Source organism: Pseudomonas sp. VE 267-6A (genome assembly GCF_024126555.1).
GTDB classification, from domain to species: domain Bacteria; phylum Pseudomonadota; class Gammaproteobacteria; order Pseudomonadales; family Pseudomonadaceae; genus Aquipseudomonas; species Aquipseudomonas palmensis.
The window spans coordinates 1-55,954 of the sequence record NZ_JAMYBY010000014.1 but is presented as its reverse complement, the minus strand read 5'-3'; the positions used below and the strand labels follow the sequence as shown (position 1 = coordinate 55,954).

The following is a 55,954-nucleotide window of genomic DNA, read 5'->3' as shown; positions in this document are numbered from 1 at the left end:
AAGCGTGTGGTAGCGGCCGCCATGGCCGGTACCGTCGCCGAATGGTATGAATTCTTTCTCTACGGTACGGCCTCGGCACTGGTGTTCGGCCAGTTGTTCTTTCGCCAGACCGACAGCCCCATCGACGGCATCATCGCCGCCTTCGCCCTCTACGCCGTAGGTTTTCTGGCCCGCCCGCTGGGCGGCCTGGTGTTCGGCCACTATGGCGACAAGTTCGGGCGCAAGCGCCTGCTGCAACTGAGCCTGGTGGTGGTCGGCATCACCACCTTTCTGATGGGCTGCCTGCCCGGTTTCGACAGCATCGGCTACGCCGCGCCCATCCTGCTGGTGCTGCTGCGCCTGATCCAGGGGTTCGCCTTTGGCGGCGAATGGGGCGGCGCGATCCTGCTGGTGTCCGAGCACTGCCCGGACAACCGTCGCGGCTTCTGGGCCAGCTGGCCGCAGGCCGGCGTACCGGCCGGCAACCTGCTGGCCACGGTGGCGCTGCTGGCGCTGTCGAGCACCCTGAGCGAGGAGCAGTTCCTGGCCTGGGGCTGGCGCGTGGCGTTCTGGCTGTCGGCACTGGTGGTGCTGATCGGCTACTGGATCCGCACCAGCGTGGATGATGCTCCGATCTTCAAGCAGGCCCAGGCCCGCCAGGCGCAGCACAAGGTGCAGCAGCTGGGTGTGGTGGAAGTGCTGCGCCACCACTGGCGTTCGGTGCTGGTGGGCATCGGTGCGCGGTTTGCCGAGAACATCCTGTACTACACCGTGGTGACCTTCTCGATCACCTACCTCAAGCTGGTGGTGCACAAGGACACCTCGCAGATTCTGCTGCTGATGTTCGGCGCGCACCTGCTGCACTTCTTCCTGATCCCGCTGATGGGCTACCTGTCCGACCTGGTGGGGCGCAAGCCGGTGTACCTGACCGGTGCGGTGCTGACCGCGTTCTGGGGCTTCGTCGGCTTCCCGATGATGGACACCGGCAACAACTGGCTGATCATGGCGGCGATCAGCCTGGGCCTGGCCATCGAGTCGATGACCTATGCGCCCTACTCGGCGCTGATGGCCGAGATGTTCCCCACCCATGTGCGCTACACCGCCTTGTCGCTGTGCTATCAGGTGGCGCCGATTTTCGCCGGCTCCCTGGCACCGCTGATCGCCATCACCCTGCTCAACAAGTACAACAGCTCGACGCCGATTGCCTGGTACCTGGTGGGCGCCGCGGCGATCTCCATCGTCGCCGTCGGCCTGACCCGTGAAACCCGTGGCAAGTCGCTGCACCTGGTCGACGCCGAGTCGGCCGAGCGGGTTGCCGCCAGCACCGACACCGCCAGCGCTCGCGGCAACTCGCTGGCCTGAGCCCAACCCTTTCAACAGGAGGTCTGCATGACCGAGATCATCGGCCACAACTACATCGGCGGTGCGCGCAGCGCCGCCGGCAGCATCACCCTGCACAGCCATGACGCCACCACCGGCGACGCCCTGCCGTACCGGTTCACCCAGGCCACCGCCGAGGAAGTGGACGCTGCCGCCCGCGCCGCAGCGGCGGCCTACCCGACGTTTCGCAACCTGCCGGCCGGGCGCCGGGCGGAGTTTCTGGAGGCCATAGCCGAGCAGCTGGACGCGCTGGACGATGACTTCGTCGCGCTGGTAACCCGCGAAACGGCCTTGCCCACGGCACGGATCAAGGGCGAGCGCGGCCGCACCAGCGGGCAGATGCGCCTGTTTGCCCAGGTGCTGCGCCGGGGCGACTTCTACGGTGCACGCATCGACCGCGCATTGCCCGAGCGCCAGCCGCTGCCACGGGTGGACCTGCGCCAGTACCGTATCGGCGTGGGGCCGGTGGCGGTGTTCGGCGCCAGCAACTTTCCGCTGGCGTTCTCCACCGCCGGGGGCGATACCGCAGCGGCGCTGGCGGCCGGCTGCCCGGTGGTGTTCAAGGCCCACAGCGGGCACATGGCCACGGCCGAGCACGTGGCCAACGCGATCATTCGCGCCGCCGAGCGCACCGGCATGCCCGAGGGCGTGTTCAACATGATCTATGGCGCCGGGGTGGGCGAGGCGCTGGTCAAGCACCCGGCGATCCAGGCCGTGGGCTTTACCGGCTCGCTCAAGGGCGGGCGCGCGCTGTGCGACATGGCGGCGGCGCGGGCGCAGCCGATCCCGGTGTTTGCCGAAATGAGCAGTATCAACCCGGTGCTGGTGCTGCCGCAGGCGCTGCAGGTGCGCAGCGAGAAAATCGCCACGGAGCTGGCGGCGTCGGTGGTGATGGGCTGCGGGCAGTTCTGTACCAACCCCGGGCTGGTGATCGGGCTGCGCTCGCCGCAGTTTTCGGCGTTTGTTGCGCACTTGGCGGCGACGCTAGGCGGGCAGCCGGCGCAGACCATGCTCAATGCCGGCACCCTGCGCAGTTATGCCAAGGGCGTACAGGCGTTGCAGGCGCACCCTGGGGTGAGCCACCTGGCGGGCCGTGAACAACAGGGCAACCAGGCGCAGCCGCAGCTGTTCAAGGCAGATGTGAGCTTGCTGCTCGACGGTGATGCGCTGTTGCAGGAGGAGGTGTTCGGGCCGACCACGGTGGTGGTCGAAGTGGCCGATGCGGATCAGTTGCACAGCGCGCTGGCGAGCCTGCATGGGCAGTTGACCGCCACCCTGATTGCAGAAGCCGACGACCTGGCGCAGTTTGCCCAGGTGCTGCCGCTGCTGGAGCAGAAGGTTGGGCGGGTGCTGTTCAACGGCTACCCGACCGGTGTTGAAGTGTGCGATGCGATGGTACATGGCGGGCCCTACCCGGCCACCTCGGATGCGCGGGGGACGTCGGTGGGGAGCCTGGCGATCGATCGGTTCCTGCGGCCGGTGTGTTACCAGAACTGCCCGGATGATCTGCTGCCGGCAGCGTTGCAGGATGGCAACCCGCTGGGGATTGTGCGGTTGGTGGAGGGTTGTAGTAGTCGCGAACCGCTCTGACTGATTTGGGGCTGCTTTGCAGCCCATCGCGGGTCAAGCCCGCTCCCACAGGTACACCACTGTGTTCATGGTCAGTGGAGACCCTGTGGGAGCGGGCTTGGCCCGCGATGGGGTTTCAGTTCAGCAATGCCTTGAGGTCGTTGTATAGCGCCTCGGGGATCTGTACGCCCTCCTCCAGGCTGCGCTTGCGCGCCTCGAAGCGGCGCTGTGACGGCAGCCGCGCACCCTGCCCCTCGATGCCCGCAAACACCGCCTCCGCCCGCGCCAGGTGCGCCTCGGCGCCCGCCCCCAGAAACCGCTGCGGGTCCAGCGCGAGGATCAGCTCGCCATGGTACGGCGAGGACTTGCTGCCCGCGTCATAGGCCAGCGACTCGGCACTGGTCAGGTCGCCGATCAACGGCCCGGCAATCAGCTCGACCATCGCCGCCAGCGCCGAACCCTTGTGCCCACCAAAGGTGAGCATCGCGCCACTGTCGAGCACCACGTTCGGGTCGGTGCTCGGCTGCCCCTGGGCATCCACGCCCCAGCCTTCGGGGATGGCCTTGCCGGCGCGCCGATGCAGCTCGATATCGCCGCGCGCAATCGCGCTGGTGGCAAAGTCGAACACGAACGGGTTGGCGCCCGCGCGCGGCCAGCCGAACGCGATGGGGTTGGTGCCGAACACCGGCTGGCTGCCCCCGGCCGGCGCCACCCAGGCATGGCTGGGGTTGCACGCCAGCGCCACCAGGCCGGCCTCGGTCAGTTGTTCGATCTCGACCCACAACGCCGAAAAGTGCACGCAGTGGTTGATGGCCAGGGCCGCGATACCGTTGCTGCGGGCCTTGGCCTGCAGCATCGGCATGCCGGCCTGGAACGCCAGCTGCGAGAAGCCGCCAGCAGCATCCACACGCACGATTGAGGGCGCCTGGTCGATCACCTGCGGCTCGGCCGCCGCCGACACCTTGCCGGCCTTGAGCGAGTTCACACAGCCGATTACCCGGTACAGCCCATGGGAGGCGCAGCCATCGCGCTCCCCGGCGACCACCGTGGCCGTCACCGCTGCGGCGTGCGCCGCGTTGAAACCGTTGTGCAGCAGGATCGACTCTGCCAGTTCATGGGCTTGGGTAAGGGTCAGTCGAATCATGGTCAGCTCCTTGGACAGACCGTCCATCGTGCCCCATCGACCGGGTCCGGGCTTGATCGATTCGGACCACGGGCATGACGAACTTGGCACAGTGGCCAACAGCCCCCCACGCACACCCAGGGAAGCTGTTCAGTTTGTAATCAAACTGACGCAGCCCTTGTGGTACGCAGCGTGTAGCGCTTTATCCACAGAGCTACCCACTTTTTTTGTGGATAGCTTCAGCGCAGTTCGAGCGGTTGCAGGTCGGCCCAGGATTCCACCGGGCCGGGGTTGCTCGGGTCGCTCGCGCCGCCCAGGCACACGGCAATCTTGTTCACCGCATTGAGTGCGCTGGTGACCGCGCCCTCGGCCCAGCCACCGGTCCAGGACACGTCGTCGCCGGCCAGCACGAAGCCGTAGGGCGTAGCGCTGCCCACCCCGGTCATGAACTGCGCGAAGAGCCTGCGCTGGTAGGCGTAATGCCCGGGCAGGTTCATCTTGAAGGCGCCCAGGTAGTGCGGCTGGTCCTCCCAGTTGAACTCGACGAAGGTGTTGCTGGCACTGTAGTGCGCGGCGAGGTCCACGTTGGGGTAGATGGCCTGCAGCAACGTGGTGCACAGCTGGGCATGCTGCGGCGCCGGCCTGGCGCGGTCGCCCAGGAACTTCAGCGCATCGTCGTTCCAGGTGTACGACAGGTAGATGCCGCTGCCGCGGTAGCCGCTTGGCGCCTGCGCGTAATCGACCAGGTAGGTGCCACGGGTGAGGCCATCGGACAGCATCACGCTCAGCGTGCGTTCCTGCATCGGCCCCGGCCGTTCGTGCCAGAAGGGCCGCCGGGTGGCCGCGAAGATCTTTGCCGACTGCATGTAGTGGGTGTATTTGACGGCCTCCCAGGTCGCGCTGGGCAGCAGCGCGTCCATGGCCTTCAGTTGCTGCACGGTGCCGCTGGCGCGCAGTTTGTCGAGCACCCGCAGGTGCGGGGTGTAGACCACGTGGCCGATGGTCAGCCAGGCGCTGGTATCGCGCTTGAGGTCGTGGACCAGTACCGAGAACTCACCGTTCGCCAGCGGGCTGATATGCCGGACTTCCTGGTTGAACGGCTCGGCGAATACCTGGCGGGTCATCGACTCGACGCTGCTGTCGCCCTGGCCGTTGGCGCAGGGGTCGCCCAACGCAGTGGGCGATTGCGTCCATAGCGCCCTGGGCAGTGCATCGGCGCCCTGGTACATGAGCCGGTGGCTGGCATCCAGCCCGGTGTACAGCACCCGCAGCACTTCGAGGATGCTGTTGGGGTAGTCGGTGTTCCAGCCACCGGTGCCGAAGCCGATCTGGCCGAACAGGTTGATCTGCTCGCGGCTCCACCCCGACTCCTGCAGCAGGGCCTGGTAGAAGCTGACGTCGTCCCAGCTGCGGCCGGCGCCGCAGTGGACGATGGCATTCCACAGGCGCTTGATGGCTTTCTGGTCGATGCTGCCTTCGGTCATGGCGGTTTCCAGTTCATGGAAGTGGAACGGCGCGCCCGCCAGAAAGGTGTCGAAGAACTGCTCTTCGAGCTGCAGGTACTCCGGTGGCACGGGGAACACCGGGCTGTCGTGCTCGTAGTACTTCACGCGGCCCTGGTAGTCGACCACGGTGCTGACTGCGGCCGCTGTGCCGGGGTTGGGAAAGTCCGCCGACTGCGCGCTCATGCCCACCTTGTCGAAGTAGTGGAACAGCGCCTTGCCGGATACCGGAAAGCGCATGGCGCCCAGCTCGCAGATAACCTCGGCGCCGGGGTCGCCCATGACCCTGGAATACAGCCGCCCGCCGATGCGCTCGCCGGCCTCCAGCACCACCGGGTGCAGGCCCATCTTCAGCAGTTCGTAGGCCGCCACCAGGCCGGCGGCACGGGCGGCGGCGAGGTAGTCGGCGTAGTGGAACGGGAAGTCCGGGACCAGCGCGGTCACGTCCTTGTTGCGGGCAAGTGGCGTCCTGCGGGGGCTGCGCGAAGGGATGGCGGACATGGCAGTGGCTCCAGGGGCAATCGGGCTCTTGCGTTGAAGTCACAAAGACTGCCAGCGATGTGACTACTTTCAGAAAAGACCAGATCGACCCGGAGCACCAACACGCACCCGACCGGCGGCCTGTGACGTACACAGGCCGCCGGCGCGATTCAAGGTGCGGCTTTGTGGCGCGCCATGTAGTCCTCGTACTCGCGCGACATCACGTAGAGCTTGATCTGCTCGACCTCCTCGGGCTTGAGCGAGTCGTCGAACGACGGCATGCCCAGTGGCTTGAGCGCGCCCTGCAGGACGATCTGCTGGAAGTGCTCGCGGGTGGCGTCGCTGGACTGGCGCAGGTCGGGGATCAAACCGCCGCTGATGGTGCCCATGCCGTGGCACACGCTGCAGAACTGGCCATACAGCTGCTTGCCGGCCTGCACCTGCTCGGGTGCTGCGGTGACGGGCTGGGGCACGCGCTCGACCTTGGCGGGCGCCGGGGCCGGTGGCGGCAACTGCGCCTTGCCATCGAGGGCGAACACCAGCAGGCGGCTGCGGTTCTTCATGCCCGGCAGGTTCATCGACTCGCCGCCGGTCAGGGTGGCCACGCCGCCCCAGCCGGCCATGATCGCCACGTACTGACGCCCGGCCAGTTCGAAGGTCATGGGCGCGGCAACGATGCCGCTTTGCGCCTCGAACTGCCACAGCGCCTCGCCCTTGTCGGCGGAATAGGCATGCATCTGCCCCGCCGCAGTGCCCTGGAACACCAGGTTGCCGGCGGTGCTCAGGGTGCCGCCGTTCCAGTGCGTGGGGTACGGCACCTTCCAGGCGGCCTTCTGCTTGACCGGGTCCCAGGCCAGCAAGGCGCCGCTGACCACGGCGGCCGGCACGTCGGTGGCGTCGGCAAAGCCGGCGGCGGTGTTGAATGCCTTGCGGGTAACGAAGTCCTTGCCTTCGTTGCGGTACACACCGGGTACTTCCTGGTAGGGGATGTACACCAGGCCGGTGCCGGGGTTGAACGACATCGAATGCCAGTTGTGCGCGCCGAAGGGGCTGGGCCACATCACGATGGGCTCTTTTTCGTAGCGCACCCCAGGGGCCTCGACCGGCCGGCCGGTGGCGAGGTCGACCTTCTCGGCCCAGGTGACCTTGCCGAACTTCTCGGCCGAGATCAGCTTGCCGTTGGTGCGGTCGAGCACGTAGAAGAAGCCGTTTTTAGGCGCCTGCATCAGGACCTTGCGCGGTTTGCCGTCGATGTTCAGCTCGGCCAGGGTGATCTGCTGGGTGGCGGTGAAGTCCCAGCTGTCGCCCGGGGTGACCTGGTAGTGCCAGGCCAGCTTGCCGGTGTCGGGGCGGATGGCGAGGATCGACGACAGGTACAGGTTGTCGCCACCGCCCGGGCTGCGCACCTCGCGGTTCCACGGCGAGCCGTTGCCGGTGCCGACGTAGAGCAGGTCCAGCTCGGGGTCGTAGGCCATGCTGTCCCACACCGTGCCGCCACCGCCGAGCTTCCAGTACTGGTCGCCCTGCCAGGTCTTGGCCGCTTCGCGCAGTTCGGGGTGCTCGTAGGGCAGCGCCGGGTCGCCCGGTACGGTGTAGAAGCGCCAGGCCAGTTTGCCGGTGTCGGCGTCATAGGCCGAGACGAAGCCGCGCACGCCGTATTCGGCGCCGCCGTTGCCGATGATGACCTTGCCTTTGACCACCCGTGGCGCGCCGGTGATGCTGTAGGGCTTGGCCGGGTCGGTGGTCTGCTGGCTCCAGATGGCCTTGCCGGTCTTGGCGTCGAGGGCGATCAGACGCCCGTCCAGGGTGCCGACGTAGACCTTGTCGCCCCACAGTGCCACGCCGCGGTTGACCGCGTCGCAGCACGAGGTACGGGCCTTGACCTTGGCCACCTCGGGGTCGTAGCGCCACAGCTCCTTGCCGCTGGCGGCGTCGACCGCGATCACCCGGCTCCAGGACATCGAGGTGTAGATCACCCCGTCGTGGAACAGCGGCGTCGCCTCCAGGCCGCGGGTGTTGTCCAGGTCCATGTACCAGGCCAGGCCCAGCGACCTGACGTTGCTGGCGTCGATCTGTTTGAGCGGGCTGAAGCGTTGTTCGGCATAGGTGCGGCCGTGGCTGAGCCACTCGCCGCCGGCCCGTTCGGTGGCGCGGATGGCGGCCTCGTCCACCCCGGCGGCAAGGGCTGCCAGCGGGGTGGCCAGGCACAGCATCAGCAATGAAGTACGCAATGGTTTTTTCATGTTCGGTGTCCTCGGTGATGGCTGCAGGTGCGGGTCAGAACACCTGCATCAGGCGTACGTTGAAGCGGTCGCCTTCCTTGAAACCGTTTTCCACCGACTGGTCACGGCCATAGTTGAACAGCAGCTGGGTCTTGGGCGTGACGAACCAGCCTGCGCCCACCAGAAACTTGGCGGTGTCGGGTTTGTCGTGCTGGTCGACGCCGTCCAGGCGGGTTTCGCCGCCCCACAACCTGGAGTAGCCCACGCGCAGGTCCAGGCTCGGGGTGAGCTGGTAGCGCAGGAACGCCTGGCCCTGGTACAGCGCGGACTGGCGCAGGGTCAGGCCGGCGGAGGTGGCGTCGTCGTTCTTGCCGAACCAGGTGACGTCGCCGATCAGGTCCAGCCACCACTTGTCGCCCAGGCCCTGGATATAGCCGGCCTGCAGCGCGAACTTCCAGCGGTTCTCGCCGATGTTGAGCGCGTCGTCGCGGTCGTAGCGGCCGGTGGGCACGTAGAGGAACGGGGTGATGCCGAAATAGGTCTTTTCTTCCGGACGCTCCACCAGCCACACGGTGGAGGCCAGGATCAGGTCGCCGATGCCGCCATCGCTCTTGCCCAGGCCCGAGGTGTCGCGCTTGCCTTCGAGCTGGCCGAAGGGCAGCAGGAACTGCGGGTCGATGGTGAACCCGCCCAGCTTCATGAAGTGCACGCCCCTGAGAATGCCGATGTCGGAGTTCAGCCCGGCACGCACCGGCTGCTTGTGGCCACCGGAGTACAGCGAGCGACGTTCGGCATGCTGGTAGTAGACCATGCCCAGGTTGGTGCCTTCGGGCAAGGCGGTGTAGTCCCCGGCGTCCACATCCACGGCGTGCGCCTGGCTGCCCAGGCAGCCGGCGAGGCCCAGCGTCCAGGCCTGTGCCCAGCCCAATGCAGTACGACGGCGGTGTGCCGGCACGCTTGACAGTACGGTCTTGCTCATCGAGTCACCTGTTTATTGTTTTTGTCGGATGAGCCACCCAATGGGCGGCACACAGGCCGTAGCAGGCTTCGTGCCAACGAAATTAATCTATTGATATCAATTGGTTGCGCTTTGAGGGCGTCAACCTGCGGTGAAGTGCCCGGCTGCCACCTGCCCCGTTGCAGGCCCGGTTTGCAAGGCTTTGCGGGGTTTCTCAGGGGCGTCTCATGTGTCTCACCGTTTGTCTCGACCTAATACGCACAGAACCGGCTCAAGCCCTCCAAACCCCTGAAAAACAAGTACTTTGGTAGTAGAAAAAAGCTGGCACAAGGGTTGCTGAATGCCTCGGGTTCCTTTCAATAACAAGAGAGCCACACCCATGACCCATGCCTTCCCGGTTCACAGTGATACCCAGGCGTTCGTGCAGCGTCAGCACCGCATGCTGATCGGTGCCGACTGGCGCGGCGCCAGCGATGGCGCCACGCTGCAACTGCTCAACCCGGCCAACGGCCAGGCGCTGGCCCAGGTGCCTGCCGCCACGGTCGAGGATGTCGACCAGGCGGTACGTGCCGCGCGCCAGGCGTTCGATGACTCGCCCTGGAGCCGCATGCGCCCACGCGAGCGCCAGAACCTGCTGTGGAAGCTGGCCGACCTGATCGAGCGCGATGCCCAGGTGTTCGCCGAGCTCGAATGCCTGAACAACGGCAAGAGCGCGCAGGTGGCGCGGGTGATGGACGTGCAGATGGCCATCGACTCGCTGCGCTACATGGCCGGCTGGGCAACCAAGATCGAAGGCACCACGGTCGACCCATCGCTGCCGCTGTTCGACGGCGAGTTCCATGCCTATGTGCGCCGCGAGGCGGTGGGTGTGGTGGGTGCCATCGTGGCGTGGAACTTCCCCCTGCTGCTGGCCTGCTGGAAGCTGGGCCCGGCGCTGGCCACCGGGTGCAGCGTGGTGCTCAAGCCGGCGGACGAGACCCCGCTGAGCGCGCTCAAGCTGGCCGAACTGGTACTGGAGGCCGGCTACCCGGCGGGCGTGTTCAACGTGGTCACCGGCGTGGGCGCGGTGGCCGGTGCGGCGCTGTCGGCGCACCCGCTGCTGGGCAAGGTGACCTTCACCGGCTCGACCGAGGTGGGCAAGCTGATCGGCAAGGCGGCGATGGATTCGATGACGCGGGTGACGCTGGAGCTGGGCGGCAAATCGCCGACCATCATCCTGGCCGACGCCGACCTTGAGGTGGCCGCTGCCGGTGCCGCCAGCGCGATCTTCTTCAACCAGGGGCAGGTGTGCTGCGCGGGGTCGCGCCTGTATGTGCACCGCAAGCATTTCGACCGCGTGGTGGCCGATATTGCCGGCATCGCCAACGGCATGAAGCTGGGCAATGGCCTGGACCCGAGCATCGACATGGGCCCGTTGATCTCGGCCAAGCAGCAGGCACGGGTGGGCCGCTACATCGACATGGGCCGCGAGCTGGGCGCCAAGGTGGCGTGTGGCGGCGAGTATTACGGGCCGGGGTATTTCGTGCAGCCGACGGTGATTGCCGACGTCGACCAGCAGTGCCCGCTGGTGCAGGAGGAGATTTTCGGGCCGGTGCTGGTGGCGATTCCGTTCGACGACATGGACGAGGCGATTCGCCTGGCCAACGACAGTGCCTATGGCCTGGGCGCGAGCATCTGGTCCAACGACCTGGCGCAGGTGCACCGCATGGTGCCGCGCATCAAGTCGGGCTCGGTGTGGGTCAACTGTCACAGTGCGCTGGACCCGGCGCTGCCGTTTGGCGGCTACAAGCTGTCGGGCGTGGGGCGCGAGATGGGCGCGGCGGCCATCGAGCATTACACCGAGCTGAAGTCGGTGGTGATGAAGCTGTAGGCGGCAGTTGGGGCCGCTCTGCGGCCCGATCGCGGGTCAAGCCCGCTCCCACAGGAGGGGGCTTGCGCCGTGATGGGGTCAGCCCAGTACAGGGCGGAAGAAACTGCGCTCGTAGCTGATGATGCACCGGGTGTCTTCGGCGTACTTGAACGCGGCGATGCACTCGGCGTCGGTTTTCGACTGTTCGCGGTAACGTTCGTACGCTGCCAGGCTGGGGAACGAGAACATCGCCAGGGCGACGTTGTTGGCGCCTTCGCTGGGCAGGAAGTAGCCATGGTGCTGGCCGCCGAATTTCTCTACCAGCGGTATCCACATGCGCCCGTAGGCTTCGAACTCTTGCAGCTTGTAGGCATCGACGATGTAGCGCAGGTAGCAGGTAACCATTGCAGCACTCCATGAAAGGGACCGGCAGCGAGCCTAGTGGGCGTCACGGGCGGGCGTCAATACGCGACGGGTGCAGCGAGCATCAGCGCTCGCACCGTTGAACCCGCGTGCAGCCCTTCAGCGGGTCGGTGCCGCCGGCGCCTGTTCGATGTGGCGCAGATGGCTTGAAGGCACCCAGCCGGCCTGCGCATCGCGCGGCCTTGTGCACCAGGACCATCCGTTGAGCGACCTCACGCAGAGCAACTCATCGCCAATGTCCACGTCCAGTTCCCTGGCGGTGTAGTCCTCGCGCGCGCGGCCTGCCTGCTCGCCCAGCCTTTCGATCACCTGCGCCGGCACCCAGCCACCCTGCTGGCCGGGCGTGGTGCAGAAGTACCAGTTGTCCCATCCTTCATCGCCCTGGTACACCTCCCCCACCTCCAGCACGGCCCCCTTGGCAAAGGTGATGGGCTGAGGGAATTCGCTGCGGTGCGCTTTAATAACGCGGTATTGCATGTGTCTTCTCCTTGGTGAACTGAAGCCGGCGCCCACCCAGCGGCGCGGCTGTGCGAAAATAGCGCCTTTGTTATCAACAGGTTGGAGATGTACGGTTTGGTTACACACTATTCGGCGAACGGCGCCAATGCCGCCTGCGGGCGTACCAGTCAGACCCTCAACAGCACTCAGGCAGCGGATCAGGTGTCGTGCAAGTCCTGCCTGCGCTCGCTGGCTGCCCCCGACTCGGCAGCCGTGGCCGCCAAGGCCAAGACCCCTTCGCTGGCCGAACTGCGCAAGCAGCGCCAGCAACAGGCCGCGCCGGCGCCGGTGCCCGCGTTCAGCGTCAAGGCCAGCTGGCAGGCCCGCCTGAGCAGCCAGGCCGACCGTTGCCGCCTGCCACGCGGTGCGCGCAAGCAGATCTGCGTGTGACCCCCGGGCAGGCCGGCTTGCTGTGGCAAGTCGGCCTGCCCGCCGTTGCCCTCAATACAGTTCGGAATCCAGCGCCAGCATCTGGTCGGACGCAAAGGCGGCCTTGAGGTGCTCCATGGTATCGCTGGTGCGATCTTCGGCCTTGCAACTGAGCCAGGCGATGGACGCCGACAGCAGTACCAGCAGGCGCTTGGCCTGGGTGGTCAAGGCGATGGCCGGCTTGTGCACCATGCTGATCTGGGTGCTGGCGGCACGCCCCGGATCATGCTCGAGCATGTGCATGATGCGTACGGCAACGGTGCTGCACAGGTCGCGCTTGAGCTCGATGTCCGAGCCGTTGATGGCCTGCCAGTAGGCGTCTTCCTGGCCGTCCTCGATGAACAGGTCGACCCAGGCCCGGTATTCTTCGTCCTTCGCGATGCTGAAGGCCATTTGCGCCCACTGAACCTTCAACTGCTCGATGTGTTGCCCGGACGCCTGCAGCGCCTGGGTGAAGGCCAGCGTCTCCTGCATCAGCGAGGTGTGTCGCGGGCCAAGCTGGTTGCTTGCCTGCAGCAGCGCATCGCTGCACTCGCGGTATTCCTGGATCAGCGCGTTGCCTTCATGCAGGTTGAACAGCACCGGAAAGATACGGTACTTGGCCGCGTGCACTTCCTTGACGAACAGGCGGGTCTGTTCGATCAGTTCGGCGATGCTGGCCTGGGTTTCCTGGAAGCGATCACTGTCGACCAGCATTTCGCGCATTCTGGCGGGCGACGCGTCCTGCTCCCTCAGGCGACGCGACAGGTGCGCCATGTGAATGATCTTCTGGGTGGGCGCGATGATCTGGTGGGTGAACTGGCGGGACAGGGTTTCGAGCTCTTCCTGCAGTTGCTGGATGGAGATGGTGCGCACCTGCTCGTGAAGCCTCATCACCGCTTCGGTCTTGTTTTGACGGCGCTGGTTGAGCATGAAGGTGACCGCCGAGCCGACGATCGCCACGCTGGTGGCGATATCGACACCGATAGACAAAGCCGAGATTTCCATGCACCGCTCCTTAGATAATGGAGCGGTTTTTATAGAGGGTAATCGCGCCCGGCGCCACCACCGCGCGCCTGACGACTTCAGGCCAGTGGCTGGATCACGTCGACCCACTGCGCGTTGACCAGGGTGGCCAGGCGCTCGGGCTCGATGCGCACCGCAGCATTGACCGCGCCGCCGGCGGGGAAGACCACCTCGAAGTCCTTCAGCGACTCGTCGCAGTACACCCGCAGCGGCTGGCTCAGGCCGAAGGGGCACACGCCGCCGATGGGGTGGCCGGTGTGCTGCTCGACCTGCTCGGCCTCGAGCATGCGTGCCTTGACGCCGAACTGCTGCTTGTACTTGCGGTTGCACAGGCGCGCATCGCCGCGTACCACCAGCACGATCACCTCCTCCCCCACGCGCAGCGAGAGCGATTTGGCGATCTGCCCCGGCTCGACCGCCAGCGCCTCGGCGGCCAGGGCGACGGTGGCGGTGCTGGACGCCAGTTCCAGCACCTGCAGGTCGGGGGAATGGTGGGAGAAAAACGCTTTGACTGACTGCAGACTCATCTTCGCTTGATCCTCTGAAAAAACAGCCCTGGCGGGATACCGTTGCGTACCCTACCAGCTTGGGCAGGCAAAAAACTCAGTCGCCCAACGCGACGCCCTCGCGACGTGGGTCGGCACCGGCCGACCAGCCCTGCCCATCACGCACGATGACCTGCGTGCCGCTGGTCATCTCGATGGGCGATACCGCATGCCCGCGGGCCTTGAGCTGCTCGATCAGGGCGGGGCCGATCAGCCCGGCCTCCACTTCGGTGCCGACGTTGCGGCTGCCGAAGTTGGGCAGGTCGACGGCCTGCTGCGGGTCGAGGTTCCAGTCCAGCAAGCCGATCAGCGCCTTGTTCACGTACTCGATGATCTGCGAGCCGCCGGGCGAGCCGAGGGCGGCCACCAGTTGGCCGCTGGCCTGGTCGAACACCAGGGTCGGCGCCATCGAGGAGCGCGGCCGCTTGCCCGGTGCGATGCGGTTGGCCACCGGCTTGCCGTTCTCCTCGGGGATGAACGAAAAGTCGGTCATCTGGTTGTTGAGCAGAAAGCCCTTGACCAGCACATGAGAGCCGAACGCCGCCTCGACCGAGGTGGTCATCGACAGCGCGCCGCCCTGATCGTCCACCGCGACGATCTGCGAGGTGGAAATGCGCAATGGCGAGCGGTCAGGCGCCCACGCCAGGGGCATGCCGGGCGGCACACCGGCAGTGGCGACGCCCATGCTCCGGTCACCGATCAGCGTGGCGCGCTGGGCCAGGTACGCCTTGCTGGTGAGCCCGGGCACATTGACCGGCACCTGGTCGCTGTCGGCCAGGTACAGGGCGCGGTCGGCATAGGCCAGGCGCTCGGCTTCGGCAATCAGGTGCACGGCCTGGGCGGAGGGTTGCATGACGCCCCCGGGGCGAGCTTTTTCGGGCGCCATCGCGGCCAGGTCCAGTGCCGGTTTCTGGCGCTGCAGCGCCTCCAGGATGCCCAGCGTCTGAAGTACCGCGACGCCACCGGACGACGGTGGCGGCATGCCGCAGACCGTCCACTGCTTGTACGGCCCGCATACCGGCGCGCGCACCTTGGCCCGATAGCCTGCAATGTCGCTCAGCGACAACGTGCCGGGGTTACTGTGGGTATTGACCTGCTGCACCATCGCCTCGGCGATGGGCCCGTGGTAGAAGGCGTCCGGGCCCTGGTTGGCGATGGCCTCCAGTGTTTGCGCCAGCTCGGGGTTCTTCAGCAGCGTGCCCACGGGCAAGGGCTGGCCCTGGGCCGTGAGCAGGTAGCGGGCTAGTGCAGGCGACTGCGGTATCGAGGTGGAGGCGGCAATCAGGGCATGCAGCCGCGCAGACACGGGAAAACCGTCGCGGGCCAGGTCGATGGCCGGCTGGAACAGCGCGCGCCAGGGCAGCTTGCCGTGTTGCTGGTGCGCCATCTCCAGGGCCCTGAGCACACCGGGCACGCCCACCGAGCGACCGCCGATCTGGGCGTCCTTGAATCCCATCGGCGTGCCGTCCGGCTTCAGGAACAGGCGGCTGTCGGCCCCTTGCGGCGCCGTCTCCCGCCCATCGAACGCCTGCACCTGCTTGCCATCCCAGTACAGGATGAAGGCGCCGCCGCCGATGCCGCTGGACTGCGGCTCCACCAGGGTCAACACCGCCTGCATGGCAATGGCGGCATCGATCGCAGACCCGCCCTTGCGCAGCATCGCCTGGCCGGCGGCGCTTGCCAGGGGGTTGGCTGCCGCGGCCATATGGTTCTGTGCCTGTACGGGGGCCATGCCTGTGCGGTAGCCCGAGGCGATTTCCGGGGCGGCGGGCAAGGCGGTGCTGGATGGCGCAGGCGGGGTTGCGCTGGTGCAGGCGCCGAGCAGCAACGCTGCCATCGAGAAGCCGAGGGCGTGGATCAGGTGTTTGCGGGTGGTTGGGTAACCGGTCAAGACCAACTCCATTGAGCGTTTGGGGAACGCGGGCAATGGTAGCGTGATTGACGCGAGTAGACCCGGCACCCACCGCGCCTTGTGCGGCGAATCCAATGCGCGTGCCCTGATTCTCGACGCGTAGGGTGCAGATTGATTAAGCTTCCCGCTTTAACGTTTCAGTTTGTTTCAAGGATTCAGATGACCATTCAGCAAGCGCCGCCACTCGCCTATTCCAGAGCCACCGTCGGCAAGATGGAAGCCGCCATGGCCCTGGGGAGTTTTGCCATCGGTACCGGCGAGTTCGCGATCATGGGGCTGATGCCCGACATCGCCAGCAACCTGCACCTGAGCGAGCCCCAGGTGGGCCATGCCATCAGCGCTTATGCCCTGGGCGTGATGGTGGGTGCGCCGGCCCTGGCGATTCTGGGCGCCAAGCTGCTGCGCAAGCACATGCTGCTGTTGCTGATGGCGCTGTATGCGATCGGCAACCTGGCCACTGCCTTCGCGCCCTCCTTCGCCGGGCTGGTGGCGTTTCGCTTTATCAGCGGCCTGCCCCACGGCGCCTACTTCGGCATCGCGGCGGTGGTGGCCTCGAGCATGGTGGCCACCGACCAGCGCGCGGGCGCGGTGGCACGGGTGATGATGGGGCTCACCCTGGCGATGCTGCTGGGCAACCCGGTGGCGACCTTCCTGGGGCAGTTCTTCGGTTGGCGCGCGGCGTTCGTGCTGGTGGGCGCGATTGCGCTGTGCACCATCGGGCTGGTGTGGCGCTACGTGCCGCAGCGTCACGATGAAGTGCGCAGCGACCCGCGCAAGGAGCTCCAGGCGTTTCGCCTGCCGCAGGTGTGGATGGCGCTGGCCATCGCCTCGATCGGTTTTGCCGGCATGTTCTGCGTGTTCAGTTACCTGGCGCCGACCATGCTGCAGGTGACCAAGGTGTCGCCACAGTGGATTCCATTCGGGCTGGCGGCGTTCGGGGTGGGCGGCATCATCGGCAACATCGCGGGCGGCAAGCTGTTCGACCGCCTGCAGTTTCGCGCGGTGGGGTTGGTGCTGGTATGGTCGATTCTCGTGCTGAGCCTGTTCCCCTTCGCGGCCAGTTCGCCGTGGGGCGTGCTGCTGGGCTGCGGGCTGGTCGGCACCATGATCGCACTGGCCGCCCCCTTGCAGATTCGCCTGATGGACATTGCACATGAAGCGCCGAGCCTGGCGGCGGCATCGAACCATGCGGCGTTCAACCTGGCCAATGCGCTGGGGCCATGGTTTGGCGGCATGGCGATTACTGCGGGGTTCGGCTGGACCAGTACCGGCTACATTGGCGCGGCGACTGCGCTGGTGGGGTTGGGGATCTACCTGGTAGCGCGGCGGATGAAGGGCGGGCACTGAGGGCCTGCCAGGTTTTGCCAAAGGAAAGAAACCAACGTGAACCAGCTTTCAATCGCCAGCTTCAAATCGAAGTACAGCCAGGGCTTCTACTCGACCTTCGCCATCGATGGCGTGCCGCTGGAAGTCTGGCTGCCAATACGAGACCCCGCTGCGCAGCTTCATCTGGTGGCAGCGCATGCCGGCCTCTACGGCGAAGACGATAATGAACTGGTGTGGGACCGCAGCTACTCCACTGCCCCTGGGTGGACCACCCTGGTGCCGCTGCTGGTGTGCTCCGATGACCTGGACCTGAGCTGCACGGTCATCGTCGTGGAGCAACACGCCCATGAGGATCACATCCACTGGCGGCGCTTCGGCCTGCTGCACGAGGTGATCACCCTGGAGCAGCCCCGCGTCAGCTGGTTCGAGGCCGCTTGCACCGCCACCTTTGAACGCGCCGAATTCCACCGCACACTGGATGAGTTTCGCCGGCTGGAAGGCGTGGTGATGGCCTGGGACTAGGGTCTGCATGAAAAGTCTTGAGACGAAGGTCAGGCTGTTTTCAACGCAGCATCACCGAGTATCAAGGCTTTTCGTACAGAGCCTAGGCCGTTATCGAAGCCTGGACTGTTCGCATGCAGCCTTGAGGCGCTGCATGGCATCGGGCGCCATGGGCGCAGTCATCATGGCGTGATAGTTCATGCATTCCCGGGTTTGCTGCTCAGCCGTGGGAGCGCCGCTGGAGGTACAGCCGGCGAGGATGAACAGCGCAAGGGCCGTGATCAGTGGTTTCATTTATATATCCGCAACAAGTGACGCCATGGCCTCCAGCGCCTTGAGGCCTCAATGGTCACCATGGCCTGCGCGCATCTTGAAAAAGCGAACCTGCCGCTTATTGGCCAAGGCGGAAAATAATAATCACAAGCCCTGCAGATGAGCATCATGAGGGTGGCTAACGTTCCCATGAAATCAATTCAATTTAACTCGTTCGATGCCCGGACATAAAATACGCCCCAATTAAGGAACACTTCAAGACGCCCGAGCAAAAAAACCTGCAACGAATCAAACTTGCCGAAGAGGGCAAATGTAGATTCGGTTTTTATCTCGGACCATCAGGGCACCCGATTAAAATGAGCACAGCATTTACATTCTCGATCAAGCGTATTCGTTTCGACGAACATTATCGCCCCGCTGAAAACACCCGCACGACCACCAACTTCGCAAACCTGGCGAGGGGGCAGCGTCGCCAAGAGAATCTGCGCAATACCCTGACGATGATCGACAATCGTTTCAACGCCCTGGCGCACTGGGACAACCCGAAAGGCGACCGCTACAACGTCGAACTTGAAATCATTTCCGTGGAAATGAACATGGATGCCGAGCACAGGGACACCGCCCTGCCGCTGATTGAAATATTGCAGACCACCATTGTGGATCGCAAAACAAGCGAACGCATCGAGGGCATCGTAGGCAACAACTTCTCCTCGTACGTGCGCGATTATGACTTCAGCGTGCTGTTGCTGGGGCACAACAAGAACCAGCAGGGGTTCAGCACGCCGGAGGATTTCGGCGAGCTGCACGGCAAGCTGTTCAAGCATTTCGTGAGTTCGAGCACTTATAAAGAACACTTCAAAAAACCGCCGGTCATCTGCCTGAGTGTTTCCAGCAGCAAGACTTATCAGCGCACCGAAAACCAGCACCCGGTATTGGGTACCGAATACCAGCAGGACGAATATTCCCTGACCGATGAGTACTTCCGGAAGATGGGCCTGAAGGTTCGCTACTTCATGCCTGCCAACAGCGTGGCACCGCTGGCGTTCTACTTTGCGGGGGACCTGCTGGGGGATTACACCAACCTTGAACTGATCAGCACCATCAGCACGATGGATACCTTCCAGAAGATCTATCGCCCTGAAATCTACAACGCGAATTCAGCAGCAGGTCGATGCTATCAGCCGAGCTTGAATCACCAGGATTACTCGTTGACCCGCATTGTCTACGATCGAGAAGAGCGCAGTCAGTTGGCCATCGAACAGGGCAGGTTTGTCGAAGAGCACTTCATCAAGCCCTACCAGACCGTGCTTGAGCAGTGGTCCGCCCAATACGCGCTTTGATCATTCAGAACATACAAGGTCATCTATCGTGAAAAAACTGCTACCCACCTCCACTGCTGGCAGCCTGCCCAAACCGTCCTGGCTTGCACAACCCGAGACGCTCTGGTCGCCCTGGAAGCTGCACGGCGAGGAGCTGCTCGAAGGCAAGCAGGATGCCTTGCGCCTGGCCCTGCAGGAACAGCAACACGCAGGCATTGATATCGTCAGCGACGGCGAACAGACCCGCCAGCATTTCGTTACCACCTTTATCGAGCACCTGAGCGGAGTGGATTTCGAGAAGCGCGAAACCGTCAGAATTCGTGACCGCTATGACGCAAGCGTGCCGACCGTTGTGGGTGCTGTTGCCAGGCAAAAACCGGTGTTTGTCGAAGATGCCAGGTTTCTGCGCCAGCAGACCAGCCAGCCCATCAAATGGGCCCTGCCGGGCCCCATGACCATGATCGACACGCTGTATGACAGCCACTACAAAAGCCGGGAAAAGCTGGCTTGGGAATTTGCCAAGATCCTCAATCAGGAAGCCCGAGAGCTGGAGGCGGCGGGCGTGGACATCATCCAGTTCGACGAGCCTGCCTTCAACGTGTTCTTCGACGAGGTGAATGACTGGGGCGTGGCCACACTGGAACGGGCGATCGAAGGGCTCAAATGTGAAACGGCCGTGCATATTTGCTACGGCTACGGCATCAAGGCCAATACCGACTGGAAAAAGACGCTGGGCTCGGAGTGGCGCCAATATGAGGAAGCCTTCCCCAAGCTGCAGAAATCCGGCATCGATATCATCTCGCTGGAGTGCCACAACTCCCATGTCCCGATGGACCTGATCGAGCTGATTCGCGGCAAGAAAGTGATGGTGGGGGCCATCGATGTGGCGAACCACGCCATCGAAACCCCCGAGGAAGTGGCCAACACCCTGCGCAAAGCGCTGCAGTTCGTGGACGCCGACAAGCTCTACCCGTGCACCAACTGCGGCATGGCCCCTCTGCCCCGCGAGGTGGCACGCGGCAAGCTGAACGCCTTGAGCGCCGGCGCGGACATCGTGCGCAGAGAGCTCTTGAACCGATAAGGGTGCAGGAGGGGTTGCAGCGCTGATCGAGCGACTTGCCCCCTCCCCGCCGCCTTTGGACCCGCCCCTTCAGCCAGGACCTACCATGTCACGTTCCAGTACTGCCATCGAGCCATTGCGCTTTCGCGAAGCGCTCGGGCACTACGCATCGGGTATCACGGTGATCACGTCGCAGATCGAGGAGGAGCCGGTCGGCTTTACCTGCCAGTCGTTCTATAGCGTGTCGATGAGCCCGCCGCTGGTGTCGTTCAGCGTGATGGCCGGTTCGGCCAGCTACCCCAGGATCCGCCAGGCAGGCCGCTTCGCGGTCAACATCCTGTCCGGTGAACAGGTCGGGATCTCCAACCAGTTCGCCCGACGAGGTACCGACAAGTGGCAGGGCGTGCAATGGCAGGCATCGCCACTGGGCAACCCGATCATTGCCGGCAGCCTGCACTGGCTCGATTGCGAGATCCACGCCGAACACGTCGCCGGTGATCACCTGATCGTGATTGGCGAAGTGAAGGCGCTGAACCTGCAGCAAACTGCCGCCACACAGCCCTTGCTGTACTTCAAGGGGCAATACTGCAACCTCGCCGCCCACGGCGCAGGCTGAGGAACCAGGGGCCTGGCCTTCTCAACAAGCCCCTTGCATCGCGGTATCGACCGCTTCCACAAGCATCTGCGCATGCTCTTCGGTAAACGCCAGCAGCGGACGGATTTTGAGCACGTTCTGGTGCGGACCGGCGGCGCTGATCAGTACGCCCTGCTCGCGCATCGCGTTGACCACCTGGCGGGCCTGCCTGGCTGCGGGTGCCCTGGTGGCGCGGTCGGTGACCAGCTCAACCCCAAGGAACATGCCGGCCCCCCTGACGTCGCCGATCATTTGATGGCGCTGGGCAAGCCGTGTCAGGCCGTCCAGCAGGTAGCTGCCAATGTGATGGGCCCTCTGCTGCAGGTGTTCTTCGCGGATCACGTCCAGCACCGCCTGACCTGCCGCACACGAGACCGGGTTGCCGCCAAAGGTATTGAAGTAGCGCATGCTCCTGCCGAAGTGATCGACCACCTGGGAGCGCCCGACGATGCCGGCAATGGGCTGGCCATTGCCCATGGGCTTGCCGAGGGTGACGAGGTCCGGGCGCACGTTGTGCCTGGTAAACCCCCACATGTTAAGGCCGGTACGCGCAAAACCCGGCTGTACCTCATCGGCGATGTACAGCAGGCCTTCGGCCTGGGCCAGCGCCACACCCTCGGCGATACAGCCCGCCGGCCCGGGCAGCACGCCGTCGCTGGAGAAGATGCCATCCAGCAGGATTGCCGCCGGGCGGATGCCGTGCGCCTTGAGGTCGTCGATTGCGGCGCGCACGTCTGCGGCGAACATCGGCGCCACGTTTTCGGCCCCCAGACGGTAAGCGTCAGGTGCGCGAACGGTGCGCACATGCGCCGGGAGCACCATGGCGCTGCCAAGCGATGGTGAAAGCTCGGCGATGTCTGCGGTGACGCCGTGGTAGGCGAACCGGGTGATGATGACGCCGGTGCCTCCGGTGCAGTGCCTGGCGATACGCAGCGCCAGATCATTCGCCTCGCTCCCGGAGCAGGTGAACATGACGCGATCCAGGTCATCGGTGAAGGTACCGAGCAACTGCTCGGCATAGTCGAGAATGCCCTCCTGCAGGTAACGGGTGTGCGTGTTCAGCACCTGCGACTGCCGATGAATCGCCTCGACCACCCGGGGATGGCAGTGACCGATGGAGGCAACGTTGTTGTAGGCGTCCAGGTAGCGACGGCCCTGCTCGTCGAAGAGCCATACGCCCTCCCCTCGAACGGTGTGCAGCGGTTGCTCGTAGAACAGGCGGTATGCCGGGCCCAGTAGCCGCTCGCGGCGCTCGATCAGGCGTCGCTGCGATGCCGAAAGCCGGGTGGCGTCGGCTGACGTGAAGCCGTTGATCATGCTCATGCTCGATTTGCTCGCAGGCAGGCCGAAGCAATTCGGTCTTCTGTTTCAGCACGAGACAGCGCCGACAGTGCCTTCAGGTTTGCCCAGGCACGCTGGGTGTTTCGAAGGATGTACTGGCGATTGTCCGGATGCAGTTCGGCGCGCCAGGAGTTGATGCACAGGGCCAACGCCAGGCGCGTGGCCAGCAGCTCGGGCAGCAGCGCCAGCTCCTGCTGGTTCAGGGGGTTGCACTGGTGGTAGCCGACAATCACATCCAGGGCCGGCTCCAGTACATCGCCCACCTGCCCAAGGTGGTAGGAAGCGGCAACCGCGACCTCGTTGACCAGGGGCGCATGCACCATGTCACCGAAATCGAGGATGCTGCGCAGCACATCGGGGTTGTGGGCATCCACGATGATGTTGTGCGGGTTGGTGTCATTGTGAATGACCTGCTTGCGCAGCCCGGGGATGCTTGGCACCACCACCGACGCATACTGCTCGAGGCTGCGCTGCACCAGGCTTCGTCCGGGGCCGGGTTCGATGTGCACCAGCAGCGGTCGAAGGTGCGCGGCGTGCTGCATGTCCCACAGCAGCGCATGCCCGGCGGCGGGGTGGGCAAACCCTTGCAGCGCCACGTCAAGCCGGGCGATGGACTGCCCGATGACCCGGCGAAACGTCGGTGTGGGGTGACTCACGCAGTGAAGGGGCATGCCATCTTCGAAGGACAGCAGCCGCGCCAGCATGCGCTGCCCGTCGATCTCGACGAAGGTGGCGTACTGGCCCTCAAGCGAGGGGTGCACGCGCTGAACCGCAAGCCCGGGATCGCGAAGCTCGATTCTTCGCATCGCCTGGTTGTGGAAGTCGACCACATCGGGGTTTTCAAGCGGGTGGGAGAGCTTGAACAACCGGGATGAGCCGTCTTCGAGCATCACGCGGAAATTGAGGTCGCGCTCGCCGCCCAGTTTTTCGAGCGTGCCGCTCAAACCGAATTGCTGGCGCAGCACTGCACACGCCTGCGCATCGGTGACCCGTGCCGGAGCAGCTTCGAGCAGGCTGTCATCGACAGCCAGATTTTCAAGGGGCATGACTCGCATCCTTATACGGCCTTTGAATGGCGCCCCCGGTTTCAGGGGCGCCATGCATCACTTGTTGACCCAGGCGTTGAAGCGTTCCTCCAGATCCTCACCGTGGTCGATCCAGAACTCGGCGTCGGTGGCACGGGCGTTTTTCAGGTTTTGCGGGGCGGTGGGCAGTTTTTCGCCCACGCGCTTGTCCAGCAGGTCCATCGCGCCGGTGTTGCTGGGCCCGTAGGGGATGGCCTCGACGAAGTTCTTCTGTTGCATGGGCTCGCTGGCGAACGCGATGAAGCGCTCGGCCAGTTCCTTTTTCGGCGCCCCTTTCACGATGGCCCAGTGATCGAGATCGTAGAGGCTGCCATTCCATTGCATCGCAAACGACTGGCCTTCCTCCTGGGCAGAGGTGACACGGCCGTTGTAGGCGGAGGTCATGACCACGTCACCGGCGATCAGCCATTGCAGCGGCTGCGCGCCGGAGTCCCACCACTGGATGCTGGACTTGATTTCATCGAGCTTATTGAACGCACGTTTGACACCCTCTTCAGTACCCAGCAGCGTGTAGAGGTCCTTGTTGTCTACCCCATCGGCGAGCAGCGCGAACTCCAGCGTGAACTTCGCGCCGCGGCGCAGGCCGCGCTTGCCGGGGTACTTCTTCAGGTCCCAGAAGTCGGCCCAGCCTTGCGGGCTGGAGGCGAGTTTGTTGGGGTCGTAGGTCAGCACGGTGGACCAGATGAAGATGCCGACACCACAGTCGCTGACGGCCGCAGGAATGAAGTCTTCCTTGTTGCCTATCCGGCTCCAGTCCAGCGGTTCGAACACCCCTTCGCTGCAACCACGGATGAGCTCGGGCGATTCGACCTCCACCACATCCCAGCTGGTTTTGCCGGTGTCGGCCATCACCTTGATCTTGGCCATTTCGCCGTTGTAGTCGTCGGCGGTGATGGCCACGCCGGTCTGGGCGGTGAAGGGTTTGTAGAACGCCTTCTCCTGCGCCTGGCGGTTGTTGCCGCCGAAGGACACCACGGTCAGCTTTTCAGCGGCATACAGCGGGCTTGCGATGGTTGCGAGCAAAAGTACAGCTGCGATTTTCTTATTCATGCGTCTCTCCAGGTCAGCTACGGGTCGTGGGCAGCTTTAAAGGGATGGCAGTTTTCTTGTAGTGGCAGCAATCGATCGAACGTGACGCTTCCCCGGTGGGGACGGAACGCATTAAAACACATAATAAATATGATGCATCATATTTTACGCTACACTTGCCCTTACCAATGAACAGGGAACCCGCCATGACCGATCAACGTACGCTGCTTCTCACCGGTGCCAGCCGGGGCATCGGCCACGCCACCGTGAAACATTTCAGTGCTGCGGGTTGGCGCGTGTTTACCGCCTCGAGGCAGGACCTGGGCGAAGGCTGCCCCTGGGCCGAAGGCATCGCCAACCACATTCACCTCGACCTGGGGAGCGTGGAGGACATACAGCGCAGGCTTCCGGAAATCCGGGAAAAACTCGGTGGGCGGCTGGATGCGTTGGTCAACAACGCCGGCGTTTCACCCAAAGGCCCGGATGGGGAGCGACTGGGGGTGCTGGAGTCCGACTACTCGACCTGGCTGAACGTGTTCAACGTGAACATCTTCTCGACCGCCCTGCTGGCGCGGGGGTTGTTCGAGGAGCTCAAGGCGGCAAAGGGCTCGGTGATCAACGTCACCTCCATTGCCGGTTCGCGGGTGCACCCGTTCGCAGGGGTGGCGTATGCCTGCTCCAAAGCGGCGCTGTCGGCGCTGACGCGCGAGATGGCGCATGACTTCGGGCCCTATGGGGTTCGGGTGAACGCGATCGCCCCGGGGGAGATCGACACCTCCATCCTCTCCGCTGGCACCGAGCTGATCGTGGAGCGATCGATCCCGATGAAACGCATGGGCAAGCCCGAGGAAGTCGCGGCGTTGGTGCATTTTCTCTGCACGCAGGGCGCTTCGTACGTCAATGGCGCAGAAATCCATGTAAACGGTGGGCAACATGTTTGAGTTACTCGATAATCGCTGCCGGTAGCCTCCCCTCTCCCGCCGGGCCTGTGCCGCACACGAGTACGCGATGAATTATCCGATTGAGCACCTGAAACACTCCTACCTTGGCAGCGGTATCTATGGCCTGCTGCGCGAAGCCCTGATTACAGGGCGCTTCCAGCCCAATGATCGGCTGCGCATACGCGACCTTGCCGAACAGCTGGGTACGAGTGTCACGCCTGTGCGGGACGCGATTCTTCAACTGGCAAAGGAGCAGGCGCTGGTTCTGAAGACACCGCGGGACATTCGTGTGCCGGTACTGACTTCCAAGCAGTACCTGGAGATCAGGAGCATCCGGCTCTCGCTCGAGGGGTTGGCGGCCGAAACAGCTGCATCGCTGGCGACCGAGGAGCAAGTGGCGCGGCTGCAAACCTGCATTCAGAACAACCTGGTGGCGATCAAGGACAATGACTTGAGGTCCGCGCTGACCTTCAACCACGAGTTTCACTTCAGGTTGGCGGAAATCGCCGATATGCCGGTGCTGGTCAGCCTGCTGGATGGGTTGTGGATGCGTACCGGGCCGCTGATTGCCCGGGCCTACGGCGGGTTCAACGAGCGCATGGCGATTGATCATCACTGGGATGTGCTGGAGGCGTTGAAGCAGCGCGATGGTGCGGCGGCTCGCCTGGCGATCTGCAGTGACATTCTGGATGGGAGCCAGAAGATGCTGGAGTATGTTCAGATGGAGCATGACTGAAGGGGCGTGGTGCTGGCGATAACTCGGCATGCGACAGGCCGCATGCTGCAAGTGGCGCCGCTGGCGTTCTGAAACCGATTCTCACCCCTGTTCCGGCGTCCTGCCGACCGAAAAAATCCCCCTCCCCGTGCAATTCGTCGCCTCGGCTCGCCGCGCTCGCTCGACTGGATTACTGTATATACAAACAGTACCCATATGGTGGCGGAAATGACCCAAGACATTGAAGACTTTGACGGCTTCGGAGCGCCCACTGAGCTGGAGATGTGGAAGCACCAGGTGGTGCTCATTACGAATGAGGCCGAATACCTGACCCGAGAGCTGGGCAAGGCGCGCAGGAACATTGCCAAGCTTGTGGCGATGAACCAGGGGCTGACGAAGGACCTGCACGACCTGCAACTGAAATCGACAGGGCGAGTGCTCCCCACGAGCTGCGCACTCAGTGGCAGCCCGGCACAGGAAATCGCGGAACTTCATAAAAACTCATAAGGCGTGTCGTCACCGTAAAACTTAGCGGGAAAGGCAGGAAACTTACACGGTGCACGAACCCATTAAAGTGAGAGCGAAACTTTTTTTGAACAAGAAATAAATTGTAACAATGACCTATTGAAATATTTTAAATACCAGGAACCCAACCTTTATTGACCAAAAAATGTGAAGCCGTGCGTTTTTATAGCTGGATGGAAACCCAGTTCAATAAAACCTCACCCGATGGTAACGTATGCTTTCGCATTGCTCAGAATAATAAAAAACATGAGCAAACTTGTTGGTTGAATAAAGGATTAACGAATGACTATCGAGCGAGAGATTTTCTCGGCCCTTATCGCGCAGAACGCATTCCAAGGTGAAAAGCCGAGCGTACAAAGCTACGCCCAGCTCGCCGTAGACAAGGGGTTCAGAGCGCTTACGTCAAGGCAGCAGGCGGTGGTGAGCCCCTTCCTGAAGAAACAATGCGAGGGGATGAGAAAACCAAACGAAAAACACAACAACTGCCAAAACACGATAGCCGGTCGTGATCTGGTTGCAGCGCTTGAAAAAGCCGAAAGTTACAAGGGATGGCGCTGCGAAAGCTGCCGGAGTGCATCTTAAAAACCAGAAAGCACCGCAAAAAGAGTAGCCCTCCAGAAAAGCTGTAAAGTAAAAAACACTATTGCACTCGCTACTCCTGACTGTTACTGCAGCAGGCCGCCATGGCCTGCTCGCAAGTTTTTCTTTTTAGGCCCTGATCAGCCCACCCTCCAATCGTCATTCACTCGTCACGCACCTGAGCGCCTTGAAAAAATAGTGCACGAAACAGCCCGATTCTTTTGCGCGGCTAACTTTTTTTAGAGAGAAAAATAGTGCCTATCTAGCAGGCAGCACTACTGGTTGTTTGGTTTCGCCACACTTTGGTTGGGCTACGGCTGCTGGTTCGACGATGAGGTCTCTGCGTAGATCGAAAACAGCGTAAGCGCTCCATAAACCCCACATTCAAAGTCACCACCTGATCCCCGATGCTGTGCTCCCGATTCCTTTCCGGAGCCAGCACCTCATGATGCGTCCCGACGCAAAAGTCGAAAAAGTCTATCTCTATCCCAAGCCTGTCGACTTCCGAAAATCCATCGACGGCCTCGCCGCTCTGGTCGAACTGGACATCAAGGTCGCGGTGTTTGACCCGGTGCTTTTCGTCTTCCTCAACAAGCCTCGCAATCGAGTGAAGATTTTGTATTGGGAGCGCAACGGCTTTTGCCTTTGGCTAAAGCGCCTGGAATCCGAGCGCTTCAAAACATCGCCGGATTGTTCGGATGAAGCCATCGTGCTGACGGTTCAAGAACTCAACTGGTTATTGGATGGTTTTGATTTGTGGCGCAACCGTCCGCATCAAGTTTTGACGCCTCGATTCGTCGCCTGATTCGGTATAATCCAGGGCATGATTTCCATGCCCAAAGACCTTCCTGACGACCCTGTTTTGCTCAAGAGACTGCTTGAGCAAATGCTGAGTGAGCGCGAGTCGGATAAGGGCAAGATCGTTCATCTCGAAGAAGAAAACGCGCTGTTGCGTCAGCGTCTTTTCGGGCGCAAGTCAGAGCAGACTGCCGATCCTGCGACCCCGCAAATGGCCTTGTTCAACGAAGCTGAAAGCGTCGACGAGTTGGTCGACGAAGCGGTTGAAGAAGAGGTCGTAGCGCCGACCAAGCGACGGGGCAAACGCAGGCCTCTGCCCGCCGATCTTCCGCGTATCGAGGTCATTCACGAACTGCCCGAGCACGAGCTGACCTGTGCCTGCGGTTGCCGTAAGCACGCCATTGGCGAGGAAATCAGCGAGCAGCTCGAGATCGTGCCGATGCAAATTCGCGTGATCAAACATGTGCGCAAGGTCTACGCCTGCCGTGGCTGTGAAACCGCGCCGGTTACCGCTGACAAGCCGGCGCAACTGATCGAAAAGAGTATGGCCAGCCCCAGTGTGTTGGCGATGTTGGTGACGACCAAATACGTCGACGGCCTGCCACTTCACCGCTTCGAAAAAGTACTGGGCCGCCACGGTATCGATATTCCACGCCAAACCTTGGCGCGCTGGGTGATCCAGTGCGGCGAACATCTGCAACCCTTGCTCAACTTGATGCGGGATCGACTGCTGGAAAGTCGCGTCATCCACTGTGACGAAACGCGGGCCCAGGTGATGAAAGAGCCCGTTCGGGAACCCACCAGCCAATCCTGGATGTGGGTGCAAACCGGCGGGCCACCGAATCAGCCGGTGATCCTTTTTGACTACTCGACCAGTCGGGCGCAGGAGGTTCCGTCGCGCCTGCTCGAAGTTTATCGCGGCTACCTGATGACCGACGATTACGCCGGTTATAACGCCTTGGGTGCGCAATCCGGTGTCGAGCGTTTAGGCTGCTGGGCACATGCGCGACGCAAGTTTGTCGAGGCGCAAAAGGTGCAGCCTAAGGGCAAAACCGGGCGTGCGGATATCGCCCTGAATCTGATCAACAAGCTGTACGGTATCGAACGAGATTTAAAAGAAGTCGGCGATGAACATCGCCATGAAAGCCGACAGCAAAACAGCCTGCCGGTGTTGGCCCAGTTGCACGCCTGGCTGGAGAAAACCCAGCCACAAGTGACGGCGCAAAATGCCCTGGGCAAAGCCATCAGCTACCTGGCCAGCAACTGGATTAAGTTGGTGCGCTACACCGAAGCCGGTTACTTGCCACTCGACAACAACACCGCCGAGCGTGCGATCCGGCCCTTCGTGATCGGGCGCAAGAACTGGCTGTTCAGCGACACGCCCAAAGGCGCGACGGCCAGCGCTCAACTTTACAGTTTGGTCGAGACGGCTAAAGCCAACGGCCAAGAGCCCTATGCGTGGCTGCGCCACGCACTTGAGCGCCTGCCACAAGCCTCGAGCGTAGAAGACTTCGAGGCCTTGCTACCGTGGAACTGCACGCCGCAAATTCCAAGATAGCCGTAGAACCCCACCTTTAAAATGTGGGGTTCATGGAGCGCTTACAATGTAACCGCATCAATGTTGCGTCTTCGATTCGACGGCGCCAGGCAGGCAGCCATTGAACACGCGAATGAAGGCAATGACAGCGTGCTGGCCGAGCAGATCCGACAGTTCCAGTTCAGAGATATTCGCCCTAAAGCAGCAAGCGAGATTGGTGACCTCGGCCACGCCAGTCGCCTCTTAGGCCACACTGACAAGCGCATTACAGCAACTGTCTACCGTCGCATCGGAGAAATAGTTCCTCCAACTCGGTAGCCATAGCCTTTGTTCGTCAGCCCACGACGAACAAAGGCACGAACAACTTAACTGTCAACCGTCAACATGTCTTCCAGCCCAATCTGCCCTCGAAGCATTTTTAGAAATGTAGATTGTCCTCCGCTACCGGGAGCGAAGTTCTTAATTGTAAAATCCTCATCCCTTAATTCGATATGAGTTAGAGAATCAAAAAACTCTTGTACCGTAGGAATACGACCATAATCATCACCCGCAAGCTTGGGATAAACATCCTCTCGCAGATAAATCATAAAAGCCTTAAAAGCGTTCGACCTAGGGAGCAAATTACCGGTACGTTCAATGGCACACCATGACTCCGGCCACTTTTGATGAATCGCACTAAAATAATTATAGAGTATCTCCGCAATATCAACTTCCCTGTCAGCTATAAACAAATTACGAAACGGAAACTTTAACAATTCCGAACCAATAGCATGCTTTAACTTTCGTCCCGCTAATAAATCATTGCGATCCTGAACAGGGTCAGGTGAGATAAACTTAACCAGCGACTCCACAAACGAAGCTTGAGTGAGCGGCTCCTTTTCTCGATTTGGTGTAGCAGTGCCAAGACGTTTTATACGCTTGAATAGCGGACTTGTGGGCTCTTCATCTAACGCAACAGCGACATTATGGCAAGTCTTGTATGGACTTGGCGTATTTGCAAGCTCTGTCAAATCATAGACCAAGCTTTTATTCACTTTTGTTTGAGCCAGGTTAACAGTCGCAAAAATATTAGCCTGCTCAGAAACATCCGCCCCTACAAATATTGAAACATTGATATCAAAACCATCATCAGCAAATTCAAACGACCAATTTCGGTCATCATTCATGAACGCAGCTATGCGATGCTGGCCATCAATCACCTTCGCTATTTTTGCGTAAGGTATCTCCTGATCCTCGGAGTCTTCCGGCGGGGTATACCCTCTTAAGGTAAGAGTACCCACTCCATTATTGAGCGATTGAAACTCAGCGCACCGTTCATCGATTGCAAGAATTACAGAGGTAGGGAACGTCGCATCACCGCCTTGAATATATTTCTTAATATCCTTAATTCGCTTAGGACTTACAGGCCGCTGTATTCCGAGATATTTTTCAAGATCTCGCTGATCTTCTGCTAACCGTCGAACATCCGAATAGGATATTTCAACCAAGTCCCTTGCTTTGACCGAGGCTATATAAAAAGTACCGATGGGCTGCTCAACCTTTAGAACCGGCAGGCTCAACGTTTTATCAGTCATTTCCTTCTCCTCGAGACTTCAGACGCGCCGCCAAACCTGTTTTGACACTTTGCTCAGACTTGCGCGTTTCCGCCACAAAATCCCCTGGAATTCCATCCACAAGCGATAGATACCAACAATAGAGCGCAAAAAAATAAACCCAAGCCGAGTACTCAGTAAGGGCCAGACTCAAAAAAGTACTCTTAAATGAATCTGCATTTGTTTTCAACGCACCAAAAGCTGATGCAGTTGCCAACATTAAAATAAAGGCCGACAGAGCCACGAGCCCATAGCCACTAAACAACCCCTTGAATCGCTGCGCGATATTCTGCTCAGCAGCTTGGTATTTCTCATACCAGATGTATAGAACCGGCGTCAAAAACGAGGCAACATATACAAATTGCTCCGAAACGGAAATAGATTCCTTCAACTTTGAGAAAAGAGCCCAACTTGATCCATCGGCCGGAATAGGAGACAAAAGTGCAGCAAACAAGATTGGTAAACTTGCCAAAATCCAGAGGGCAAAAAACTTCCTCAGCGCGCTTTTATGTGCTTCACTTGGAAAGCTGACCAAACATTGCAAAAATGGTATCTTGCCAAAGAACCTGACAAGCCAACCTTTGACATCTAATCCGTTTAGAAACATTTTATCACCATTTCTTCATATCTTCCTCTGGCGACCGACTTCCCTGCAATTACACTCGCTCTATCTACTACAACAAGCTCCCCCACTCCCTCATAGATATCTCTAATACTTTCATGACATGCATTTGTCACTAGAACTTTAGCGCCACGCGAGGTCGCTGCCTTGACACTATCCCTCAAGCGCAGCTGATCCTCCCAAGAGAATATACTTTCGTTATACTTTACAAAGCCATTATAATTATGCTTTACAGTATACGGAGGATCTACAAATACAAAGTCACCGCTCCGCGCCTGGGAAATAGCGTATTCAAAATCGCCCGACACCAACTCAGCGCCCCCCAAAAGCTTAGACACAGACTCGAAGTCGTCCGTATCAAGGATTACGTTCTGCTTTGTGCCAATGGGTACATTAAATCGACCTTCGAGATTAACTCGATACAGTCCATTCCAGCACGTTCTATTCAAATAGATGAACTGAGCCGCGCGAGTCTCAGGTGTTCGAACTTTTTTGGACCGTACAGAATAATAATACTCTTTAGAGTGTTTGCTATGATGAATCTTTAAATGCCGAAGAACACCTGGCCAGTTCTCTTTGATCGCAGAGTAGGCTTCTATGAGACGCTCGTTCTTGTCACACAAAATTGCTTTAGTCGGTTTCAGGCTGAAGTATACTGCTCCGCTTCCCAAGAACGGTTCAATGAAGCGGTCATGACTCGCCTCAAGAAAAATCGAATGCTTTTCTACCAACCAGCGCTTACCACCAGCCCACTTGAGGAACGGCAATATTTTTTTTGGTTCTGAGTTATCCAAGAGCAAATTCCAAGTGGGGCCAAGGAGTAATGGCGCCTATAAAGTTCCAGGGATTGGCAACCTGAGCCTAATCCAAGGTCTTCCATGCGAGTCGACTATACCCTCTGCGGTTAGCTGCTGCCATAAGCCTAGGCCAGAATGATGGCCATTTGAGCACCTGGTGGTATCTGTTTACGACCTCACATGGCGAGGCAGCCGCTACCTACCATGTCCTAGCTACTTAGGTTGCGGAAATCAAGTCGGTCGATGCGGAAGCAATCAGACGCGGCAATGGGCAAAAAAGGCTACCCCAAAAACGCAAAAAGCCCTGATTAATCAGGGCTTTGAAGATGGCGGAAGCGTAGAGATTCGAACTCTAGGATAGTTGCCCATCGACGGTTTTCAAGACCGTTGCCTTAAACCACTCGGCCACGCTTCCTCGTATTGCGGGCGCCATAATACCGAAATGAAACAAGCTGTCAAACTCTCTAGGTGGCTGGTCTGCGCGCCTCTGTTATGATCTTTGCATCTGAACGTTTCAAACCCACAGGAGTGTCGCCATGCGCGAACAGGATTACGCCGTCAACCACGGCCTGCAGGTCGAACAGCAAGAGGTCAGCCGCGTCCTGCGCAACACCTATGGCCTGCTGGCCATCACCCTCGCTTTCAGTGGTGTCATGGCCTATGTGGCCCAACAGATGCGCGTCGGCTACCCGAACATTTTTGTGGTGCTGATCGGCTTCTACGGCCTGTTCTTCCTCACCAACAAGCTGCGTGATTCGGTATGGGGCCTGGTGTCCACCTTCGCGCTGACCGGTTTCATGGGCTTCCTGCTCGGCCCTATCCTCAACCGCTACCTGGGCATGGCCGGCGGCGCTGAAGTGGTCAGCTCGGCATTCGCCATGACCGCACTGGTGTTCGGTGGTCTGTCGGCCTACGTGCTGATCACCCGCAAGGACATGAGCTTCCTGGGCGGCTTCATCACCGCAGGCTTCTTCGTGCTGCTGGGCGCTGTGCTGGCAAGCTTCTTCTTCCAGATCAGCGGCCTGCAACTGGCAATCAGCGCAGGTTTCGTGCTGTTCTCGTCGGTGTGCATCCTGTTCCAGACCAGCGCGATCATCCACGGTGGTGAGCGTAACTACATCATGGCGACCATCAGCCTGTATGTATCGATCTACAACCTGTTCGTCAGCCTGCTGCAACTGTTCGGGCTGATGGGTCGGGATGACTAATCCGAGCTTGGTTGGTTGAGTGTTGAAAAAGCCCGCTTCGGCGGGCTTTTTTTGTGGGTGGCGTTTGAGGGGGGATGGCTTCGCGCTCGTTCACTTGCAAGGCCGACTCCTACGCCCTGCGGGCTGTAGCGCCAGATAATGCTGGCAAACTGGACTACCCCAATCCCCGCGCGCGCCGTAGAATGCGCTCCTTTTTTCTGCCCGGGGCAGCAACACCCATGAGCTCACTCGAACAAGCGCCCGAACAGGCCAATGAACTGGTTCTAGGCCTGGAAGACCGGCCCCGGCCGCTGATCGCCCTGCTCGCTGCCCTGCAGCACCTGCTGGCGATCATCGTGCCTATCGTTACCCCCGGCCTGCTGATCTGCCAGGCACTCGGCGTATCGGCCCGCGATACCAACCTGATCGTGTCGATGTCGCTGGTGATCTCCGGGATCGCCACCTTCGTGCAATGCCGACGCTTCGGGCCCTTCGGCGCCGGGCTGTTGATCGTCCAAGGCACCAGCTTCAACTTCGTTGGCCCGCTGATCGCCGGCGGCGCGCTGATGGTCAAGCAAGGTACGCCCGTAGAAGGCGTAATGGCGGCGATCTTTGGTGTAGTGATTGCCGGCTCGTTCGTTGAGATGGGCATTTCGCGCATTCTGCCGTTCGTGAAACGCCTGATCACCCCCCTGGTCACCGGCATAGTAGTGCTGATGATCGGCCTCACGTTGATCAAGGTGGGCCTGATCAGCATGGGCGGCGGTTTCGGCGCCATGGCCAACGGCACCTTCGCCAACGGCGAAAACCTGCTGCTGTCCGGCGTGGTGCTGGCCATCATCGTGGTACTCAACCGCATCCCGGTGGTGTGGATGCGCAGTTGCGCGATCGTGATCGCGCTGGCCGTCGGCTACGCACTGGCCGGCTACCTGGGCCGCCTGGACTTCACCGGCATGCATGAAGCCGCCATGTTCCAGGTGCCGGTGCCATTGCACTTCGGCCTGAGTTTCTCCTGGGCGCTTTTCATTCCGATGCTGGTGATCTATCTCGTGACTTCGCTGGAAGCCATCGGCGACGTTACCGCCACCAGCAAGGTGTCGCGCCAGCCGGTCGAAGGCCCGCTGTGGATGCAACGCATCAAGGGCGGCGTGCTGGTCAACGGCGCCAACTCGCTGCTGGCCGGTATATTCAACACCTTCCCCAGCTCGGTGTTCGCGCAGAACAACGGCGTGATCCAGCTGACCGGTATCGCCAGCCGCCATATCGGTATCTGGATTGCCGCAATGCTGGTGATTCTGGGGCTGTTCCCAAGCGTGGCCGGGGTGATCCAGGCGGTGCCGGAGCCGGTGCTGGGTGGCGCTGCGATGGTGATGTTCGGTGCCGTAGCGGCCTCGGGTATCAACATTCTGGCCAGCATCAGCCTGGACCGTCGCGCCCTGCTGATCATCGCGGTGTCCCTGGCGTTGGGCCTGGGCGTGGCGCAGGTGCCGGAATTCCTGGCGCACATGCCATCGGCACTGCGCAATGTGCTGGAGTCTGGCGTGGCAACCGGCGGCATCTGTGCGCTGGTGCTGAACTGGTTCCTGCCCGAGTCCAAAGCTCAGAACTGAGGCCGCTTGCCAAGCTGCCCCAACCAGGCCCGCGCCCACAAGGCGCGGGCTTTTTGCTTTATCATGGGCGCAGTTTTGCTGACAGAGCCTGCCATGAAGTTCGCCCTCGCGGTATTTTCCCCCGGCCATGCGCCCTCCTCGCGCCGTGCACTGCTGTTCGCCCAGGCTGCCCTGGCCAGCGGGCACGAGATCGTGCGGCTGTTTTTCTATCAGGATGGCGTGCACAGCGCCTCGGCCAACGTGGTCGCGCCGCAGGATGAGCTGGACGTGCCGGCACAATGGCGTGCCTTCATCACCGAGCACCAGCTCGATGCAGTGGTGTGCATCGCCGCCGCCCTGCGCCGTGGCGTGTTGAACGCCGAAGAGGCCCAGCGTTATGAACGCCCCGCCGTGAACCTGCCCGCGCCGTGGGAGCTGTCGGGCCTGGGCCAGTTGCACGAAGCTGCACAAACCGCCGACCGCCTGGTCTGCTTTGGAGGCGACTGAAATGGCCAAGTCATTGCTGATTATCAGCCGCCAGGCCCCCTGGGCCGGCCCGTCGGCCCGCGAGGCACTGGATATCGCCCTGGCCGGCGGCGCCTTCGACTTGCCGCTGGGCATGCTGTTTCTGGATGACGGCGTGTTTCAGCTGGCACCTGCACAGCAACCGGCACAGCTGCAACAGAAGAACCTGGCGGCCAACCTCCAGGCGCTGCCGATGTTCGGCGTGGAGGCCCTGTTCGCCGACGCCCGCAGCCTGCTCGAGCGCGGCCTGGACGCTGAACACCTGACACTGGACGTCGAGGTACTCGACGACGCTGCACTGGCAGCCCTGATCGACCGTTTTGACCAGGTGGTAACCCTCTGATGAGCACCCTGCACGTCATTTCCCATTCGCCCTTCGGCGATAACCGCCTGAGCAGTTGCCTGCGCCTGCTGGGCAGCAACGACGGCCTGCTGCTGTGCGGCGACGCGGTGTATGCGCTGCAGCCCGGCAGCGAGCCGCTGAAGGCGCTGGAGCACGCCAACCTGGGCGCAAGGCTGTTTGCGCTGGAAGAAGACCTGCAAGCCCGCGGCATCTCCAGCGACGCGGCCCGGGCCATCGACTACCCGGCGTTCGTGCAGCTGTCGCTGGACCACGACAAGGTCAACAGCTGGCTATGAGCACCCTGAGCCTCGACAACCGCGACATCGCCCTGGACAAGGACGGCTTCCTGGTCGACCTGAAGGACTGGTCAAAGCCCGTGGCACAAGCCCTGGCCGAGCGCGAAGGCCTGGAACTGACCCCCGAACACTGGGAGGTACTGGAGCTGCTGCGCCAGTTCTACCAGGAGTTCGAGCTGTCGCCGGCCACGCGCCCGCTGATCAAGTACACCGCCTTGAAGCTGGGCCCGGACAAAGGCAACAGCCTGCACCTGAACCGCCTGTTCAACGGCACCCCCGCCAAACTTGCCGCGAAGCTCGCGGGCCTGCCAAAGCCGACCAACTGCATATGACTGCCCCTACCCCGCTCACCCTCGAAACGCCCGCCGAACACCCCTTCGCCCAGTTCGTGCGCATTTTGGGCAAAGGCAAACGCGGCGCCCGCGGCCTGACCCGGGAAGAAGCCCGCGAGGCCATGGGCATGCTGCTGGACGGCAAGGTCGAGCAGACGCAGCTGGGCGCCTTCCTGATGCTGCTGCGTCACAAGGAGGAGAGCCCCGAGGAGCTGGCCGGCTTCACCGAAGCCGTGCGCCAGCGTGTACAGGCACCGCCCATCGCGGTCGACCTGGACTGGCCGAGCTATGCGGGCAAGAAGCGCCACCTGCCGTGGTTTCTGCTGGCGGCCAAGTGCCTTGCGAAAAACGGTGTGCGCATCCTGCTGCACGGCGGCGGCGCTCACACCGCCGGGCGCCTGTATACCGAACAGGTGCTGGAACGGGTGCAGATCCCGCTGTGCCGCGACTGGGCCAGCGTCGCCAGTGCCCTGGACGAGCACTGCATCGCGTTCATCCCCCTGCAGGACTGGGCGCCGCGCCTGCAGCACATGATCGACCTGCGCAACACCCTGGGGCTGCGCTCGCCCATTCACTCCCTGGCACGGGTGCTCAACCCGCTGGGGGCGCGGTGCGGCCTGCAGAGTATCTTCCACCCCGGCTACCAGGCCGTACACCGCGAAGCCAGTCGGCTGCTGGGCGATACGGCGATTGTGGTCAAGGGTGACGGCGGTGAAATCGAGATCAATCCGGATGCCACCAGCCACCTGTACGGCACTGCCCATGGCGAAGACTGGGATGAAGAATGGCCGCAGCTGTCGGCCCAGCGCCATGTGAAGCCGGCCAGCCTCGACCTGCAGCACCTGCTGGCAGTATGGCGCGGCGAGGCCCGCAACAGCTACGGTGAACTGGCTCTTGTATCGAGCATGGCGCTGGCGCTACGCGGCTTGGGGCAAACCCGAGAGGACGCCTTCACACAGGCGCAGCACTGGTGGGATCAACGCCTGAGCTAGGCGAATGATCGGGGTTTTCGATCAAACAGGCCGATGCTTTGCGCCATTGGTTCGAACTTGAACCCGTACACTGGGCTCCAAGTTGAACGAATCGCCAAGGAGACCACCATGGGCCTGTTGATCGACGGCCGCTGGCATGACCAGTGGTATGAAAGCAGCAAAGACGGCACCTTCCAGCGCGAGAACGCGCAGCGGCGCAATCAGCTGCCCGCAGCCGACGCCGGGCGCTATCACCTGTATGTGTCGCTGGCCTGCCCCTGGGCGCACCGCACGCTGATCTTTCGCACGCTCAAGGGCCTGGACAAGCTGATCGACGTGTCGGTGGTCAGCTGGCTGATGGGCGAGAACGGCTGGACCTTCGACACAGCTCTCGGTTCGACAGGCGACAAGCTCGACCAGCTTGAATTCCTGCATCAGCGCTACACCCGCGACGACCCGCATTACACCGGCCGGGTCACGGTGCCGGTGCTGTGGGACAAGCAGGAACAACGCATCGTCAACAACGAGTCGGCCGAGATCATCCGTATCTTCAACACCGCCTTCGACGGGCTGACCAGCAATCGCCTGGACCTTTACCCCGAGCCGCTGCGCGCGAGCATCGATGCACTGAACGAGCGGATCTACCCTGCCGTGAACAACGGCGTGTACCGCGCAGGCTTTGCGACTACGCAAAAAGCCTACGAGCAAGCGTTCGACGAGCTGTTTGCCGAGCTGGATGCACTGGAAAAGCTACTGAACGACCAGCGCTACCTGGCCGGCGAGTACCTGACCGAAGCTGACTGGCGGCTGTTCACCACGCTGGTTCGGTTCGATGCGGTGTATCACGGGCACTTCAAGTGCAACCTGCGGCGCATCGCCGATTATCCGAACCTGTCGAACTGGCTGAGGGAGCTGTATCAGTGGCCGGGGGTGGCCGAGACGGTGAACATGGAGCATATCCAGCGTCACTATTACATGAGCCACAAGACCATCAACCCGAACGGGATCGTGCCCAAGGGGCCATTGCAGGACTTTGCGGCGCGACATGATCGGGAGCGGCTGGTGGGCCGGGGGATTTGGGACAAGACCAGTTTTTGATCAGGGGTTGAAGGGCCCCTTCGCCAGCAAGGCTGGCTCCTGCAGTGGGTCGCGTGTACCTGCAGGAGCCAGCCTTGCTGGCGAAGCTGTTGTTACTGAGCCCCTTCGAACCACGCCAGCTTCTCGCGAAGCTGCACCACCTCGCCCACGATCACCAGCGTCGGCGCATGCACTTCATGCTCCGCCACCAGTTGCGGCAAGTCGGCCAGGGTGCCGGTAAACACCCGCTGGTTGGTGGTAGTGCCCTGCTGCACCAGCGCCGCCGGCGTACTAGCCGCACGACCGTGACGAATCAGCTCGGCACAGATGGTCGGCAAGCCCACCAGCCCCATGTAGAACACCAGGGTCTGCGCAGGCGCCACCAGGTCATTCCACGGCAGGTTGCTAGTACCGTCCTTGAGGTGGCCGGTCACGAAGCGCACCGACTGGGCATAATCGCGATGGGTCAGCGGGATGCCGGCATACGCCGAGCAGCCGCTGGCCGCAGTGATGCCCGGCACCACCTGGAAGGGTATGCCATGCTCGGCCAGCTCTTCGATCTCCTCGCCACCCCGGCCGAAGATGAACGGATCGCCGCCCTTGAGGCGCAGCACGCGCTTGCCTTGCTTGGCCAGGGTCACCAGCAGTTGGTTGATCTGGTCCTGCGGCACACTGTGATCGGCACGGCGCTTGCCCACGTAGATGCGCTCGGCGTCGCGCCGGCACAACTCGATGATGGCGGGCGCCACCAGGCGGTCGTACAGCACCACATCGGCCTGCTGCATCAGGCGCAGCGCACGGAAGGTCAGCAAGTCCGGATCACCCGGCCCCGCCCCCACCAGGTACACCTCGCCCGAGGTCTGCGGCAGCGCGCCATCCACCTTGGCCTGCAGCAGGCGTTCGGCTTCGGCGCCCTGCCCGGCCAGCTGGCGCTCGGCAATCGGGCCCTGGAACACGTCTTCCCAGAACCCACGACGCTGGTTCACGTCGGGGTACAGTTCCTTGACCCGATGGCGAAAGCGCGCGGCCAGGCCGGCCAGTTCGCCATAGGCGGCAGGAATCCAGGTTTCCAGCTTGGCGCGGATCAGGCGTGCCAGCACCGGCGCATCGCCGCCGCTGGACACTGCCACCACCAGTGGCGAACGGTCGACGATCGCCGGGAAGATCACCGTGCACAACGCCGGCGCATCCACCACGTTGACCGGCACACAGCGCTGGCGCGCATCGCCCGATACCTGGGCGTTGAGCGCCTGGTCGTCGGTGGCGGCGATGATCAGCTGGCAACCGTCGAGGTCGCTTTCGTGATAGCCGCGGGCCAGGGTCTGGCCGCCACTGGAGCGTGCCAGTTCGGCCAGTTGCCCCTCGATTTCAGGGGCAACCACCCGCAGCACGGCACCTGCATCGGCCAGCAGGCGAGACTTGCGCAGGGCAATCTCGCCTCCACCCACGACCAGCACCTGGCTGCCCCGCAGGTTGTGGAACAGCGGCAGGAACTCCATTTAACCGATGATCTCCAGGCCACCCATGTAAGGCTTGAGCACGTCCGGTACACGGATGCTGCCATCAGCCTGCTGGTAGTTCTCCAGCACTGCCACCAGGGTACGGCCTACAGCCAGGCCCGAGCCGTTGAGGGTATGCACCAGCTCCGGCTTGCCGGTTTCCGGGTTGCGCCAGCGGGCCTGCATGCGGCGCGCCTGGAAGTCGCCGCAGTTGGAGCACGAGGAAATTTCGCGGTACTTGTCCTGGCTCGGCACCCACACTTCCAGGTCGTAGGTCTTCACGGCACTGAAGCCCATGTCGCCGGTGCACAGCGACAGTACGCGGTAAGGCAGCTCCAGCAGTTGCAGCACGCGCTCGGCGTTGGCAGTCAGGCCTTCGAGGGCTTCCATCGACTTGCCCGGCTCGACCACCTGGACCATCTCGACCTTGTCGAACTGGTGCTGGCGGATCATGCCGCGGGTATCGCGACCCGACGCACCGGCTTCGCTACGAAAGCACGGGGTGTGGGCGACGAACTTGATCGGCAGTTGCTTGGCATCGACGATTTCGCCGGCCACGATGTTGGTCAGCGACACTTCGGCCGTCGGGATCAGGTAGAAGTCGGCCTCGCCTTCGCGGCTGATCTTGAACAGGTCTTCCTCGAACTTGGGCAGCTGGCCGGTGCCTTGCAGCGCCGGGGCCTGTACCAGGTACGGGGTGTAGGCTTCCTCGTAGCCATGCTCGGCGGTGTGCAGGTTGATCATGAACTGCGCCAGGGCACGGTGCAGGCGGGCGATCGGGCCGCGCAGCAGGGCAAACCGCGCGCCCGACAGCTTGGCTGCGGTCTCGAAGTCGAGGTAGCCGTTGCGCTCGCCCAGGGCGACGTGGTCCTGGATCGCAAAATCGAAGCTGCGCGGGGTGCCCCAGCGGCGCACTTCGACGTTGTCGTCTTCATCGGCGCCCACCGGTACGCTGGCGTCCGGCAGGTTGGGGATGGTCAGCAGGATAGCGTCCAGCTCTTCGCGGATACCTTCCAGCTCCACCTTGCCGGCAGCCAGTTCGTTGGCCATGCGCTCGACGTCGGCCATCAGCGGGGCAATGTCCTCACCCTTGGCCTTGGCCTGGCCGATGGATTTGGAACGGGCGTTACGCTCGGCCTGCAGCTGTTCGGTGCGGGTCTGCACAGACTTGCGGCGCTCTTCAAGTGCTTCGATGCGCGCGACATCCAGGCTGAAGCCACGGGAAGCCAGGCGATCCGCCACTTCCTGAAGTTGGCCGCGTAACAGTTGGGAATCGAGCATATCGTTTTCTCGCTGGTTCAGAATTTGGTCAAGGACAAACCGGCCCAGGTGGCGAGCAGGCCACCCACTACACTGAGGCTGGCATAGCCGAACGCCAGGGGCGCTTGCCCGCTTTCGAGCAGGCGTACGGTGTCCATGGAAAAGGATGAAAAGGTCGTCAGGCCGCCAAGGAAGCCGACGATCAGGCCTGCGCGCAGCTCGACCGGCACCAGCGGGCGATGCAGAAACAGCCCGTAGAGCAAGCCGATCAGCAGGCAGCCAATCAGGTTGACCGCCAGCGTACCGAGATAGAAGTGGCGTGGCCAGTGGGCATTGACCCAATTTCCCGCGGCAAAGCGCAGCAGCGTGCCGGCAATGCCCCCGGCGCTGACTGCGGCCACCAGGGCAATCATGGCTTTCTCCGCTGGCGCGGGCTCAGGCGATCGAGTTCGGCCAGGTGGCGCAGCTTCTCGCCGATCTTCAGTTCCAGGCCGCGAGGCACCGGCTGGTAGTACTGGCGCGGCGCGAGGTCATCGGGAAAGTAGTCTTCGCCCGCCGCATAGGCATCGGGCTCGTCGTGGGCATAACGGTACTCGTCGCCGTAGCCCAGTTGCTTCATCAGCTTGGTGGGTGCGTTGCGCAGGTGCAGCGGCACTTCCAGCGAACCATGCTCGGCGGCTTCGCGCAGGGCGGTCTTGAAGCCCATGTACACCGCATTGCTCTTGGGTGCACAGGCCAGGTACGTAATGGCCTGGGCCACCGCCAGCTCGCCCTCGGGGCTGCCCAGGCGCTCCTGCACGTCCCACGCGGCCAGACACAGGCTCAGCGCACGCGGGTCGGCGTTGCCGATGTCTTCGCTGGCCATGCGCACCACGCGCCGCGCCAGGTACAACGGGTCGCAGCCGCCATCGAGCATGCGTGCGAACCAGTACAGCGCCCCATCGGGGTTGGAGCCGCGCACCGATTTGTGCAATGCGGAAATCTGGTCGTAGAAGGCCTCGCCGCCCTTGTCGAAACGTCGACGGGTATCGCCAAGCAGGCTTTGCAGCAGTTCCACCCCGATCTCGCTGCCGTCTTCGGCCAGGTCCGAGGCATTCTCCAGCAGGTTGAGCAGGCGCCGGCCATCGCCATCGGCGGCAGCTAGCAGCATCTTGAAGGCTTCGTCGCCCAGGCTCAGGTTGCGCTTGCCCAGGCCGCGTTCCTCGGTCAGTGCGCGCTCCACCAGGCGGTGCAACGCGGCTTCGTCCAGGCTCTTGAGCACATACACGCGCGCCCGCGACAGCAGGGCGTTGTTGAGTTCGAACGAGGGGTTTTCGGTGGTGGCGCCGATGAAGATCAGCGTGCCGTCTTCCACATACGGCAGAAAGGCGTCCTGCTGCGACTTGTTGAAGCGGTGCACTTCGTCGACGAACAGGATGGTGCGCCGCCCGTACTGGGCGGCCTGCTGCTTGGCGATCTCCACCGCCTGGCGGATCTCCTTGACCCCGGCCAGTACGGCTGAAACGGTCTCGAAGTGCGCCTCGCAGAACTGTGCCAGCAAACGCGCCAGGGTGGTCTTGCCCACCCCGGGCGGGCCCCAGAAGATCATCGAGTGCAGCGCGCCCTGCTCCAGTGCCTCGCGCAGCGGCTTGCCGCGCGCCAGCAGGTGCTGCTGGCCGACGTATTCGTCCAGGTTGGCCGGGCGCAGGCGCGCGGCCAAGGGCTGGGCAACAGGGTCACTTCGAAACAGGTCCATGGACGCGGGCTTGACCTCTTTACTCTTGAATCACGTCGGCGCCTTCAGGCACGACGAACTTGAATTTGCTCGCCGGGATCGGCTCATTGGCCTTGACCCCGCTGAACAGGATATTGGTGCGCTGGCCGACGCTGTCGATCAGTTGCATATCGTTCACCAGCCCCTTGCGGAAGGACAGGCGCAGCGAGTCGAACAGGGTGTCCTTGGTTTTGGGCTTGAGCGTGAAATCGATCACGTCACCCTGTTGCTTGGAGGTGATATCGAAGCTCTGGCTGATTTTCGAGATATCACCCGACAACAGCAAGGCCGGCGTTTCGGTCAGACGCTCGTCGAGCTTCTTGATGGTCGCCTGCTCCAGGTCCGGGTCCCACAGGGTCACCTTCTTGCCGTCCGACACCACCACCTGCTCGGCAGGCGCATCGGTGTGCCAGTAGAACAGGCCAGGGCGTTGTACCGCCATCTGACCGGTGGTTTCCTGCAACTGGGTGCCGCTGCCATCGAGGGTCAGTTGCGAGAAACCGGCAGAAATGGTCTTGGACGTCTCCAGCAATTGGGTCAGGCTTTTGACGTCCGCCTCTGCGGCGAAAACCGAAGCGCTGGACAGGGCCATGGCGGAAACCAACAGCATGCGAATCAGGCGCATGGAAATCCTCGTTGCAGTAGGGGTGGGCCGGCGGCCGTCAATGGCCGCCGGCAGATAAGGAATCATCAGTCGCGCATCGGTCCGGGCGCAATCACTTCACGCGAACCGTTGGTGTTCATGGCAGTGACCACACCGGCCATTTCCATCGCCTCGATCATGCGGGCGGCGCGGTTGTAGCCAATCTTGAGCTTGCGCTGTACCGCGGAAATGGAGGCACGACGGCTTTCGAGCACGAACTGCACGGCCTCGTCGTACAGCGCGTCGGTTTCGGCGTCATCGTCACCGCCACCACCACCGCCCCCATCGAAGCCGCTGCCGGCCTCTTCGACACCGCTGAGGATGTCGTCGTTGTAGTCCGGGGCGCCGCGCAGCTTCCAGGCCTCGACCACGCGGTGAACCTCTTCGTCGGACACGAAGGCGCCGTGCACGCGAATCGGCAGGCTGGTGCCCGGCGGCATGTACAGCATGTCACCATGGCCCAGCAGTTGTTCGGCGCCGCCCTGGTCGATGATGGTGCGCGAGTCGATCTTGCTCGATACCTGGAACGCCATGCGGGTCGGGATGTTGGCCTTGATCAGGCCGGTGATCACGTCCACCGACGGACGCTGGGTGGCCAGGATCAGGTGGATACCGGCAGCCCGCGCCTTCTGCGCGATACGGGCGATCAGTTCTTCGACCTTCTTGCCGACGATCATCATCATGTCGGCGAATTCGTCCACCACCACCACGATGGTCGGCAGGGTCTTGAGCAGCGGCGGCACGTCATCCATGCTTTCGCGCTTGAACATCGGGTCGTAGATCGGCTCGCCCGCTTCTTCGGCGTCCTTGATCTTGCGGTTGAAGCCGGCCAGGTTGCGCACGCCCATGGCCGCCATCAGCTTGTAGCGGCGCTCCATCTCGGCCACGCTCCAGCGCAGGGCATTGGCGGCGTCCTTCATGTCGGTGACCACCGGGCACAGCAGGTGCGGGATTCCTTCGTAGATCGACAGCTCGAGCATCTTCGGGTCGATCATGATCAATTTGGCGTCTTCGGGGCCGGACTTGAACAGGATCGACAGGATCATCGCGTTCACTCCCACCGATTTACCGGAACCTGTGGTACCGGCCACCAGCAGGTGCGGCATCTTGGCCAGGTCGGTGATCACCGGCTTGCCGCCGATATCGTGCCCCAGGGCCATGGTCACAGGCGACTTGGCCTCGTCATACTGCGGCGACGACAGCACCTCGGAGAAGCGCACGATCTGGCGGTCTTCGTTGGGGATCTCGATACCCACCGTGGTCTTGCCCGGGATCACTTCGACCACGCGCACGCTGGTTACCGCCAGCGAGCGCGCCAGGTCCTTGGCCAGGTTGGCGATGCGGCTGACCTTGACCCCGGCGGCCGGCTGGATTTCGTAGCGGGTGATCACAGGGCCGGGGTGGATCGAGTCCACCGACACTTCAACCCCGAACTCCTTGAGCTTGATTTCCAGCAGATGGCCCACGCCCGCCAGGGACTCTGGCGAATAGTTGACCTTCTTCTTCTCGGCCGGGTCGAGAATCGAAATCGGTGGCAGCGTGCCTTCGATGGCGCTGTCCACGAACAACGGCGCCTGCTTTTCCTTCTGCACGCGCTTGCTCGGCTCTGGCGCCTTGGCCGGCGCCGGCATGATCACCGGTGGCACATGCTGCTCGCGCTCGGCCACATGCTTGCTCAGTGCGGTATCGCGCTCGATGATGCGTTCCTTGGCCTTGAGCTGCTCGCGGCGGTCGGGCACCGCAGGCGCCACCACGTCGTGCACCTGCTCGTCGACTTCACGCAGTTGGGCAACCAGGCGCTTGCGCTCGTTGCGCCCGGCCCACCAGCGGTTGGCCGCACCCTGGAACAGTTCGAACAGGTCGAGGGTGATCTTGCCGGTGATGTCCATCACCTTGAACCACGACAAGTCGGTGAACACCGTCAGGCCGAACAGGAACAGCGCGATGAACATCAGGGTGCTGCCCTGCACGTTCAGCGCGTTCTTGGCCAGGTCACCCAGGCTTTCGCCCAGCGCGCCGCCCGCCGAGGCCGGCAGGCTCGGGGCCGAATGGAAATGGATATGCGCCAGCGCGGCGCCCGACAGCACCAGGAACACCAGGCCGATCAAACGCCAGGAGAACAGCCAGCCGCTCCACTGCCAGGGCTGATGACGTTCGCGGAAGATCTGCCAGGTCTTGATCGCCAGCAGCAACGGGAAGATATAGGCGAAATAGCCCAGCACCATGAACAACACGTCGGCAAAGAACGCCCCGGCGCGACCGGCGGCGTTCTGCACCTGCTCGACATTGCTGGTATGGCTGAAGCCCGGGTCGGCCTGGTCGTAGGTGAGCAGGGCCATCCACAGGTACAGGCACAGCGCGCCCATGGCGATCAGCGCACCTTCCTTGAGCCGGTAGTGCAGCTGCTGGCGCCAGATCGGCTCGGGGTTGGGTGTTGCGGTGGATTTCTTCAAAACGCGTCTATTCCTGCGCTCAATGCGCGTCCAACAGGGGTCGACCGGGCGACCGGGTCAACAAACCACTACTTTTAACATTACTGCCCGCCTGCCGCCATGACGGCACGCCGGAACGAGGCGTAAACGGGGGCCAATTTCCTATACGGCAATTTGAGCACGCATTCTCTTTTGTGACAAAGGCTTATGCGGGGTTTTTGCGTAGTTGGGACAGCATAGTGCAGGTTAAGTTGCGCCGCCCGCCAACGCCGGCGGGGCAACGGCAGGCGCCGGCCTTGCCGACGAAGCCTTTTGCGGCGATCCTTCCCCTCCCCTCCTCCACCGCACGGCGACCCACCTCCATGCTGACCTGGCTGAGCCGCAACAACCTGGACTTCCCGCCCCTGGAAAAGGCCCTGCACGAACCCAACGGCCTGCTCGCCGCCGGCGGCGACCTGAGTGCCGAGCGCCTGGTGCAGGCCTATCGCCATGGCTGCTTCCCCTGGTACCAGGACGGCCAGCCGATCCTGTGGTGGTCGCCCGACCCGCGCACCGTGTTGTTCCCGGACGAGCTGCACGTGTCGCGCTCGCTGCGCAAGGTCATTCGCCAGGGCCGCTATCAGGTCAGCTTCGACCAGGACTTTGCCAGCGTGATCAGTGCCTGTGCGGCGCCTCGCGACTATGCCGACGGCACCTGGATCACCGCCCCCATGCAAGCTGCCTACCTCACGCTGCACCAGCAGGGCTTCGCCCACTCGGTGGAAGTGCGCGAAAACGGCGAGCTGGTGGGCGGGCTCTACGGCCTGGCCATGGGCCGCCTGTTCTTTGGCGAATCGATGTTCAGCCGCGCCGACAACGCCTCCAAGGTGGGCTTCGTGCACCTGGTGGAACACCTCAAGGCGGCCGGCTTCGTGCTCATCGACTGCCAGATGCCCACCAACCACCTGCACAGCCTCGGCGCCCGCGCCATCGCCCGCAGCGCCTTTGCCGAGTACCTGCGCAACTACCTCGACCAGCCGGCCAACGTCAGCTGGGCCTGACGTCCTGGCGTTTGCTAGGCGAGTTTTCACAGCTGGCTTACACTTAATCCAAACGCACCTCCCGAGGGGTTGATCATGACAGAGCTGGCGCGGTTGAAGTTTTATGCCACTCAACCCCATGCCTGCAGCTACCTGCCAGACGAGCAAGCCACCACGCTGTTTCTCGACCCGAGCCAGCCAATGGACGCCAACGTCTACGCAGACCTGTCGGAAATGGGCTTTCGTCGCAGCGGCGACCACCTGTACCGCCCGCATTGCCAGAACTGCAATGCGTGCGTACCTGCGCGCATTCCGGCGGCTCGCTTTACGCCCAATCGCCAACAGAAGCGCATCATCAAGCGCAACGCCGACCTGGTGGTGACCCCCGCACGCCCTCGGTTCAACGAAGAATACTTCGAGCTGTACCGCCGCTACATCGAGCAGCGCCATGCCGACGGCGACATGTACCCGCCCAGCCGCGACCAGTTCTCCACCTTCCTGGTCCGCGACCTGCCGTTTTCACGCTTCTACGAGTTTCGCCTGGACGGCAAGCTGCTGGCGGTGGCGGTCACCGACCTGCTGCCCAACGGCGTATCGGCGGTGTACACCTTCTACGAACCCCAGGAAGAACGGCGCAGCCTGGGACGTTTCGCAATCCTCTGGCAGATCAGCGAAACCCTGCGCCTGGGGCTTGAAGCGGTCTATCTCGGGTACTGGATCAAGAACTGCAAAAAGATGAATTACAAGACCCAGTACCGCCCCATCGAGCTGCTGATCAATCAACGATGGGTCACGCTTAACTGAAACCCTTGGCTTGAACCCCATTTTTCGGGCACAATGCACGCCACTTTTTAGCCTGGCGCAGTTGCACCGGGCCGGCAACTGGACACCGAGGGCTTTACTGCATGTCGAAAGAAGACAGCTTCGAAATGGAAGGCACTGTCGTCGACACCCTGCCCAACACCATGTTCCGCGTGGAGTTGGAAAATGGGCACGTCGTTACCGCGCATATCTCCGGCAAGATGCGCAAGAACTACATCCGTATTCTCACCGGCGACAAGGTCCGCGTCGAACTGACGCCTTATGACCTGAGCAAAGGGCGCATCACCTACCGCGCCCGCTAAACGCTACACACAAGAACGCCCGGCCAGTGCCGGGCGTTTTTGCGTGCCTGCCTGAAAAGCCTGGCCGGCAAGGCCGACTCCTACCAGGGCTGCATCACCCCGCAGGAGCCGGCCGTGCCGGCGAACGCGATCAGGCCATCTCGGCCGTGGTCTCGAAGTCGAACACCAGCTCGCCATCGCGCAGGTCGATGTGCACCACGCCGCCATGCTCGGCCAGCTCGCCAAACAGGATCTCTTCGGCCAGCGGCCGCTTGATCTTGTCCTGGATAAGCCGCGCCATGGGCCGCGCACCCATCTGCGCATCGTAGCCACCGGCTGCCAGGTAGCTGCGAGCAGCATCCGACACCTCCAGCAGTACGCGCTTGTCTTCCAGCTGGGCCTGCAGTTCGGTGAGGAACTTGTCGACCACGCTCTTGATCACTTCGTGGCTCAGGCGACCAAACTGGATGATGGTGTCCAGGCGGTTGCGGAACTCCGGCGTGAAGCTCTTCTTGATCACTTCCATCGCGTCGGACGAGTGGTCCTGATGGGTAAACCCGATCGAGGCCCGTGCCGCAGTCTCGGCGCCGGCGTTGGTGGTCATGATCACGATGACGTTGCGAAAGTCCGCCTTGCGCCCGTTGTTGTCGGTCAGGGTACCGTGGTCCATCACCTGCAGCAGCAGGTTGAAGACTTCCGGGTGAGCCTTCTCGATTTCATCGAGCAGCAGCACGCAATGTGGCTGCTTGGTGATGGCTTCGGTCAACAGGCCGCCCTGGTCGAAACCGACATAGCCCGGAGGCGCACCGATCAGGCGCGACACGGTGTGACGCTCCATGTACTCGGACATGTCGAAACGCACCAGCTCGACCCCCAGCGCCTTGGCCAGCTGACGCGCCGCCTCGGTCTTGCCGACCCCGGTAGGGCCTGCAAACAGGAACGAGCCCACCGGCTTGTCCGGCGCCTTCAGGCCGGCACGCGACAGCTTGATGGCGGTGGCCAGCGAATCGATCGCGGCATCCTGGCCAAACACGGTCAGCTTCAGGTCGCGCTCCAGGTTGCGCAGCAGCTCCTTGTCGGAACTGGTGACGTGCTTTGGCGGAATGCGCGCAATCTTGGCGACGATGTCTTCCACCTGCTGCACATCGATGCGCTTGACGCGCTTCTCTACCGGCTGCAGGCGCTGGTACGCCCCCGCCTCGTCGATCACGTCGATGGCCTTGTCCGGCATATGCCGGTCATTGATGTAGCGCGCTGCAAGCTCCGCTGCGGCACGCAGCGACTCATCGCTGTACTCGATGCTGTGATGGGACTCGAAACGCCCCTTGAGGCCACGCAGGATGCCGATGGTGTCTTCCACCGACGGCTCGCTGACATCCACCTTCTGGAAGCGCCGCGCCAGGGCCCGGTCCTTCTCGAAGATGCCGCGGAACTCCTGGAACGTAGTCGAGCCGATGCAACGGATATCACCCGAAGACAGCAGCGGCTTGAGCAGGTTGGACGCATCCATCACCCCGCCCGATGCCGCACCGGCGCCGATGATGGTGTGGATTTCGTCGATGAACAGGATCGCCTGCGGACGCTTGCGCAGTTCGCCGAGCAGCGCCTTGAAGCGCTTCTCGAAGTCGCCACGGTACTTGGTACCGGCCAGCAAGGCGCCCAGGTCCAGCGAATAGACCACGCTCTGGGCCAGCAGGTCAGGCACCTGACCGTCGACGATACGCTTGGCCAGGCCTTCGGCGATGGCGGTCTTGCCCACCCCGGCCTCGCCCACCAGCAGCGGGTTGTTCTTGCGCCGACGCGCAAGGATCTGCGCCACGCGCTCGACCTCGGTCTCGCGCCCCACCAGCGGGTCGATACGCCCCTGGCGTGCCAGTTCGTTGAGGTTGCTGGCATAGGCATCCAGCGGATTGCTCGAGGACGAGGCTTCGCCGCCGTCTTCGTCCTGCATGTCCTGCTCGCCGTCCTGGTGTTCGCCATGGCCCGGCACCTTGGAGATACCGTGAGCGATGTAGTTGACCACGTCGATTCGCGCGACACTTTGCTGTTTGAGCAGGAACACCGCCTGGCTTTCCTGCTCGCTGAAGATCGCCACCAGCACATTGGCGCCGGTGACTTCACGTTTACCCGAGCTCTGTACATGGAACACGGCACGCTGAAGCACCCGCTGGAAGCCCAGGGTTGGCTGGGTCTCGCGGTCTTCATCATGCACGGGGATCAGTGGCGTGGTGGAGTCGATGAACTCCTGCAGGTCGTGCTTGAGCTTGTCGAGGTTGGCTCCACAGGCACGCAAAACGGTTGCGGCGGCCTCATTATCCAAAAGCGCCAGCAGAAGGTGTTCGACGGTCATGAACTCATGACGCTTCGAACGGGCCTCCTTGAAGGCCAGATTGAGGGTGACTTCGAGCTCGCGGTTTAACATAGCTTCACCTCATACCCAAGTGGTCGGCGATTAACCGTCCTTCTCGATTTCACAGAGTAGCGGATGCTGGCTTTCCCGGGCGTATTGGTTGACCTGCATGGCCTTGGTCTCGGCGATGTCGCGGGTAAACAATCCGCACACTGCCCGCCCTTCTGTATGGACGGCCAGCATGACCTTGGTCGCCAGCTCGCGATTCAGGTTAAAAAACACCTCGAGCACTTCGACGACGAAATCCATCGGTGTGTAGTCATCGTTGAACAAAACCACCTTGTACATCGGTGGTGCCTGCAGCGCGGGCTTGGCTTCCTGTACCGCCAGACCAGAGCCATCGTCCTCATCCTGCTGCGGGCGATCCTGATTGAATGTTAGTCGAATCTGGCTATGTGCATGCATGGAAAGAAATTCATCATTTCGACAGGTTAAGGTTGAATGTGGACCGCCTGGCCACACGCCGGAACGGCCGTCGCCTGACCTTGACTATCGGCAAATCGGTGTTACAACCAATAAGAGCCCACCGTGGTCGATAAAGATCCGCGCAGTCAACCAGAATTTTCGCAGGTTCATAGGCGGATGGAGTGGATGATACTCCAGTGATGGAGTCCTTTGCAGAGGGATATGAGGATGGCAACCGGCAAAGTCAAGTGGTTCAACAATGCCAAGGGATTCGGATTCATCAACGAGGATGGCAAGGATGAGGACCTGTTTGCCCACTTCTCTGCCATTAACATGGAAGGTTACAAGACCCTGAAGGCCGGACAAGTCGTCACATTCGATATCATTCAGGCACCCAAGGGGTTTCATGCGCAGAACATAAGACCCGTCGTCACCAGCGCCCAGAGCGAGCCCGCCAGCAGCGCGACCACGATCGACGCCTGAACACCCCAGGAACACCAGGGCCGGCCTGCCCTCACGGACAGGCCGGCCTTTTGCTGCCCGCTTACATGTGCTTGATCAGCGCCTCACCGAAGCCCGAGCTCGACACCAGCGTCGCGCCTTCCATCAGGCGTTCGAAGTCGTAGGTCACGGTCTTGGCCTTGATAGCCCCGTTGGTGCCCTTGATGATCAGGTCCGCCGCCTCGGTCCAGCCCAGGTGACGCAGCATCATCTCGGCCGACAGGATCACCGAACCAGGGTTGACCTGATCCTTGCCGGCGTACTTGGGCGCCGTGCCGTGGGTGGCCTCGAACATGGCCACGGTGTCCGACAGGTTGGCACCCGGCGCGATGCCGATACCGCCCACCTCCGCCGCCAGGGCGTCGGACAGGTAGTCACCGTTCAGGTTGAGGGTGGCGATCACGTCGTACTCGGCCGGACGCAGCAGGATCTGCTGGAGCATGGCGTCGGCAATGGCGTCCTTGACGATCACTTCACGCCCGGTCTTGGGGTTCTTGAATTTCATCCACGGGCCGCCATCGAGCAGCTCGGCGCCGAATTCGTTCTTGGCCACCTCGTAGCCCCAGTCCTTGAAGGCCCCCTCGGTGAACTTCATGATGTTGCCCTTGTGCACGATGGTCAGCGACTCGCGGTCGTTATCCACCACATACTGCAGGGCCTTGCGCACCAGGCGCTGGGTGCCTTCCTTGGAAACCGGCTTGATGCCGATGCCGCAATCCTGGTCGAAGCGGATCTTGGTGACACCCATTTCCTCCTTGAGGAACTTGATGACCTTGTTCGCCTCGGGCGAGCCGGCCTTCCACTCGATGCCGGCATAGATGTCCTCGGAGTTCTCGCGAAAGATCACCATGTCGACGTCGCCAGGTTTTTTCACCGGGCTGGGCACACCCTCGAACCACACCACCGGACGCAGGCACACGTACAGGTCCAGTTGCTGGCGCAGGGCGACGTTCAGCGAACGGATGCCGCCGCCGACCGGGGTGGTCAGCGGGCCCTTGATCGATACCACGTAGTCTTTCACCGCATCCAGGGTTTCCTGGGGCAGCCAGGTGTCCTGGTCGTAGACCTGGGTGGCCTTCTCGCCGGCGTACACCTCCATCCAGGAGATCTTGCGCTTGCCGCCATAAGCCTTTTCGACTGCAGCATCGACCACCTTGATCATCACCGGGCTGACATCGACGCCAATACCGTCACCTTCAATGAAGGGGATGATCGGATTGTCGGGAACATTGAGAGAATGGTCTGCGTTGACGGTGATTTTGTCACCGACTGCCGGAACCTTGATTTTCTGGTATCCCATGCTGCACTCCGCTTTTTTCTGGTTGATAGGACTTCATGCAATCCCCAGAGCCTAACCCAGTTGAACGCAGACGCAAACCTCGCCGAAAAAACCGTCATACCAGCGTAAAACGCTCTACGTCTTTGGTCTAAAAGTGGCCATCCGACATGTTGACCTTGATGATTACGACCAAGGGTTTGATATACTCCGCCGGTGACCAAAGGGTCACTGGGGGCGACCGGTCCGAATAGAGACGTCCGGCCCCGACAAGACTGGGCTGTTACCGCAGTTCAGCCGTTTGACACTCGACTGATGCAACCCACCATCACAGCCCGGAATCCTCGACTTTCTGCTCATGGATCCGCTTGAGCGAAGCGCCTATCCTGCGCACCCCTCGAGATTCCGCGCACGCTCAGCAAAACAGAGAGTTAACCCGAATATGCCCACCCGATCCAAGATCATCTACACCTTCACCGACGAAGCCCCCGCCCTCGCCACCTACTCACTGCTGCCCATCGTCGAAGCGTTCACCGCCACTGCCGACATCGCCGTCGAAACCCGTGACATCTCGCTCGCTGGCCGTATCCTCTCTGCCTTCCCTGAACAGCTCGGCGCCGACAAGCAAGTGGCCGACCACCTGGCAGAACTGGGCCAACTGGCAACCACACCTGAAGCCAACATCATCAAGCTGCCGAACATCAGCGCCTCGGTACCGCAGCTGAAGGCCGCGATCAAGGAACTGCAAGCCAAGGGCTTCAACATCCCGGACTACCCGGACACCGTCAGCACCGACGCGGAAAAAGAAGCCCGCGCCCGCTACGACCGCATCAAGGGCAGCGCCGTGAACCCGGTACTGCGCGAAGGCAACTCCGACCGCCGCGCACCGCTGTCGGTCAAGAATTACGCCCGCAAGCACCCGCACAAGATGGGCGCCTGGGCAGCCGACTCCAAGTCGCACGTCGCGCACATGGACAACGGCGACTTCTACGGCAGCGAAAAAGCCGCGCTGATCGAAGCCGATGACAGCCTGCGCATCGAACTGCTGGCCAAGGACGGTTCGACCACCGTCCTGAAAGAGAAAACCGCGGTCAAGGCCGGCGAAATCGTCGACTGCGCCGTGCTCAGCACCAAGGCCCTGCGCAGCTTCATCGCTGCTCAGATCGAAGAAGCCAAGGCCCAGGGCGTACTGCTGTCGGTTCACCTGAAAGCCACCATGATGAAGGTCTCCGACCCGATCATGTTCGGCCAGATCGTCGCCGAGTACTACAAGGACGCGCTGACCAAGCACGCCGCCGTACTGGAGCAGGTCGGCTTCAACCTGAACAACGGCATCGGCGACCTGTACGCCCGCATCAAGGACCTGCCAGCCGAGCAGCAGGCCCAGATCGAAGCCGACGTGCAGGCCGTGTATGCCGTGCGCCCGGCGCTGGCCATGGTCAACTCCGACAAGGGCATCACCAACCTGCACGTGCCGAGCGACGTCATCGTCGACGCCTCGATGCCGGCGATGATCCGCGACTCGGGCAAGATGTGGAACACCGAAGGCCAGCTGCAAGACACCAAGGCAGTGATCCCGGATCGCTGCTACGCCACCATCTACCAGGCGGTGATCGAAGACTGCAAGCAACACGGCGCCTTCGACCCTACCACCATGGGCAGCGTGCCGAACGTCGGCCTGATGGCACAGAAGGCCGAAGAGTACGGCTCCCACGACAAGACCTTCCAGGCCAAGGCTGATGGCGTGATCCGCGTCGTCGACGGCAAGGGCAACCTGCTGCTGTCTCAGGACGTCGAAGCCGGCGACATCTTCCGCATGTGCCAGACCAAGGACGCGCCGATCCAGGACTGGGTCAAGCTGGCCGTCAACCGTGCCCGCGCAAGCGCCACCCCGGCGATCTTCTGGCTCGACCCGCAACGCGCCCACGACGGCGTGCTGATCGAGAAGGTCCAGAAGTACCTGAAAGACCACGACACCACCGGCCTGGACATCCGTGTCCTGTCGCCTGTCGAGGCCATGAAGGTTTCGCTGCAGCGCATCCGCGCCGGCGAAGACACCATCTCGGTCACCGGCAACGTGCTGCGTGACTACCTGACCGACCTGTTCCCGATCATGGAGCTGGGCACCAGCGCCAAGATGCTGTCGATCGTGCCGCTGATGAACAACGGCGGCCTGTTCGAAACCGGCGCCGGCGGTTCGGCACCCAAGCACGTGCAACAGCTGGTGGAAGAAAACTTCCTGCGCTGGGATTCGCTGGGCGAGTTCCTGGCCCTGGCAGCTTCGCTCGAGCACCTGAGCACCGCCTACGCCAACCCCAAGGCCAAGGTACTGGCTGCGACCCTGGACCAGGCCACCGGCCAGTTCCTGGACAACAACAAGTCCCCTGCGCGCAAGGTTGGCAGCATCGACAACCGTGGCAGCCACTTCTACCTGACCCTGTACTGGGCCCAGGCACTGGCTGCACAGACCGATGACGCGGCGCTGCAAGCACGCTTCGCACCGCTGGCCAAGGCACTGACCGAGAACGAAGCGACTATCGTCGCCGAGCTCAACGCAGTCCAGGGCAAGCCGGTTGAAATCGGTGGTTACTACTACCCCGATGCCGAGCTGACCGCCAAGGCAATGCGCCCGAGCCAGACCTTCAACAACGCGGTTGCCGCGCTGTAAGGTTGGCTTGAGCTGACACACAGACCCCGGCCACGCACCGGGGTTTGTGCTTTCTGGACATCGGCGGCGCCCTCTTCGCCGGCAAGGCCGGCTCCTACAAAGGGCTGTAGGAGCCGG

At 62.1% G+C, this 55,954-nt stretch carries 53 protein-coding genes, 1 tRNA gene and 1 pseudogene (1 of these 55 cut by a window edge); 29 read left to right on the top strand and 26 right to left on the bottom strand.

Going from position 1 to position 55,954, the window contains the following annotated elements; translation table 11 throughout:
• Positions 1-1,341, top strand: the 3' portion of a protein-coding gene (abaF, locus tag NJH59_RS17420) for a fosfomycin efflux MFS transporter AbaF (RefSeq protein ID WP_253087084.1). Its footprint begins 51 nt before the window's first position; the window shows 1,341 of its 1,392 coding nt (coding positions 52-1,392); the start codon falls outside the window, past its left edge; it ends in the stop codon at positions 1,339-1,341.
• A gap of 27 nt (positions 1,342-1,368) precedes the next feature.
• The gene (locus NJH59_RS17415) at positions 1,369-2,949 is read left to right on the top strand and encodes an aldehyde dehydrogenase (NADP(+)) (protein ID WP_253087083.1); all 1,581 of its coding nucleotides are present in this window, start codon (positions 1,369-1,371) and stop codon (positions 2,947-2,949) included.
• A gap of 115 nt (positions 2,950-3,064) precedes the next feature.
• On the opposite strand, the gene NJH59_RS17410 is transcribed toward NJH59_RS17415, so the two are convergent.
• From NJH59_RS17410 to NJH59_RS17395, 4 genes are all read right to left on the bottom strand, one after another.
• On the bottom strand, positions 3,065-4,072 hold the full coding sequence (locus tag NJH59_RS17410; protein WP_229589311.1) for an Ldh family oxidoreductase: 1,008 nt from the start codon (positions 4,070-4,072) through the stop codon (positions 3,065-3,067).
• 218 nt (positions 4,073-4,290) lie between these two features.
• Positions 4,291-6,054 (bottom strand): NAD(P)/FAD-dependent oxidoreductase, encoded by a 1,764-nt coding sequence (locus NJH59_RS17405; RefSeq protein ID WP_253087082.1) that lies wholly within the window; start codon positions 6,052-6,054, stop codon positions 4,291-4,293.
• A gap of 149 nt (positions 6,055-6,203) precedes the next feature.
• Positions 6,204-8,276 (bottom strand): PQQ-dependent dehydrogenase, methanol/ethanol family, encoded by a 2,073-nt coding sequence (locus NJH59_RS17400; RefSeq protein ID WP_123752443.1) that lies wholly within the window; start codon positions 8,274-8,276, stop codon positions 6,204-6,206.
• Positions 8,277-8,310: 34 nt separating this feature from the next.
• The gene (locus tag NJH59_RS17395; RefSeq protein WP_052504233.1) at positions 8,311-9,234 is read right to left on the bottom strand and encodes a transporter; all 924 of its coding nucleotides are present in this window, start codon (positions 9,232-9,234) and stop codon (positions 8,311-8,313) included.
• Positions 9,235-9,592: 358 nt separating this feature from the next.
• Here NJH59_RS17395 and NJH59_RS17390 point away from each other — a divergent pair, with 358 nt between their 5' ends.
• The gene (locus tag NJH59_RS17390) at positions 9,593-11,083 is read left to right on the top strand and encodes an aldehyde dehydrogenase family protein (protein WP_253087081.1); all 1,491 of its coding nucleotides are present in this window, start codon (positions 9,593-9,595) and stop codon (positions 11,081-11,083) included.
• Between the two features lie 78 nt (positions 11,084-11,161).
• Here NJH59_RS17390 and NJH59_RS17385 read toward each other — a convergent pair whose 3' ends face one another.
• Positions 11,162-11,467: an NIPSNAP family protein gene (locus NJH59_RS17385; protein WP_043861047.1), complete on the bottom strand. Its 306-nt coding sequence runs from the start codon at positions 11,465-11,467 to the stop codon at positions 11,162-11,164.
• A gap of 117 nt (positions 11,468-11,584) precedes the next feature.
• Positions 11,585-11,962 carry an SH3 domain-containing protein gene (locus NJH59_RS17380; protein ID WP_229589314.1) on the bottom strand — a complete coding sequence of 126 codons (378 nt, stop codon included), beginning with the start codon at positions 11,960-11,962 and terminating at the stop codon, positions 11,585-11,587.
• A gap of 96 nt (positions 11,963-12,058) precedes the next feature.
• Here NJH59_RS17380 and NJH59_RS17375 point away from each other — a divergent pair, with 96 nt between their 5' ends.
• Positions 12,059-12,373: a hypothetical protein gene (locus NJH59_RS17375; RefSeq protein ID WP_043861086.1), complete on the top strand. Its 315-nt coding sequence runs from the start codon at positions 12,059-12,061 to the stop codon at positions 12,371-12,373.
• A gap of 51 nt (positions 12,374-12,424) precedes the next feature.
• Here the strand turns inward: NJH59_RS17375 and NJH59_RS17370 are convergent, their stop codons facing one another.
• The 3 genes from NJH59_RS17370 to ggt all read right to left on the bottom strand — a co-directional run bounded on the left by NJH59_RS17370 (position 12,425) and on the right by ggt (position 15,799).
• Complete coding sequence (locus NJH59_RS17370; protein WP_253087080.1) at positions 12,425-13,399, bottom strand: hypothetical protein; 975 nt, start codon at positions 13,397-13,399, stop codon at positions 12,425-12,427.
• A 77-nt stretch (positions 13,400-13,476) separates the two neighbouring features.
• Positions 13,477-13,944 carry a YbaK/EbsC family protein gene (locus NJH59_RS17365; protein ID WP_043861044.1) on the bottom strand — a complete coding sequence of 156 codons (468 nt, stop codon included), beginning with the start codon at positions 13,942-13,944 and terminating at the stop codon, positions 13,477-13,479.
• A 76-nt stretch (positions 13,945-14,020) separates the two neighbouring features.
• Positions 14,021-15,799: a gamma-glutamyltransferase gene (gene ggt, locus NJH59_RS17360; protein ID WP_253087108.1), complete on the bottom strand. Its 1,779-nt coding sequence runs from the start codon at positions 15,797-15,799 to the stop codon at positions 14,021-14,023.
• Between the two features lie 234 nt (positions 15,800-16,033).
• Here ggt and NJH59_RS17355 point away from each other — a divergent pair, with 234 nt between their 5' ends.
• Complete coding sequence (locus tag NJH59_RS17355; RefSeq protein WP_058541189.1) at positions 16,034-17,221, top strand: MFS transporter; 1,188 nt, start codon at positions 16,034-16,036, stop codon at positions 17,219-17,221.
• Positions 17,222-17,257: 36 nt separating this feature from the next.
• Complete coding sequence (locus NJH59_RS17350; RefSeq protein WP_238596440.1) at positions 17,258-17,722, top strand: hypothetical protein; 465 nt, start codon at positions 17,258-17,260, stop codon at positions 17,720-17,722.
• Between the two features lie 90 nt (positions 17,723-17,812).
• On the opposite strand, the gene NJH59_RS17345 is transcribed toward NJH59_RS17350, so the two are convergent.
• Positions 17,813-17,995, bottom strand: a complete 183-nt coding sequence (locus NJH59_RS17345) for a hypothetical protein (protein WP_054916126.1) — start codon at positions 17,993-17,995, stop codon at positions 17,813-17,815.
• A 335-nt stretch (positions 17,996-18,330) separates the two neighbouring features.
• Between NJH59_RS17345 and NJH59_RS17340 the strand changes: the two genes are divergently transcribed.
• The 3 genes from NJH59_RS17340 (at position 18,331) to NJH59_RS17330 (ending at position 20,969) form a co-directional block, all read left to right on the top strand.
• Positions 18,331-19,314 (top strand): DUF1852 domain-containing protein, encoded by a 984-nt coding sequence (locus NJH59_RS17340; RefSeq protein ID WP_253087079.1) that lies wholly within the window; start codon positions 18,331-18,333, stop codon positions 19,312-19,314.
• A gap of 28 nt (positions 19,315-19,342) precedes the next feature.
• The gene (locus tag NJH59_RS17335; protein ID WP_043861040.1) at positions 19,343-20,374 is read left to right on the top strand and encodes a methionine synthase; all 1,032 of its coding nucleotides are present in this window, start codon (positions 19,343-19,345) and stop codon (positions 20,372-20,374) included.
• Between the two features lie 85 nt (positions 20,375-20,459).
• On the top strand, positions 20,460-20,969 hold the full coding sequence (locus NJH59_RS17330) for a flavin reductase family protein (protein ID WP_054916127.1): 510 nt from the start codon (positions 20,460-20,462) through the stop codon (positions 20,967-20,969).
• A gap of 21 nt (positions 20,970-20,990) precedes the next feature.
• On the opposite strand, the gene NJH59_RS17325 is transcribed toward NJH59_RS17330, so the two are convergent.
• The 3 genes from NJH59_RS17325 to NJH59_RS17315 are packed head-to-tail and all read right to left on the bottom strand — an operon-like array spanning position 20,991 to position 24,463.
• Positions 20,991-22,310 carry an aminotransferase class III-fold pyridoxal phosphate-dependent enzyme gene (locus tag NJH59_RS17325; protein ID WP_253087078.1) on the bottom strand — a complete coding sequence of 440 codons (1,320 nt, stop codon included), beginning with the start codon at positions 22,308-22,310 and terminating at the stop codon, positions 20,991-20,993.
• On the bottom strand, positions 22,307-23,374 hold the full coding sequence (locus NJH59_RS17320) for a phosphotransferase (RefSeq protein ID WP_253087077.1): 1,068 nt from the start codon (positions 23,372-23,374) through the stop codon (positions 22,307-22,309). The genes NJH59_RS17325 and NJH59_RS17320 overlap by 4 nt, the downstream gene beginning before the upstream one ends.
• 57 nt (positions 23,375-23,431) lie before the next feature.
• Positions 23,432-24,463, bottom strand: coding sequence for an ABC transporter substrate-binding protein (locus NJH59_RS17315; RefSeq protein ID WP_253087076.1), 1,032 nt, complete (start codon positions 24,461-24,463; stop codon positions 23,432-23,434).
• A 185-nt stretch (positions 24,464-24,648) separates the two neighbouring features.
• On the opposite strand from NJH59_RS17315, the gene NJH59_RS17310 reads away from it, so the two are divergent.
• The 7 genes and pseudogenes from NJH59_RS17310 to NJH59_RS17280 all read left to right on the top strand — a co-directional run.
• Entirely contained in the window at positions 24,649-25,383 is a 735-nt protein-coding gene (locus NJH59_RS17310; RefSeq protein ID WP_043861035.1) for an SDR family NAD(P)-dependent oxidoreductase, read from the top strand.
• Between the two features lie 67 nt (positions 25,384-25,450).
• Positions 25,451-26,119 (top strand): GntR family transcriptional regulator, encoded by a 669-nt coding sequence (locus NJH59_RS17305; protein WP_043861034.1) that lies wholly within the window; start codon positions 25,451-25,453, stop codon positions 26,117-26,119.
• A 207-nt stretch (positions 26,120-26,326) separates the two neighbouring features.
• Positions 26,327-26,605, top strand: coding sequence for a hypothetical protein (locus NJH59_RS17300; protein WP_146095037.1), 279 nt, complete (start codon positions 26,327-26,329; stop codon positions 26,603-26,605).
• Between the two features lie 300 nt (positions 26,606-26,905).
• On the top strand, positions 26,906-27,205 hold the full coding sequence (locus NJH59_RS17295) for a hypothetical protein (protein WP_043861032.1): 300 nt from the start codon (positions 26,906-26,908) through the stop codon (positions 27,203-27,205).
• 442 nt (positions 27,206-27,647) lie between these two features.
• Positions 27,648-28,007 carry an IS66 family insertion sequence element accessory protein TnpB gene (gene tnpB / locus NJH59_RS17290; RefSeq protein WP_019412232.1) on the top strand — a complete coding sequence of 120 codons (360 nt, stop codon included), beginning with the start codon at positions 27,648-27,650 and terminating at the stop codon, positions 28,005-28,007.
• Between the two features lie 18 nt (positions 28,008-28,025).
• The gene (locus tag NJH59_RS17285) at positions 28,026-29,558 is read left to right on the top strand and encodes an IS66 family transposase (RefSeq protein WP_253087075.1); all 1,533 of its coding nucleotides are present in this window, start codon (positions 28,026-28,028) and stop codon (positions 29,556-29,558) included.
• A 48-nt stretch (positions 29,559-29,606) separates the two neighbouring features.
• A pseudogene (locus tag NJH59_RS17280) lies at positions 29,607-29,855 on the top strand (integrase); the annotation flags it as partial.
• 47 nt (positions 29,856-29,902) lie between these two features.
• On the opposite strand, the gene NJH59_RS17275 reads toward NJH59_RS17280, so the two are convergent.
• The 4 genes from NJH59_RS17275 to NJH59_RS17260 all read right to left on the bottom strand — a co-directional run bounded on the left by NJH59_RS17275 (position 29,903) and on the right by NJH59_RS17260 (position 32,963).
• Positions 29,903-31,111 (bottom strand): DGQHR domain-containing protein, encoded by a 1,209-nt coding sequence (locus NJH59_RS17275; protein ID WP_253087074.1) that lies wholly within the window; start codon positions 31,109-31,111, stop codon positions 29,903-29,905.
• A complete protein-coding gene (locus NJH59_RS17270) occupies positions 31,104-31,736 on the bottom strand; it encodes a hypothetical protein (protein ID WP_253087073.1) in 633 nt (210 codons plus the stop codon). Before NJH59_RS17270 ends, NJH59_RS17275 begins: the two co-directional genes overlap by 8 nt.
• A complete protein-coding gene (locus NJH59_RS17265; protein ID WP_253087072.1) occupies positions 31,727-32,545 on the bottom strand; it encodes a Dam family site-specific DNA-(adenine-N6)-methyltransferase in 819 nt (272 codons plus the stop codon). Before NJH59_RS17265 ends, NJH59_RS17270 begins: the two co-directional genes overlap by 10 nt.
• 330 nt (positions 32,546-32,875) lie before the next feature.
• Positions 32,876-32,963 (bottom strand) — tRNA-Ser (locus NJH59_RS17260).
• Positions 32,964-33,084: 121 nt separating this feature from the next.
• Between NJH59_RS17260 and NJH59_RS17255 the strand changes: the two genes are divergently transcribed.
• The 8 genes from NJH59_RS17255 to NJH59_RS17220 all read left to right on the top strand — a co-directional run bounded on the left by NJH59_RS17255 (position 33,085) and on the right by NJH59_RS17220 (position 38,889).
• Positions 33,085-33,756: a Bax inhibitor-1/YccA family protein gene (locus NJH59_RS17255; protein ID WP_043860836.1), complete on the top strand. Its 672-nt coding sequence runs from the start codon at positions 33,085-33,087 to the stop codon at positions 33,754-33,756.
• 218 nt (positions 33,757-33,974) lie between these two features.
• On the top strand, positions 33,975-35,345 hold the full coding sequence (locus NJH59_RS17250) for a nucleobase:cation symporter-2 family protein (RefSeq protein ID WP_253087071.1): 1,371 nt from the start codon (positions 33,975-33,977) through the stop codon (positions 35,343-35,345).
• A gap of 93 nt (positions 35,346-35,438) precedes the next feature.
• Positions 35,439-35,831, top strand: coding sequence for a sulfurtransferase complex subunit TusD (tusD, locus tag NJH59_RS17245; RefSeq protein ID WP_196933158.1), 393 nt, complete (start codon positions 35,439-35,441; stop codon positions 35,829-35,831).
• Position 35,832: 1 nt separating this feature from the next.
• The gene (tusC, locus tag NJH59_RS17240) at positions 35,833-36,192 is read left to right on the top strand and encodes a sulfurtransferase complex subunit TusC (protein ID WP_043860839.1); all 360 of its coding nucleotides are present in this window, start codon (positions 35,833-35,835) and stop codon (positions 36,190-36,192) included.
• Positions 36,192-36,488 (top strand): sulfurtransferase complex subunit TusB, encoded by a 297-nt coding sequence (tusB, locus tag NJH59_RS17235; protein ID WP_058541209.1) that lies wholly within the window; start codon positions 36,192-36,194, stop codon positions 36,486-36,488. Before tusC ends, tusB begins: the two co-directional genes overlap by 1 nt.
• Entirely contained in the window at positions 36,485-36,820 is a 336-nt protein-coding gene (locus NJH59_RS17230; protein WP_043860841.1) for a TusE/DsrC/DsvC family sulfur relay protein, read from the top strand. The genes tusB and NJH59_RS17230 overlap by 4 nt, the downstream gene beginning before the upstream one ends.
• Positions 36,817-37,812, top strand: coding sequence for a glycosyl transferase family protein (locus tag NJH59_RS17225; protein ID WP_253087070.1), 996 nt, complete (start codon positions 36,817-36,819; stop codon positions 37,810-37,812). Before NJH59_RS17230 ends, NJH59_RS17225 begins: the two co-directional genes overlap by 4 nt.
• A gap of 108 nt (positions 37,813-37,920) precedes the next feature.
• Positions 37,921-38,889, top strand: coding sequence for a glutathione S-transferase family protein (locus tag NJH59_RS17220; RefSeq protein ID WP_196933156.1), 969 nt, complete (start codon positions 37,921-37,923; stop codon positions 38,887-38,889).
• 92 nt (positions 38,890-38,981) lie between these two features.
• Here NJH59_RS17220 and cysG read toward each other — a convergent pair whose 3' ends face one another.
• The 6 genes from cysG to ftsK all read right to left on the bottom strand — a co-directional run bounded on the left by cysG (position 38,982) and on the right by ftsK (position 46,476).
• Complete coding sequence (cysG, locus tag NJH59_RS17215) at positions 38,982-40,367, bottom strand: siroheme synthase CysG (RefSeq protein WP_229589326.1); 1,386 nt, start codon at positions 40,365-40,367, stop codon at positions 38,982-38,984.
• Positions 40,368-41,648, bottom strand: coding sequence for a serine--tRNA ligase (gene serS / locus NJH59_RS17210; protein ID WP_043860845.1), 1,281 nt, complete (start codon positions 41,646-41,648; stop codon positions 40,368-40,370).
• Between the two features lie 17 nt (positions 41,649-41,665).
• Complete coding sequence (gene crcB / locus NJH59_RS17205; RefSeq protein ID WP_043860846.1) at positions 41,666-42,040, bottom strand: fluoride efflux transporter CrcB; 375 nt, start codon at positions 42,038-42,040, stop codon at positions 41,666-41,668.
• A complete protein-coding gene (locus NJH59_RS17200) occupies positions 42,037-43,362 on the bottom strand; it encodes a replication-associated recombination protein A (RefSeq protein ID WP_043860847.1) in 1,326 nt (441 codons plus the stop codon). The genes crcB and NJH59_RS17200 overlap by 4 nt, the downstream gene beginning before the upstream one ends.
• Before the next feature lie 19 nt (positions 43,363-43,381).
• A complete protein-coding gene (lolA, locus tag NJH59_RS17195) occupies positions 43,382-44,005 on the bottom strand; it encodes an outer membrane lipoprotein chaperone LolA (protein WP_043860848.1) in 624 nt (207 codons plus the stop codon).
• 65 nt (positions 44,006-44,070) lie between these two features.
• Positions 44,071-46,476 (bottom strand): DNA translocase FtsK, encoded by a 2,406-nt coding sequence (gene ftsK, locus NJH59_RS17190; protein WP_263010535.1) that lies wholly within the window; start codon positions 46,474-46,476, stop codon positions 44,071-44,073.
• A 341-nt stretch (positions 46,477-46,817) separates the two neighbouring features.
• Between ftsK and aat the strand changes: the two genes are divergently transcribed.
• From aat to infA, 3 genes are all read left to right on the top strand, one after another.
• A complete protein-coding gene (aat, locus tag NJH59_RS17185; RefSeq protein ID WP_043860850.1) occupies positions 46,818-47,495 on the top strand; it encodes a leucyl/phenylalanyl-tRNA--protein transferase in 678 nt (225 codons plus the stop codon).
• Positions 47,496-47,570: 75 nt separating this feature from the next.
• On the top strand, positions 47,571-48,278 hold the full coding sequence (locus NJH59_RS17180) for an arginyltransferase (protein ID WP_043860851.1): 708 nt from the start codon (positions 47,571-47,573) through the stop codon (positions 48,276-48,278).
• A gap of 101 nt (positions 48,279-48,379) precedes the next feature.
• A complete protein-coding gene (infA, locus tag NJH59_RS17175; RefSeq protein WP_002553999.1) occupies positions 48,380-48,598 on the top strand; it encodes a translation initiation factor IF-1 in 219 nt (72 codons plus the stop codon).
• A gap of 130 nt (positions 48,599-48,728) precedes the next feature.
• On the opposite strand, the gene clpA is transcribed toward infA, so the two are convergent.
• Positions 48,729-50,999 (bottom strand): ATP-dependent Clp protease ATP-binding subunit ClpA, encoded by a 2,271-nt coding sequence (gene clpA / locus NJH59_RS17170; RefSeq protein WP_043860852.1) that lies wholly within the window; start codon positions 50,997-50,999, stop codon positions 48,729-48,731.
• A 30-nt stretch (positions 51,000-51,029) separates the two neighbouring features.
• Positions 51,030-51,392 carry an ATP-dependent Clp protease adapter ClpS gene (gene clpS, locus NJH59_RS17165; protein ID WP_043860853.1) on the bottom strand — a complete coding sequence of 121 codons (363 nt, stop codon included), beginning with the start codon at positions 51,390-51,392 and terminating at the stop codon, positions 51,030-51,032.
• 228 nt (positions 51,393-51,620) lie between these two features.
• Here clpS and cspD point away from each other — a divergent pair, with 228 nt between their 5' ends.
• A complete protein-coding gene (gene cspD / locus NJH59_RS17160; protein ID WP_152644099.1) occupies positions 51,621-51,875 on the top strand; it encodes a cold shock domain-containing protein CspD in 255 nt (84 codons plus the stop codon).
• A 61-nt stretch (positions 51,876-51,936) separates the two neighbouring features.
• Here the strand turns inward: cspD and icd are convergent, their stop codons facing one another.
• The gene (gene icd / locus NJH59_RS17155) at positions 51,937-53,193 is read right to left on the bottom strand and encodes an NADP-dependent isocitrate dehydrogenase (RefSeq protein ID WP_043860855.1); all 1,257 of its coding nucleotides are present in this window, start codon (positions 53,191-53,193) and stop codon (positions 51,937-51,939) included.
• Between the two features lie 418 nt (positions 53,194-53,611).
• Between icd and NJH59_RS17150 the strand changes: the two genes are divergently transcribed.
• Positions 53,612-55,837 carry an NADP-dependent isocitrate dehydrogenase gene (locus NJH59_RS17150; protein WP_054915101.1) on the top strand — a complete coding sequence of 742 codons (2,226 nt, stop codon included), beginning with the start codon at positions 53,612-53,614 and terminating at the stop codon, positions 55,835-55,837.
• The last annotated feature ends 117 nt before the right edge of the window (positions 55,838-55,954 follow it).

What these genes read in the sequence shown, in the direction of transcription:
- NJH59_RS17340 (WP_253087079.1), top strand. Translation starts at nt 18,331, where the DNA reads ATGAGCACAGCATTTACATTCTCGATCAAGCGTATTCGTTTCGACGAA.
- cysG (WP_229589326.1), bottom strand. Translation starts at nt 40,367, where the DNA reads ATGGAGTTCCTGCCGCTGTTCCACAACCTGCGGGGCAGCCAGGTGCTG.
- NJH59_RS17345 (WP_054916126.1), bottom strand. Translation starts at nt 17,995, where the DNA reads ATGAAACCACTGATCACGGCCCTTGCGCTGTTCATCCTCGCCGGCTGT.
- clpS (WP_043860853.1), bottom strand. Translation starts at nt 51,392, where the DNA reads ATGCATGCACATAGCCAGATTCGACTAACATTCAATCAGGATCGCCCG.
- NJH59_RS17275 (WP_253087074.1), bottom strand. Translation starts at nt 31,111, where the DNA reads ATGACTGATAAAACGTTGAGCCTGCCGGTTCTAAAGGTTGAGCAGCCC.
- NJH59_RS17325 (WP_253087078.1), bottom strand. Translation starts at nt 22,310, where the DNA reads ATGAGCATGATCAACGGCTTCACGTCAGCCGACGCCACCCGGCTTTCG.
- tusC (WP_043860839.1), top strand. Translation starts at nt 35,833, where the DNA reads ATGGCCAAGTCATTGCTGATTATCAGCCGCCAGGCCCCCTGGGCCGGC.
- NJH59_RS17300 (WP_146095037.1), top strand. Translation starts at nt 26,327, where the DNA reads ATGACCCAAGACATTGAAGACTTTGACGGCTTCGGAGCGCCCACTGAG.
- NJH59_RS17405 (WP_253087082.1), bottom strand. Translation starts at nt 6,054, where the DNA reads ATGTCCGCCATCCCTTCGCGCAGCCCCCGCAGGACGCCACTTGCCCGC.
- NJH59_RS17410 (WP_229589311.1), bottom strand. Translation starts at nt 4,072, where the DNA reads ATGATTCGACTGACCCTTACCCAAGCCCATGAACTGGCAGAGTCGATC.
- NJH59_RS17180 (WP_043860851.1), top strand. Translation starts at nt 47,571, where the DNA reads ATGACAGAGCTGGCGCGGTTGAAGTTTTATGCCACTCAACCCCATGCC.
- NJH59_RS17330 (WP_054916127.1), top strand. Translation starts at nt 20,460, where the DNA reads ATGTCACGTTCCAGTACTGCCATCGAGCCATTGCGCTTTCGCGAAGCG.
- NJH59_RS17315 (WP_253087076.1), bottom strand. Translation starts at nt 24,463, where the DNA reads ATGAATAAGAAAATCGCAGCTGTACTTTTGCTCGCAACCATCGCAAGC.
- NJH59_RS17365 (WP_043861044.1), bottom strand. Translation starts at nt 13,944, where the DNA reads ATGAGTCTGCAGTCAGTCAAAGCGTTTTTCTCCCACCATTCCCCCGAC.
- tnpB (WP_019412232.1), top strand. Translation starts at nt 27,648, where the DNA reads ATGATGCGTCCCGACGCAAAAGTCGAAAAAGTCTATCTCTATCCCAAG.
- serS (WP_043860845.1), bottom strand. Translation starts at nt 41,648, where the DNA reads ATGCTCGATTCCCAACTGTTACGCGGCCAACTTCAGGAAGTGGCGGAT.
- ggt (WP_253087108.1), bottom strand. Translation starts at nt 15,799, where the DNA reads ATGGCAGCGTTGCTGCTCGGCGCCTGCACCAGCGCAACCCCGCCTGCG.
- NJH59_RS17390 (WP_253087081.1), top strand. Translation starts at nt 9,593, where the DNA reads ATGACCCATGCCTTCCCGGTTCACAGTGATACCCAGGCGTTCGTGCAG.
- NJH59_RS17370 (WP_253087080.1), bottom strand. Translation starts at nt 13,399, where the DNA reads ATGGAAATCTCGGCTTTGTCTATCGGTGTCGATATCGCCACCAGCGTG.
- NJH59_RS17355 (WP_058541189.1), top strand. Translation starts at nt 16,034, where the DNA reads ATGACCATTCAGCAAGCGCCGCCACTCGCCTATTCCAGAGCCACCGTC.
- NJH59_RS17285 (WP_253087075.1), top strand. Translation starts at nt 28,026, where the DNA reads ATGATTTCCATGCCCAAAGACCTTCCTGACGACCCTGTTTTGCTCAAG.
- crcB (WP_043860846.1), bottom strand. Translation starts at nt 42,040, where the DNA reads ATGATTGCCCTGGTGGCCGCAGTCAGCGCCGGGGGCATTGCCGGCACG.
- cspD (WP_152644099.1), top strand. Translation starts at nt 51,621, where the DNA reads ATGGCAACCGGCAAAGTCAAGTGGTTCAACAATGCCAAGGGATTCGGA.
- tusD (WP_196933158.1), top strand. Translation starts at nt 35,439, where the DNA reads ATGAAGTTCGCCCTCGCGGTATTTTCCCCCGGCCATGCGCCCTCCTCG.
- NJH59_RS17415 (WP_253087083.1), top strand. Translation starts at nt 1,369, where the DNA reads ATGACCGAGATCATCGGCCACAACTACATCGGCGGTGCGCGCAGCGCC.
- lolA (WP_043860848.1), bottom strand. Translation starts at nt 44,005, where the DNA reads ATGCGCCTGATTCGCATGCTGTTGGTTTCCGCCATGGCCCTGTCCAGC.
- aat (WP_043860850.1), top strand. Translation starts at nt 46,818, where the DNA reads ATGCTGACCTGGCTGAGCCGCAACAACCTGGACTTCCCGCCCCTGGAA.
- clpA (WP_043860852.1), bottom strand. Translation starts at nt 50,999, where the DNA reads ATGTTAAACCGCGAGCTCGAAGTCACCCTCAATCTGGCCTTCAAGGAG.
- NJH59_RS17255 (WP_043860836.1), top strand. Translation starts at nt 33,085, where the DNA reads ATGCGCGAACAGGATTACGCCGTCAACCACGGCCTGCAGGTCGAACAG.
- NJH59_RS17220 (WP_196933156.1), top strand. Translation starts at nt 37,921, where the DNA reads ATGGGCCTGTTGATCGACGGCCGCTGGCATGACCAGTGGTATGAAAGC.
- infA (WP_002553999.1), top strand. Translation starts at nt 48,380, where the DNA reads ATGTCGAAAGAAGACAGCTTCGAAATGGAAGGCACTGTCGTCGACACC.
- tusB (WP_058541209.1), top strand. Translation starts at nt 36,192, where the DNA reads ATGAGCACCCTGCACGTCATTTCCCATTCGCCCTTCGGCGATAACCGC.
- NJH59_RS17400 (WP_123752443.1), bottom strand. Translation starts at nt 8,276, where the DNA reads ATGAAAAAACCATTGCGTACTTCATTGCTGATGCTGTGCCTGGCCACC.
- icd (WP_043860855.1), bottom strand. Translation starts at nt 53,193, where the DNA reads ATGGGATACCAGAAAATCAAGGTTCCGGCAGTCGGTGACAAAATCACC.
- NJH59_RS17295 (WP_043861032.1), top strand. Translation starts at nt 26,906, where the DNA reads ATGACTATCGAGCGAGAGATTTTCTCGGCCCTTATCGCGCAGAACGCA.
- NJH59_RS17200 (WP_043860847.1), bottom strand. Translation starts at nt 43,362, where the DNA reads ATGGACCTGTTTCGAAGTGACCCTGTTGCCCAGCCCTTGGCCGCGCGC.
- NJH59_RS17270 (WP_253087073.1), bottom strand. Translation starts at nt 31,736, where the DNA reads ATGTTTCTAAACGGATTAGATGTCAAAGGTTGGCTTGTCAGGTTCTTT.
- NJH59_RS17320 (WP_253087077.1), bottom strand. Translation starts at nt 23,374, where the DNA reads ATGCCCCTTGAAAATCTGGCTGTCGATGACAGCCTGCTCGAAGCTGCT.
- NJH59_RS17305 (WP_043861034.1), top strand. Translation starts at nt 25,451, where the DNA reads ATGAATTATCCGATTGAGCACCTGAAACACTCCTACCTTGGCAGCGGT.
- NJH59_RS17230 (WP_043860841.1), top strand. Translation starts at nt 36,485, where the DNA reads ATGAGCACCCTGAGCCTCGACAACCGCGACATCGCCCTGGACAAGGAC.
- NJH59_RS17225 (WP_253087070.1), top strand. Translation starts at nt 36,817, where the DNA reads ATGACTGCCCCTACCCCGCTCACCCTCGAAACGCCCGCCGAACACCCC.
- NJH59_RS17395 (WP_052504233.1), bottom strand. Translation starts at nt 9,234, where the DNA reads ATGAGCAAGACCGTACTGTCAAGCGTGCCGGCACACCGCCGTCGTACT.
- NJH59_RS17150 (WP_054915101.1), top strand. Translation starts at nt 53,612, where the DNA reads ATGCCCACCCGATCCAAGATCATCTACACCTTCACCGACGAAGCCCCC.
- NJH59_RS17380 (WP_229589314.1), bottom strand. Translation starts at nt 11,962, where the DNA reads ATGCAATACCGCGTTATTAAAGCGCACCGCAGCGAATTCCCTCAGCCC.
- NJH59_RS17385 (WP_043861047.1), bottom strand. Translation starts at nt 11,467, where the DNA reads ATGGTTACCTGCTACCTGCGCTACATCGTCGATGCCTACAAGCTGCAA.
- NJH59_RS17310 (WP_043861035.1), top strand. Translation starts at nt 24,649, where the DNA reads ATGACCGATCAACGTACGCTGCTTCTCACCGGTGCCAGCCGGGGCATC.
- NJH59_RS17250 (WP_253087071.1), top strand. Translation starts at nt 33,975, where the DNA reads ATGAGCTCACTCGAACAAGCGCCCGAACAGGCCAATGAACTGGTTCTA.